Source organism: Qipengyuania nanhaisediminis (assembly GCF_900115585.1).
GTDB lineage: Bacteria > Pseudomonadota > Alphaproteobacteria > Sphingomonadales > Sphingomonadaceae > Qipengyuania > Qipengyuania nanhaisediminis.
Map to the genome: position 1 here is coordinate 340,171 of NZ_FOWZ01000003.1, position 55,579 is coordinate 395,749.

At 60.7% G+C, this 55,579-nt stretch carries 57 protein-coding genes and 3 tRNA genes (2 of these 60 running past the window's edge); 31 read left to right on the forward strand and 29 right to left on the reverse strand.

The annotated features are described in order from the left end of the window. The 3 genes from BM173_RS10470 to BM173_RS10480 all read right to left on the reverse strand — a co-directional run. Window positions 1-219, reverse strand: the 5' portion of a protein-coding gene (locus BM173_RS10470; protein WP_090481169.1) for a SixA phosphatase family protein. 309 nt of this gene lie to the left of the window's left edge; 219 of the gene's 528 nt are visible here — the first part of the coding sequence; its start codon is at window positions 217-219; the stop codon falls past the left edge of the window. Continuing rightward, window positions 216-2,957, reverse strand: a complete 2,742-nt coding sequence (locus tag BM173_RS10475; RefSeq protein WP_090481172.1) for an ATP-dependent DNA helicase — start codon at window positions 2,955-2,957, stop codon at window positions 216-218. Before BM173_RS10475 ends, BM173_RS10470 begins: the two co-directional genes overlap by 4 nt. A gap of 102 nt (window positions 2,958-3,059) precedes the next feature. Next, the gene (locus BM173_RS10480; RefSeq protein WP_177201870.1) at window positions 3,060-4,991 is read right to left on the reverse strand and encodes a putative bifunctional diguanylate cyclase/phosphodiesterase; all 1,932 of its coding nucleotides are present in this window, start codon (window positions 4,989-4,991) and stop codon (window positions 3,060-3,062) included. A 454-nt stretch (window positions 4,992-5,445) separates the two neighbouring features. On the opposite strand from BM173_RS10480, the gene BM173_RS10485 reads away from it, so the two are divergent. After that, window positions 5,446-7,074, forward strand: coding sequence for a lysine--tRNA ligase (locus tag BM173_RS10485; protein WP_090481177.1), 1,629 nt, complete (start codon window positions 5,446-5,448; stop codon window positions 7,072-7,074). A 4-nt stretch (window positions 7,075-7,078) separates the two neighbouring features. Here the strand turns inward: BM173_RS10485 and BM173_RS10490 are convergent, their stop codons facing one another. After that, window positions 7,079-7,747 carry a prolyl hydroxylase family protein gene (locus BM173_RS10490; protein ID WP_090481180.1) on the reverse strand — a complete coding sequence of 223 codons (669 nt, stop codon included), beginning with the start codon at window positions 7,745-7,747 and terminating at the stop codon, window positions 7,079-7,081. A 106-nt stretch (window positions 7,748-7,853) separates the two neighbouring features. On the opposite strand from BM173_RS10490, the gene BM173_RS10495 reads away from it, so the two are divergent. Continuing rightward, on the forward strand, window positions 7,854-8,405 hold the full coding sequence (locus tag BM173_RS10495; protein WP_090481609.1) for a cytochrome b: 552 nt from the start codon (window positions 7,854-7,856) through the stop codon (window positions 8,403-8,405). Between the two features lie 83 nt (window positions 8,406-8,488). Here the strand turns inward: BM173_RS10495 and BM173_RS10500 are convergent, their stop codons facing one another. Continuing rightward, the gene (locus BM173_RS10500; protein WP_245755854.1) at window positions 8,489-9,538 is read right to left on the reverse strand and encodes an RcnB family protein; all 1,050 of its coding nucleotides are present in this window, start codon (window positions 9,536-9,538) and stop codon (window positions 8,489-8,491) included. Between the two features lie 184 nt (window positions 9,539-9,722). Between BM173_RS10500 and BM173_RS10505 the strand changes: the two genes are divergently transcribed. After that, window positions 9,723-10,292 carry a pyridoxamine 5'-phosphate oxidase family protein gene (locus tag BM173_RS10505; protein ID WP_245755855.1) on the forward strand — a complete coding sequence of 190 codons (570 nt, stop codon included), beginning with the start codon at window positions 9,723-9,725 and terminating at the stop codon, window positions 10,290-10,292. Window positions 10,293-10,394: 102 nt separating this feature from the next. Here the strand turns inward: BM173_RS10505 and BM173_RS10510 are convergent, their stop codons facing one another. The 3 genes from BM173_RS10510 to ettA all read right to left on the reverse strand — a co-directional run bounded on the left by BM173_RS10510 (window position 10,395) and on the right by ettA (window position 14,512). After that, on the reverse strand, window positions 10,395-10,832 hold the full coding sequence (locus BM173_RS10510) for an FKBP-type peptidyl-prolyl cis-trans isomerase (protein WP_090481182.1): 438 nt from the start codon (window positions 10,830-10,832) through the stop codon (window positions 10,395-10,397). 148 nt (window positions 10,833-10,980) lie between these two features. Beyond that, window positions 10,981-12,789 (reverse strand): sensor domain-containing diguanylate cyclase, encoded by a 1,809-nt coding sequence (locus BM173_RS10515; protein ID WP_090481186.1) that lies wholly within the window; start codon window positions 12,787-12,789, stop codon window positions 10,981-10,983. Between the two features lie 49 nt (window positions 12,790-12,838). Next, the gene (gene ettA / locus BM173_RS10520) at window positions 12,839-14,512 is read right to left on the reverse strand and encodes an energy-dependent translational throttle protein EttA (protein WP_090481189.1); all 1,674 of its coding nucleotides are present in this window, start codon (window positions 14,510-14,512) and stop codon (window positions 12,839-12,841) included. A 123-nt stretch (window positions 14,513-14,635) separates the two neighbouring features. Between ettA and BM173_RS10525 the strand changes: the two genes are divergently transcribed. The 3 genes from BM173_RS10525 (at window position 14,636) to BM173_RS10535 (ending at window position 18,553) form a co-directional block, all read left to right on the forward strand. Further along, entirely contained in the window at window positions 14,636-15,811 is a 1,176-nt protein-coding gene (locus BM173_RS10525) for a glycosyltransferase family 4 protein (RefSeq protein WP_090481192.1), read from the forward strand. A 78-nt stretch (window positions 15,812-15,889) separates the two neighbouring features. Beyond that, the gene (locus tag BM173_RS10530) at window positions 15,890-17,239 is read left to right on the forward strand and encodes a M20/M25/M40 family metallo-hydrolase (RefSeq protein ID WP_090481195.1); all 1,350 of its coding nucleotides are present in this window, start codon (window positions 15,890-15,892) and stop codon (window positions 17,237-17,239) included. Between the two features lie 102 nt (window positions 17,240-17,341). After that, complete coding sequence (locus tag BM173_RS10535; RefSeq protein WP_090481197.1) at window positions 17,342-18,553, forward strand: GGDEF domain-containing protein; 1,212 nt, start codon at window positions 17,342-17,344, stop codon at window positions 18,551-18,553. On the opposite strand, the gene BM173_RS10540 is transcribed toward BM173_RS10535, so the two are convergent. From BM173_RS10540 to BM173_RS10560, 5 genes are all read right to left on the reverse strand, one after another. Then, complete coding sequence (locus tag BM173_RS10540) at window positions 18,554-19,900, reverse strand: MATE family efflux transporter (RefSeq protein ID WP_090481200.1); 1,347 nt, start codon at window positions 19,898-19,900, stop codon at window positions 18,554-18,556. Between the two features lie 31 nt (window positions 19,901-19,931). Next, window positions 19,932-20,008, reverse strand: a tRNA-Pro gene (locus tag BM173_RS10545). A gap of 33 nt (window positions 20,009-20,041) precedes the next feature. Then, window positions 20,042-20,118, reverse strand: a tRNA-Ile gene (locus BM173_RS10550). Window positions 20,119-20,178: 60 nt separating this feature from the next. Further along, entirely contained in the window at window positions 20,179-21,180 is a 1,002-nt protein-coding gene (locus BM173_RS10555) for a polysaccharide deacetylase family protein (RefSeq protein ID WP_090481617.1), read from the reverse strand. 47 nt (window positions 21,181-21,227) lie between these two features. Then, the gene (locus BM173_RS10560; RefSeq protein ID WP_090481204.1) at window positions 21,228-22,991 is read right to left on the reverse strand and encodes a histidine kinase dimerization/phospho-acceptor domain-containing protein; all 1,764 of its coding nucleotides are present in this window, start codon (window positions 22,989-22,991) and stop codon (window positions 21,228-21,230) included. A gap of 221 nt (window positions 22,992-23,212) precedes the next feature. Between BM173_RS10560 and BM173_RS10565 the strand changes: the two genes are divergently transcribed. The 3 genes from BM173_RS10565 (at window position 23,213) to BM173_RS10575 (ending at window position 24,462) form a co-directional block, all read left to right on the forward strand. Next, window positions 23,213-23,677: an Lrp/AsnC family transcriptional regulator gene (locus BM173_RS10565; RefSeq protein WP_090481207.1), complete on the forward strand. Its 465-nt coding sequence runs from the start codon at window positions 23,213-23,215 to the stop codon at window positions 23,675-23,677. A gap of 4 nt (window positions 23,678-23,681) precedes the next feature. After that, window positions 23,682-24,101: a GFA family protein gene (locus BM173_RS10570; RefSeq protein WP_090481210.1), complete on the forward strand. Its 420-nt coding sequence runs from the start codon at window positions 23,682-23,684 to the stop codon at window positions 24,099-24,101. Between the two features lie 112 nt (window positions 24,102-24,213). Further along, the gene (locus tag BM173_RS10575; RefSeq protein WP_143089621.1) at window positions 24,214-24,462 is read left to right on the forward strand and encodes a hypothetical protein; all 249 of its coding nucleotides are present in this window, start codon (window positions 24,214-24,216) and stop codon (window positions 24,460-24,462) included. A 3-nt stretch (window positions 24,463-24,465) separates the two neighbouring features. Here the strand turns inward: BM173_RS10575 and accC are convergent, their stop codons facing one another. The 4 genes from accC to BM173_RS10595 all read right to left on the reverse strand — a co-directional run bounded on the left by accC (window position 24,466) and on the right by BM173_RS10595 (window position 27,345). Then, window positions 24,466-25,815 (reverse strand): acetyl-CoA carboxylase biotin carboxylase subunit, encoded by a 1,350-nt coding sequence (gene accC / locus BM173_RS10580; RefSeq protein WP_090481216.1) that lies wholly within the window; start codon window positions 25,813-25,815, stop codon window positions 24,466-24,468. Between the two features lie 8 nt (window positions 25,816-25,823). Further along, window positions 25,824-26,321 carry an acetyl-CoA carboxylase biotin carboxyl carrier protein gene (gene accB / locus BM173_RS10585; protein WP_090481219.1) on the reverse strand — a complete coding sequence of 166 codons (498 nt, stop codon included), beginning with the start codon at window positions 26,319-26,321 and terminating at the stop codon, window positions 25,824-25,826. Window positions 26,322-26,397: 76 nt separating this feature from the next. After that, window positions 26,398-26,832: a type II 3-dehydroquinate dehydratase gene (locus tag BM173_RS10590; RefSeq protein WP_090481222.1), complete on the reverse strand. Its 435-nt coding sequence runs from the start codon at window positions 26,830-26,832 to the stop codon at window positions 26,398-26,400. Window positions 26,833-26,931: 99 nt separating this feature from the next. Continuing rightward, window positions 26,932-27,345: a holin family protein gene (locus BM173_RS10595; RefSeq protein ID WP_090481225.1), complete on the reverse strand. Its 414-nt coding sequence runs from the start codon at window positions 27,343-27,345 to the stop codon at window positions 26,932-26,934. 138 nt (window positions 27,346-27,483) lie between these two features. Between BM173_RS10595 and BM173_RS10600 the strand changes: the two genes are divergently transcribed. The 3 genes from BM173_RS10600 to BM173_RS10610 all read left to right on the forward strand — a co-directional run bounded on the left by BM173_RS10600 (window position 27,484) and on the right by BM173_RS10610 (window position 29,880). Beyond that, the gene (locus BM173_RS10600) at window positions 27,484-27,891 is read left to right on the forward strand and encodes a hypothetical protein (protein ID WP_143089622.1); all 408 of its coding nucleotides are present in this window, start codon (window positions 27,484-27,486) and stop codon (window positions 27,889-27,891) included. 220 nt (window positions 27,892-28,111) lie between these two features. Further along, window positions 28,112-29,401: a tyrosine-type recombinase/integrase gene (locus BM173_RS10605; RefSeq protein ID WP_177201871.1), complete on the forward strand. Its 1,290-nt coding sequence runs from the start codon at window positions 28,112-28,114 to the stop codon at window positions 29,399-29,401. A 221-nt stretch (window positions 29,402-29,622) separates the two neighbouring features. Then, entirely contained in the window at window positions 29,623-29,880 is a 258-nt protein-coding gene (locus BM173_RS10610; protein WP_143089623.1) for a hypothetical protein, read from the forward strand. On the opposite strand, the gene BM173_RS14450 is transcribed toward BM173_RS10610, so the two are convergent. The 3 genes from BM173_RS14450 to BM173_RS10625 form a co-directional block, all read right to left on the reverse strand. Further along, window positions 29,860-30,123 (reverse strand): hypothetical protein, encoded by a 264-nt coding sequence (locus tag BM173_RS14450; RefSeq protein ID WP_143089624.1) that lies wholly within the window; start codon window positions 30,121-30,123, stop codon window positions 29,860-29,862. The genes BM173_RS10610 and BM173_RS14450 overlap by 21 nt on opposite strands. A gap of 36 nt (window positions 30,124-30,159) precedes the next feature. Further along, entirely contained in the window at window positions 30,160-30,528 is a 369-nt protein-coding gene (locus tag BM173_RS10615; RefSeq protein ID WP_090481236.1) for a response regulator, read from the reverse strand. Between the two features lie 486 nt (window positions 30,529-31,014). After that, on the reverse strand, window positions 31,015-31,275 hold the full coding sequence (locus tag BM173_RS10625) for a hypothetical protein (protein WP_090481241.1): 261 nt from the start codon (window positions 31,273-31,275) through the stop codon (window positions 31,015-31,017). Window positions 31,276-31,507: 232 nt separating this feature from the next. Here BM173_RS10625 and BM173_RS10630 point away from each other — a divergent pair, with 232 nt between their 5' ends. From BM173_RS10630 to BM173_RS10655, 5 genes are all read left to right on the forward strand, one after another. Further along, window positions 31,508-32,338: an SDR family oxidoreductase gene (locus BM173_RS10630; protein WP_090481620.1), complete on the forward strand. Its 831-nt coding sequence runs from the start codon at window positions 31,508-31,510 to the stop codon at window positions 32,336-32,338. A gap of 56 nt (window positions 32,339-32,394) precedes the next feature. Next, on the forward strand, window positions 32,395-32,580 hold the full coding sequence (locus tag BM173_RS10635; RefSeq protein WP_090481244.1) for a DUF3008 family protein: 186 nt from the start codon (window positions 32,395-32,397) through the stop codon (window positions 32,578-32,580). Between the two features lie 79 nt (window positions 32,581-32,659). Next, a complete protein-coding gene (locus BM173_RS10640) occupies window positions 32,660-33,127 on the forward strand; it encodes a GtrA family protein (protein ID WP_177201872.1) in 468 nt (155 codons plus the stop codon). 245 nt (window positions 33,128-33,372) lie between these two features. Beyond that, window positions 33,373-33,993 carry a cytochrome c oxidase assembly protein gene (locus BM173_RS10650; protein ID WP_425438811.1) on the forward strand — a complete coding sequence of 207 codons (621 nt, stop codon included), beginning with the start codon at window positions 33,373-33,375 and terminating at the stop codon, window positions 33,991-33,993. Continuing rightward, the gene (locus BM173_RS10655) at window positions 33,990-34,640 is read left to right on the forward strand and encodes a cytochrome b (protein WP_090481255.1); all 651 of its coding nucleotides are present in this window, start codon (window positions 33,990-33,992) and stop codon (window positions 34,638-34,640) included. Before BM173_RS10650 ends, BM173_RS10655 begins: the two co-directional genes overlap by 4 nt. Here BM173_RS10655 and BM173_RS10660 read toward each other — a convergent pair. Further along, window positions 34,564-35,265 (reverse strand): c-type cytochrome, encoded by a 702-nt coding sequence (locus tag BM173_RS10660; RefSeq protein ID WP_090481257.1) that lies wholly within the window; start codon window positions 35,263-35,265, stop codon window positions 34,564-34,566. The two genes, BM173_RS10655 and BM173_RS10660, sit on opposite strands and share 77 nt — an antisense overlap. 86 nt (window positions 35,266-35,351) lie before the next feature. On the opposite strand from BM173_RS10660, the gene BM173_RS10665 reads away from it, so the two are divergent. The 8 genes from BM173_RS10665 (at window position 35,352) to BM173_RS10700 (ending at window position 43,278) form a co-directional block, all read left to right on the forward strand. After that, on the forward strand, window positions 35,352-35,717 hold the full coding sequence (locus tag BM173_RS10665; RefSeq protein WP_177201874.1) for a c-type cytochrome: 366 nt from the start codon (window positions 35,352-35,354) through the stop codon (window positions 35,715-35,717). Continuing rightward, window positions 35,710-36,756, forward strand: coding sequence for a cytochrome c oxidase subunit II (locus BM173_RS10670; RefSeq protein WP_245755857.1), 1,047 nt, complete (start codon window positions 35,710-35,712; stop codon window positions 36,754-36,756). Before BM173_RS10665 ends, BM173_RS10670 begins: the two co-directional genes overlap by 8 nt. Continuing rightward, window positions 36,753-39,290, forward strand: a complete 2,538-nt coding sequence (locus BM173_RS10675; RefSeq protein WP_090481262.1) for a cbb3-type cytochrome c oxidase subunit I — start codon at window positions 36,753-36,755, stop codon at window positions 39,288-39,290. Before BM173_RS10670 ends, BM173_RS10675 begins: the two co-directional genes overlap by 4 nt. Further along, window positions 39,283-39,585, forward strand: coding sequence for a hypothetical protein (locus BM173_RS10680; RefSeq protein WP_090481264.1), 303 nt, complete (start codon window positions 39,283-39,285; stop codon window positions 39,583-39,585). Before BM173_RS10675 ends, BM173_RS10680 begins: the two co-directional genes overlap by 8 nt. 36 nt (window positions 39,586-39,621) lie before the next feature. Beyond that, on the forward strand, window positions 39,622-40,056 hold the full coding sequence (locus BM173_RS10685) for a DUF2231 domain-containing protein (RefSeq protein ID WP_090481267.1): 435 nt from the start codon (window positions 39,622-39,624) through the stop codon (window positions 40,054-40,056). After that, window positions 40,053-41,429, forward strand: coding sequence for a PQQ-dependent sugar dehydrogenase (locus BM173_RS10690; RefSeq protein ID WP_090481270.1), 1,377 nt, complete (start codon window positions 40,053-40,055; stop codon window positions 41,427-41,429). The genes BM173_RS10685 and BM173_RS10690 overlap by 4 nt, the downstream gene beginning before the upstream one ends. A gap of 6 nt (window positions 41,430-41,435) precedes the next feature. Beyond that, window positions 41,436-42,539, forward strand: a complete 1,104-nt coding sequence (locus BM173_RS10695; protein ID WP_090481273.1) for an NAD-dependent epimerase/dehydratase family protein — start codon at window positions 41,436-41,438, stop codon at window positions 42,537-42,539. 145 nt (window positions 42,540-42,684) lie between these two features. Then, window positions 42,685-43,278, forward strand: coding sequence for a ZIP family metal transporter (locus BM173_RS10700; RefSeq protein ID WP_218152641.1), 594 nt, complete (start codon window positions 42,685-42,687; stop codon window positions 43,276-43,278). Window positions 43,279-43,534: 256 nt separating this feature from the next. Here BM173_RS10700 and BM173_RS10705 read toward each other — a convergent pair whose 3' ends face one another. The 3 genes from BM173_RS10705 to BM173_RS10715 all read right to left on the reverse strand — a co-directional run bounded on the left by BM173_RS10705 (window position 43,535) and on the right by BM173_RS10715 (window position 45,133). Next, window positions 43,535-43,900, reverse strand: coding sequence for a hypothetical protein (locus BM173_RS10705; protein WP_090481279.1), 366 nt, complete (start codon window positions 43,898-43,900; stop codon window positions 43,535-43,537). 225 nt (window positions 43,901-44,125) lie between these two features. Then, complete coding sequence (locus BM173_RS10710; RefSeq protein ID WP_090481282.1) at window positions 44,126-44,758, reverse strand: hypothetical protein; 633 nt, start codon at window positions 44,756-44,758, stop codon at window positions 44,126-44,128. Between the two features lie 298 nt (window positions 44,759-45,056). Beyond that, a tRNA-Pro gene (locus BM173_RS10715) sits at window positions 45,057-45,133 on the reverse strand. A gap of 199 nt (window positions 45,134-45,332) precedes the next feature. Between BM173_RS10715 and yajC the strand changes: the two genes are divergently transcribed. From yajC to secF, 3 genes are read left to right on the forward strand one after another with little or no spacing between them, the layout of a single operon-like run. After that, window positions 45,333-45,659 (forward strand): preprotein translocase subunit YajC, encoded by a 327-nt coding sequence (gene yajC, locus BM173_RS10720; RefSeq protein WP_090481285.1) that lies wholly within the window; start codon window positions 45,333-45,335, stop codon window positions 45,657-45,659. 24 nt (window positions 45,660-45,683) lie between these two features. Continuing rightward, on the forward strand, window positions 45,684-47,276 hold the full coding sequence (gene secD / locus BM173_RS10725) for a protein translocase subunit SecD (RefSeq protein WP_090481289.1): 1,593 nt from the start codon (window positions 45,684-45,686) through the stop codon (window positions 47,274-47,276). Window positions 47,277-47,287: 11 nt separating this feature from the next. Then, window positions 47,288-48,265, forward strand: a complete 978-nt coding sequence (gene secF, locus BM173_RS10730; RefSeq protein WP_090481292.1) for a protein translocase subunit SecF — start codon at window positions 47,288-47,290, stop codon at window positions 48,263-48,265. Here secF and BM173_RS10735 read toward each other — a convergent pair. Both BM173_RS10735 and BM173_RS10740 read right to left on the reverse strand, forming a co-directional pair. Next, on the reverse strand, window positions 48,262-49,458 hold the full coding sequence (locus BM173_RS10735; RefSeq protein WP_090481294.1) for a glycosyltransferase: 1,197 nt from the start codon (window positions 49,456-49,458) through the stop codon (window positions 48,262-48,264). The genes secF and BM173_RS10735 overlap by 4 nt on opposite strands. Beyond that, window positions 49,455-50,027 (reverse strand): helix-turn-helix transcriptional regulator, encoded by a 573-nt coding sequence (locus BM173_RS10740; RefSeq protein ID WP_090481297.1) that lies wholly within the window; start codon window positions 50,025-50,027, stop codon window positions 49,455-49,457. The genes BM173_RS10735 and BM173_RS10740 overlap by 4 nt, the downstream gene beginning before the upstream one ends. A 91-nt stretch (window positions 50,028-50,118) precedes the next feature. Here BM173_RS10740 and BM173_RS10745 point away from each other — a divergent pair, with 91 nt between their 5' ends. Beyond that, window positions 50,119-50,592, forward strand: a complete 474-nt coding sequence (locus tag BM173_RS10745) for a DUF6456 domain-containing protein (RefSeq protein ID WP_090481300.1) — start codon at window positions 50,119-50,121, stop codon at window positions 50,590-50,592. Here BM173_RS10745 and BM173_RS10750 read toward each other — a convergent pair. From BM173_RS10750 to BM173_RS10760, 3 genes are read right to left on the reverse strand one after another with little or no spacing between them, the layout of a single operon-like run. Continuing rightward, entirely contained in the window at window positions 50,577-51,155 is a 579-nt protein-coding gene (locus tag BM173_RS10750) for a uracil-DNA glycosylase family protein (protein WP_245755858.1), read from the reverse strand. The genes BM173_RS10745 and BM173_RS10750 overlap by 16 nt on opposite strands. Then, complete coding sequence (locus BM173_RS10755) at window positions 51,152-52,957, reverse strand: ABC-F family ATP-binding cassette domain-containing protein (protein WP_090481303.1); 1,806 nt, start codon at window positions 52,955-52,957, stop codon at window positions 51,152-51,154. The genes BM173_RS10750 and BM173_RS10755 overlap by 4 nt, the downstream gene beginning before the upstream one ends. Window positions 52,958-53,000: 43 nt before the next feature. Then, window positions 53,001-54,575 carry an amidohydrolase family protein gene (locus BM173_RS10760; RefSeq protein ID WP_090481306.1) on the reverse strand — a complete coding sequence of 525 codons (1,575 nt, stop codon included), beginning with the start codon at window positions 54,573-54,575 and terminating at the stop codon, window positions 53,001-53,003. A 128-nt stretch (window positions 54,576-54,703) separates the two neighbouring features. On the opposite strand from BM173_RS10760, the gene BM173_RS10765 reads away from it, so the two are divergent. Both BM173_RS10765 and BM173_RS10770 read left to right on the forward strand, forming a co-directional pair. Continuing rightward, complete coding sequence (locus tag BM173_RS10765) at window positions 54,704-55,423, forward strand: SIMPL domain-containing protein (RefSeq protein ID WP_090481309.1); 720 nt, start codon at window positions 54,704-54,706, stop codon at window positions 55,421-55,423. A gap of 62 nt (window positions 55,424-55,485) precedes the next feature. Further along, window positions 55,486-55,579 carry the beginning of a PepSY domain-containing protein gene (locus BM173_RS10770; protein ID WP_090481313.1) on the forward strand. It continues 212 nt past the right edge of the window, so the window shows 94 of its 306 coding nt (coding positions 1-94); its start codon is at window positions 55,486-55,488; its stop codon lies off the right edge, out of view.

The window sequence follows — 55,579 nt, forward strand, 5'->3', positions numbered from 1 at the left end:
TTCGGGTTCCGGGCCGATGGCGGCTTCTTGCAGCGTGAGTTTGACGCGTTCGGCGGGGCTGGCGACCAGCCGGTCCCATTTCACCCCGTGGTCGCGGATATGCTCCCCGATCAACCGCGCCCCCTTGAGCCCACGCTCATTCAGACCTCGATCGAAATCGCGCTTGTCGCTTTGCCCCCAGTCGGACTTGGCGTGACGCAAAAGGCCGAGGATCTTCACGAGTCTTGTTTCTCCGCTGGGGTGTTCCCAACCTCTCCAACACCCTTCGCCACGCGCTGTAAAGCCTCGTCGAGTGTCACGCGCATGACAGGCGTGCCATCCGGGAAGGCGGACAGCAACCTGCTGGGGAAGGCGGAGGACAGGACGACGAAGTGCCCGGCATCGTCGCGGCTGCGGATCAGGCGGCCGAATGCCTGGGCCAACCGCGCGCGGATGATGCGGTCGTCATAGCGTTTGGCGCCGCCCTCCTGTTCGGATGCCGCCGCCCGGCGTGCACGGTGGAGGATGGTCGGGCGGGGCCATGGCACCGCTTCCATGACCACGCAGCGCAGCGATTCTCCCGGCACGTCGACCCCGTCGCGCAAGGCGTCGGTGCCGAGCAGGCTGGCACGCGGATCGTCGCGGAAAATGTCGGTCAGTGTGCCGGTGTCGATCGGATCGACGTGCTGTGCGTAGAGCGGCAGGCCCGCGCGCGCTAGGCGGTCGGCAATCCGGCCGTAGACGGCGCGCATGCGCCGGATCGCGGTAAAAAGGCCGAGCACCCCGCCATCGCTCGCCTCGATCAGCCTGGCATAGGCTCCGGCGAGGGCGGGGATGTCGCCGCGCTTGATGTCGGTGACGATGAGGACTTCGGCACGGGACGCGTAGTCGAAAGGGCTTTCCGATTGCGCGGTCTTCGGCATCAGTTCGAGATGCGGTGCGCCGCTCTTGGCGATCGCATGCGGCCAGTCCGCGCCGGTCTCGTCGCGGTCGGTCAGGGTTGCGCTGGTGAGCATGACGCCATGCGCAGGCTCCAGCACGGTATGGGCGAAGGGCTTCATCGGATCGAGCCAGTGGCGATAGAGCCCGACATCGAACTCGCGCGCGTCGTTGCGATCGACGGCCAGCCAGTCCACGAAATCGGGATCTGCCGGCCCCCCGAGGCGCGACAACAAGGCTTCCCACGCGGCGATCAGGTCGATGCGCCAGGCGAGCGAATGACGTGCACCCTCGATCCGCGCGCGGCCCTGTCCGTCGAGCCAGTCGGGCGCGTCCTCCAGCACGGCTTCCAGCCGCCCGGCAAGCTTCAGCAAAGGGGTGCGAATGGCGGCGAGAGCCTGCGCGGCGGTCCCTGCAGCTTCGACCAGCTCGCCGGGAAGCTGTGCAGTCTCGGTCTCGATACCGTAGCCTGCCTCCTGCCCGCTCTCGTCGCGCGCATAGGTGGTCGCCCGGACCTGTGCGAGCAGGGCTTCGACCGGACCGAAGGGCGTTCCTTCCGCGAGCCGTCCCAGCCATCCGTCGGAGGGGAGGGCCTGCGCGGCCTCGACCGCAGCTTCCACCGCTTCGCCGCCCGCATCGTCATAGCTCGCCACGTCGGCTAGGCGCGCTGCCAGCCCGCGTCGTCTTCCGCGCGAGTTGCGTTCGGGTCCGATGATCCAGCGGCGCAGCTCGATGGCTTCCTGACCCGTCAGTGCGGCGGAGAAGGTGGAATCGGCAGCGTCGAAAACGTGATGGCCCTCGTCGAACACAATGCGGGTCGGGCGGCTGGCGATATCGCGCCCGCGTGCGGCATTGACCATTACGAGAGCGTGGTTGGCAATTACGAGATCAGCCTGCGCTGCATTCCTGGCGCTCCGCTCGATGAAGCACTTCCGGTAATGAGGGCAGCCCGCATAGACGCATTCGCCGCGCTGGTCGGTCAGCGCCGCAATCCCGCGCTTCCGGAACAGGGTGCCGAGCCAGCCGGGCAGGTCCCCACCGATCATGTCGCCATCCTGTGTATAGGCCGCCCAGCGCGCCACCAGCTGCGCCAGGATCGCGGGCCGTCCGGTGAAGCCTCCTTGCAGCGCGTCTTCGAGGTTGAGCAGGCAGAGGTAATTCTCGCGCCCTTTGCGCACGACGACGGGGGGCGAGCCATCGGGTCGGGCTGCCGGCCACGCGCGCGCGCTCTCGCGGCGCAACTGGCGCTGGAGGTTCTTGGTATAGGTGCTGACCCAAACCGTGCCACCGGAACGTTCCGCCCACAGCGATGCCGGGGCGAGATAGCCCAGCGTCTTGCCGATACCGGTGCCCGCCTGGGCCAGCAGCACATGGGGCCGTTTCTGTTTATCACGCGGTCCGAAGACGTGACCCGCGCCGCGCGAAAAAAGGCGCTGCCCCTCGCGCCGTTCGGCGCCTTCGCCGGTCAGGCGTTCCAGCTGAGCCTCGATCTCCGGCTCGTCGATCAGGACCTGCGCAGGTTGCGGCCGGTCGGGGGTTTCTTCCCACTCCGGCAACTTGGTGAAGAGCCACTTCTCCGCCTTTTCCGGCTTGCGCACATGGGGGGCGAGGACATTGGCCCACGGCCAGCGCAAGCGGGCGAGGGATTGCAGCGTCGACCATGCGCCTTCGCGCTCGGCCCAGTCGTCGCTCTCGCAGGTGGCCACGAGGGCGCCAGCCGCCTTCTGCAACAGCACCGGCACATCGGCGTCGTCTGCCGGTTCTTCGAGGCCGAGCGCGTCGGCAAGGCCCTTGGGCGTGGGAACGCAGAATTTGGCCGGATGGATGAAAGCGAACAGTTCCAGCAGGTCGAGGCCGGACAGGTCGGGATAGCCCAGCCTGCTGGCCACCAGCGGCGCGTTCATCATCAGCAGCGGCGTATCCGCTGCCGCCATCACCGCCTCGCCCTTCGAGCAGCCACGGGTGGAGCCGTTGGCATCGCGCAGCCAGGTTCCGGCATGGCTGGCGTGAAGGGCAGGGAGGGGCAGCGGCTCGCTCACTCCCTGCCGTTAGAACACAAACGGAACGCGGGGCAAGCGCCCAACCGATATTACCGAGCCTGTCCCACAATTGGCGCAAAGCGCCTCCAACGGGCGAGGCCGTCAGCGGTCCAGATCATCAAGAGAAATCGGGTCGATGAACTGGATCCCTGCTTCCTGATCGCCGATCCAACGGATTTCGGCTTTGTGCATTTCGTTGGGGAACACTTCTACCATGATCCGTACACCGATCATCTGTTCGGTGAAGTCGACCTGATCGATGAGGGCGCCGGTGCTTGAAAGGTTTCTGATGCGTATCGGCTTGCTGTCCTCGTTTACTGTCATGCTGCCGGTACGCAGGCAGTTCGTGCGGGGACTGCGGCTGCACTTGTGCCCGATGGGTTCCATCTTGCGTAGCCCGGCCTGGAGTTCGGGCATCAGGTCTGCGAGATCCAGACCCGAGCCATAAACATATCCCTGGATGTGGCTGCAACCCAGCGTCCGGATAAGGTCTATCTCGTCCTGGTGTTCCACGCCTTCTGCCGTGGTTTCCATGCCCAGAGCTTTCGAAAGCGCGACAATCGATTCTATGATCGCAGAGTTCCTGCTGCGCGGATCGACCGCTCCGCGTACGAAGCTCTGGTCGATCTTGATCTTATCGAATGGCGTATGCTGGAGATAAGACAGGCTCGAATAGCCAGTCCCGAAATCGTCGAGCGCCAAACGTACGCCCAGACCCTTGAGCGCCCTGAATGTTTTCTGCGCCTTGCTTTCGTCTTCCAGGAAGACACTTTCCGTGATCTCCAATTCGAGGCGCGAGGGGTCGATCTGACTCTCGGCAAGGGCGTTGGCGAGGATGGACAGCAGGGCCGGATTGGAAAACTGGATCGGCGATACGTTGACGGCGATCCGCAAATCGGTCGGCAATGTAGCCAGAGTATTGATGGCGGTGCGAAGAACCCAGTCTCCGATTTGCTGGATCAGGCCGCTGTCTTCGGCAACCGGGATGAACTCCGCCGGACCGATGAAGCCCCTTGTCGGATGCGACCATCGCAGCAAGGCCTCGAAACCGGCAAGCTTCTCGGTATCCGTCGTTACGACCGGCTGATAGACCAGGAACAATTGATCGGTCGCGAGGGCCGTGCGCAGTTCATCCTCCAATTCCTTGCGCCACTTGGCCTTGGCCAGCATTTCATCTTCGAAGAAACGATAGGTCGCCCTGCCTCCGTCCTTGGCGGCATACAGCGCGATGTCGGCGTTCCTGACGAGGGTCTCGGCGTCGGATTGCTTGTCGGCGAGTGCGATGCCGACAGAACAGCTAACTGTGATCGTGGAACCGTCGATGGTGTAGGGCGAAGAGACCCCAGCGATAATCCCGGCAGCCAAGGTAGACAGGGTTTCGACGTCCGCATCGCTGGGTATCAGGATCTGGAACTCGTCGCCTCCGAGGCGTCCGACAACGCCTGTTTCACCGGTTACCTCGGCCAGTCTCTTGGCTACTTGTATCAACAAGGCATCGCCAACAGGGTGGCCCAGCGTGTCATTGACGTTCTTGAAACCGTCGAGATCGAGCATGATCAGTGCGCAATCGGGTTCCTTGTTCCGCGACAGCTTGATCAGCGTATCGAGATGGTCCTGCATGCGCTGGCGGTTCGCAAGCCCGGTCAGGCTATCGGTGACCGCAAGCCGTCTGATCGTGGCTTCCTGCTTGCGTGTTTTCGTAAGATCGGTTCCCGAACCCACGAAGCCTGCAAACCGACCCTCTGAATCGAACCAGGGACGGCCTGACATAGACCACCAGCTTTCGCTCAGGCTCTTGATGCCGCGAACCGGATAATTCGAGAATGCCGTGCGCGATACGATATGGAATTTAAGTGACCTGGTTAGTTCGAACTCGCTCTGATCGAGACTGAATACATTCGCGATGGGTTCGCCTACTGTCTTGATGCCGAACATTTCGATCTGTTCGGAAACGTTGGCGGAAAGATAAGTGAGACGGCCTTCGGTATCTGTTTCCCAGTACCAGCGATCTTCGAATTCTTCCGCGTACGTCATCAGGCGGTGCGCGCGGTCAACCTCGCACTCGGTAGCTTCGCTGAGCTTTTTGGACCAGAAGCCCGATCGGGTTCGCAGCGCCTTCATGCACCCATGTTAACTAGAAAAATTTTCTAATTACTTAATAGGGTCATCGACTGAGTAGTGCTCGCGAATCTGGTCTCACATCTACTTTGAAATTGATATCATCAAATTAGTGATTTGATCGCCGAGCCCGCCGTTCTTTACCTATCGGGCGGGAGGCCTGTCCTACATCGAACCGTCTACCTATTGTCCGACCTATGGACCACGCTTCTCCGCTGACCGAACTTCACATAGCATCCGGCTATGGTGCGCACTGTGCGTTTTCTTTCCCAGGACAGTGTTCCATGTGTTCCACTCTGTCGGACCTGGCGGGGCGCGCTCCAACACTTCGCACTTGCAACAGGAACGGCGAGCGGCAAGAGGGATTGGCATGAGCATGAACGATCTGATCACCGCCGCACGTGTGTCCAAGGCCTGGCCGTTCCAGGAGGCGCAGCGGCTGCTCAAACGCTATCCCGATGGCACCAAGCCCGATGGCAGCCCCGTGCTGTTCGAAACCGGCTATGGCCCCAGCGGCCTGCCGCATATCGGCACCTTCCAGGAAGTCCTGCGCACCACGCTGGTGCGCCGCGCCTTCGAAGCGATGATCGGTGCGAAGCCCGAAGACGGCAAGACGCGCCTCGTTGCCTTTTCCGATGACATGGACGGCCTGCGCAAGGTGCCCGACAATGTGCCCAACCAGGCGCTGCTCGAAGCGAACCTGCATCTGCCGCTTTCCCGTGTGCCCGACCCGTTCGAGAAGGGGCACGAAAGCTTCGCCGCACATAACAACGCCAAGCTGCGCGAATTCTTGGACCGTTTCGGCTTCCAGTACGAATTCATCGCCGCGAACGACATGTACAACTCCGGCCGCTTCGACGATGCGCTGCGGCAGGTCCTGCGCAAGAACCAGAACATCCTCGACATCATGCTGCCGACGCTGCGCGAAGAGCGGCGCAAGACTTATTCGCCGATCCTGCCAATCAGTCCGTCGACGGGCCGCGTGCTGCAGGTTCCGGTAGAGGTGGTCGATGCCGAGGCGGGCACCATCCGCTTCACCGACGAGGACGGCACCGTGGTCGAGCAATCCGCGCTCGGCGGCATGTCCAAGCTGCAATGGAAGGTCGACTGGGCGATGCGCTGGTATGCGCTCGGCGTCGATTACGAGATGTATGGCAAGGACCTGACCGACAGCGGCGTCCAGTCGGGCAAGATCGTGAAGGTTCTCGGCGGGCGCAAGCCGGAGGGCCTCATTTACGAGATGTTCCTCGACCAGAACGGCGAGAAGATCTCCAAGTCAAAGGGCAACGGCCTGTCGATCGAAAAATGGCTGCAATATGGCAGCGAGGAGAGCCTCGGCTTCTACATCTTCCCCAATCCCAAGAGCGCCAAGCAGCTGCACGTGGGCGTGATCCCGCGCGCGGTCGACGATTACTGGCAGTTCCGCGAGCGGCTGGCGGAGCAGGAGCTCGACAAGCAGCTTGGCAATCCAGTGTGGCACCTTGCGCGCGCCAATGGCGGGTTCGAGGGCAGCGAGGCTCCGGGCGCCGGCGACAGCCTGCCGGTGACCTACGGCCTGCTGCTCAACCTCGCCAGCGTGCTTGGGGCGGAGGCGAGCGAGGAATCGCTGCGTGACTATTTGGCCAGCTATATCGGGGCCGAGCGGATCACGCCGGAGCTCGACGTGCTGATCGGGACTGCGGTCGCCTATACGCGCGACTACATCGTGCCGACCCTGTCGAAGCGCGCGCCTGCCGCGAACGAGGCCGAGGCATTGCGCGCACTCGATGCCTACCTTGCCGAAGCGCCGGCCGATGCCAGCGCAGAGGATTTGCAGACGCAGGTTTACGAGATCGGCAAGCGCGAGGAATACGGCTTCGAGAACCTACGTGACTGGTTCAAGGCGCTTTACCAGACGCTGCTCGGCAGCGACCAAGGGCCGCGCATGGGCAGCTTCATCGCGCTTTACGGGATCGAGAACAGCCGCAAGCTGATCGCCGAGGCGCTGGCGCGCGGCTGACGCCTCAGACGTGCTTGCGCGTGCGGTACCACTTGGTCAGCACGTATTTGGCACCCTTGATGACCGGTGTCCCCGCATGCATCGTGCCCTCGTTCGGCGCGCCGTCCGGCGTGGCGTTGTTCCACACCAGGAGCACGCCGGGCTTGGGTTCGATCGATGCACCGACTTCGGTGAAGTGGGTGTGTCCGCCCTCTTCGACCCTGTTGAGGAAGGCCATGGCCGTCCAGCACCTCTGGCCACCGCGCTTGCGTTCCAGCTTCCAGTATTCCTGGTCGGTGTAGAACCAGTCGTTGTGCGGCTTGAACTCCTGCCCCGGCAGGTAGCGCTGGCCCTGGATCGCTTCGCCGGTGATCGAGTTCATGCCGAGAAGGTCGTCGATGCGGCGCGAGATGCCTTTGACGAAGGGATCGCGCGGGTCGAAATTGCCCGAATAGGATGTGCGGAACTTCTCGATATAGGCCGTCTCGTGAAGTTCGCTCGGCCTTGCGACCACGTCGATCATGGTGATGAAGCGGCGGCACTCCTCGGGTGAGAGGAAGTTCGGCACGGCGAAAATCTCTGCCTTGTCCGTGGGGACCTTGTAGATTTCCGGATCCGCCTCGAGGCGCTGGCGCACCTTGGCACCTATACGCTTGAGGGCATCCTGGTCGGGAATTGTCGCTGTCTTTGTCATCGCTGCGATTGTTAGCGATCACCGCGCGGCTCGCAAGATGGCATCTTGTGCTTCAATGCCAAACCTATAGTTTCGCGCACCGATTGAGGGGAGAAGCCGGATGGAAATGGCCACCAAGAATGCCAAGCGTTACTCGCTGGTCGCAATGCTCTTTCACTGGGTCATCGCAATAGCGGTCATCGTGAACTGGAGGCTGGCGGAAGCAGCCGAGCATGCGGGCGATGCAGAGAAAGCCGCGATTTTTGCCAATCACAAGGGACTGGGCATCGTGATCCTGATTCTCAGCCTCGCAAGGCTGGCTTGGCGATTTACGCATCCGGTTCCGGCCCTCGATGGCGTGGCGACTTGGGAGCGTATCCTTGCTCGCACCACGCATGTCATTTTCTACGTCATGCTTATTGGCCTGCCGATCGGCGGCTGGCTGGGAAGCTCCTATTTCGGGAGCGGGGTCGACGTGTTCGGGATATTCACGCTTCCCGCGCTGCCGGTGGGAGAAAATCCGGATGCGGGCAAGGCGATCTTCAATCTCCACGCGACTGGTGGATCGGTGATGATCTACCTGATCGGACTGCATATTCTGGGCGGGCTGAAGCACACCTTCTTCGACAAGAACGGTGGCATCTTCCGGATGCTCCCCTTCGGCAAGGTACCCGGATAACACGAAAAACCCCCGCCGATCGCTCGGCGGGGGTATCGTGCCCGAAAGGCCACTCTCTTCCCTTCGGGCAGGAGCCTGAAGGCTTACCAGAAGAAGTCGTAAATCACGTCGACCACTTCGCCGCTGTAGGTGTCGACCAGCAGCACGTCGTCGTAATACCGGACCCAGCGATAGGGGCCGTAGACTTCCGGCAGGCGATAACGCCAGGGATCATTGATCCAGTAGCGGCTGCCGAAGAACAGGTCTCCGATGTAGAAACCGATGCTCAGGCGGCGATAGCGGTAATCGCGATAGGGCGCGTAGTAGCGGCCAAGGCGAAAAATGCTGCGGTACCGCTTACGGTAGTCGTGCCAGTTGTAGCGGTGGTTGTTCCGCCAGTCGTAGCGGTTCCACGTGTTGTAGTGATGCCAGCGGCGTCCGTCCCAGTGACGCTTGCGGCTTTCGCGGTGATCGCTGCGACGCGCGTCCCGATAACCATCGCGGTATCCATCGCGGCGAATGCGGCGATCTTCGCGATTGTCCCTGCGGCGTTCATCCCGACGACCTTCACGATAGGCGTCACGGTAATTTTCCCGGCGATCCGCGCGGCGGTCTTCACGGCGATCCTGGCGACGGTCGATGCGGCGCTCCTCGCGACGATCGGCCCGACGGTCCGCCCGGCGTGCGTCACGTACGTCCTCGCGACGAATGGTGCGGTTGGCGTCGCGGCGTTCGCTGCGGTTCCAATCGCGGCCCGAGCGCACCTGCGCAGTGTTGGAGCGGCGGTCCGAGCGGTTCCATTCGCGGCCACGGCGCTCCTGGTTGCGAGCAACCGGTTGCGGACGTTCTGCGCGTTGCTGCGGGCGTGCCTGGCGTTGCGGAGCTTCACGGCGGACCTGCGCACGCGCCTCGCGGCGTTCGCTGCCCCGGTCGTTGCGTGCTTCACGGCGTTCGCTACGCCTTTCCTGGCGACGTTCGCTGCGGCGTTCCTGGCGGCGATTGTCGCGGCGTTCCTGTCGGTCGCCCCGGTCGCGTTCAGCGCGTTGTTGGTCGGCTGCGGTTGCGGCTTCGGCCTGGGCCGGAAGCACCGCGGTCGCCATCGCGATTGCGAGGGCACCGAGCGCGCTGCCTTTCATCAGCTTCGTAAGAGTCATGGAGCGTTCCTTCTTGCTCAAAAGCCGCTCCACCACCCGCGGCTCCAATGTCGATGTATTGCTTTGTATCAGAACGGCCTGACGCGAAACTGAACCGGCCTGTCATGCTTGCGTTAATGTTGAGGGCGAAGAATCTGAACAATGACATTTGACACAAAGCGCCGATACGTGCGTTGGGAGCATCATGTACGATGATCTCGACAAGGTTCGCGCCGATATTGCCGACCGCTTCTGCATTGCCGCGTCCAGCCGGAAATCTCCGATGCATTCTCCGGTCGTGGTTACGCACGATGCCGATGCCCGGATCATGATCCTGAGGGAGTTCGACTGCGACGACTGGACCCTGCGTTTTCATACGGACGCGCGGTCACCCAAGACGGCGGTCATCGGCGATGGCGCCCCGATGGCGGTCCTGTTCTATGATCCGGAGGAAAAGGTACAGATAAGGGTGCGCGGTACAGGGCGGATCGAAACGCGATCTGCGCTGGCAGACGTGGCGTGGAACGAGAGCAGCAATTTTGCGAGACGCTGTTATCTTGGCGCACCTCCCGGTGAGACGCGCGCCGAACCTTCAAGCGGGCTCCCCGATTGGGCGGAAGGCATCCAGCCGACAGACGAGCAACTCGTCCCGGCGCGTGAGCACTTCGCCGTCCTGGTGGTCAAGGTAGAGGAGGCCGACTGGTACTGGCTCTCCAACGAGGGACATCGCCGCGCGCTGATCGGTCGCGACACAGCCTCCTGGATCACGCCGTAGCAATTGCAAGCTAGCAGGAGCGATGCTCGCAAGAGATTTGGTGAGGGGCGGCCGATCTCGCGTTGCGCGCAGCGACCGGCCAGCCCCGATTAGATCAGTTCGTCAGGCTGCCTGCTGGATTTCGCGCAGGGTGAGATCGAAAGTGATGTCTTCGCCTGCCAGCGGGTGATTGCCGTCCGCTTTCACGCTCTCGTCGCCAACTTCCACGATGAAGAGAGTCATCGGCTGGCCGTCGGGAGACTGAGCATTGAGCTGCATTCCCGGCTGCGGAGCCGGTTCGGGCGGCAGGTTGGCGCGTGGAATGTCGATCACCAGTTCATCGCGGCGCGGACCGAATGCCTTGTCGCACGGGATGGCGACCGACTTTTCGTCACCGACCTCCATGCCGGTCAGCGCTTCTTCGATCTGCGGGAAGATCTGACCGCTGCCGATCTGGACCTGCTGGGGGCCGACCTGGGCGGTATTGCCGACTTCCTGTCCGTCACCCCGCTTGAGGACGTAGTCGATGGTTACGGTGTCGCCGTTGCTGGGAGTAGTCATGGATATCCTTGAAATTCGTGTTCGCAGCGCATGAAGTGCGCCGTCGGGAACGGCACCCGCGTGTCGGGCGCCTCGGGGGGGGCTTTTGTCAAATGGGAAGGGGCCGAGTCAAATCCTGCCCGGATGATAAGCGACAAGATGTCCCGGGTCAGACCCTAACCAGATTTCCTTCGAATATGACCGAGCGATTGCGGCCTCCGCGCTTCGCGAAATAGAGCGCCTTGTCCGCGGCATTGAGGATCTCGGTTTCGCTCGAGCCGTCGGCCAGTTCGGCAATGCCAATGCTGAGCGTCACGTCCTTCAGGTCCTTGACCGGCCAAGCATAGGCACAAAGGAAATCGCGCAAGGCCGTGCAGCGCTGGTCCAGTTCGCTGGCGCTCGCTCCGCGGGCGACGACAAGGAACTCCTCCCCGCCCAAACGCCCTACGACGCCGACATCGTCGAAGCGTTCGGACAGGATCTTCGCGATCACTTGCAGGGTCCGGTCCCCTGCTTCGTGACCGAAGCGATCGTTGACCGACTTGAAATGGTCGACATCCACAATGGCGACGGCGACCTTGTCTCCGGTTCCGCGGGCGTCGAGGACCGTTTTCTCCAGCACTGCAAGGATCTTGCGCCGGTTTGCGATTCCGGTGAGATGGTCGGTCTCCGCAAGGGCCTGGTGCTCTTCTGCCTTGCGTTCGGCATGGGCACGCGCATCGGCAAGCGCACGCATCGTGTTTGCGCGCTCCGTAATGTCCATCATCGTGCCGAATATCGAGATCTTCTCAGGGTCGTCGGACCATTCGACCTCGCCGCGGCATTCGGTGTCGAAAACCTCCCCGTAAGGGCCTGCAATGCGTGCCTCGAATGCGAAGGGCACGCCGGTTGAGAGTGCCTGTACCAAGATGTGTGAAACCCGTTTGCGGTCGCTGTCCTGGAACAGCTCTGCAATATCGGCGACGGTATGGGGCTGGGCGTCGGACCCGACCATCCTGCGCGTTTCGGGAGAGAGGTATACCGGCCCCTCAGCTGGCGCGTACCGCCAGTGTCCAACCTTGGCGGCTTTTTCCGCGGCGGTCAGAAAGCGATTGCTTCTCGAAAGATTGACGAGGTCGTTCTGGCGCTGGGTAAGCATGAGCGCGACCGGCAGCGCGGAAACCAGCAGGCCGAGGAAATACACCTGCAGGAACAGCACCTTTTGGCCCTGCAGTTCGAAATAGCCGCTGACCGGACCGAGGTCGTAAACCGTCAGGATCGATCCGATAACCGCCACAACAAGCAGGGATAGCGCGGCGCCGCTCAGGCCGAGGGCGGCCGTTGCGATCGAAATGGCGAGCACCGGCAGGAACAGCAGCGGCACTTCGGACTGCCCGAAAGCAACCAGCGAAGCGACAGCGACCAGCATAAGGGCCCAGACCGTGCGTATGCTGGCGAGGCGCCTGCGACCCTCGTCGCTTTGCACAAGGAAGAGGATGAAGGGCGCAACGATCAGCATGCCGAGGCCCACCGTGGTCGCCCAGGATATCAGGAACTCGAAGTCGAAATTGGCGCTGAGGATGCCTGCAACCCCTGCGCTCAGAATGCTCACGATAATCGCGGATCCGGCAAAGCGGAGAAGATTGAGCGGCCGCGCAAGCAGTTTGCCGCGATTGTTCTCTCCGCCCATCAGGTAGAAGACCAGCCAACCTTCTGCCAGGTTGGCCACCGTGTAGCCAAAACACGCGAGGAGCGACACGCCTGTCACGTAGTTCGCCACGAGGCTTGCGATACCGACGCCGATCGTCACCGCAACGCGGCCTTGACCGCGCAAGTGCAGCAGCGATGCCACAAAAATGCCGCTCGACGGCCAAACGGCCGCAATACCGTCTTCACCCTGCGTCAGCTCGAGCGCGATGTATGCGCAAATGAGCCAGGCCAGGCTGTAGGCCAGCGGCCAGACAAACGTCTCGCTCCGGTTTGCAGTCGATCGGTTCAAGATTACCCCCCCTAGAAGGCCGTCTGGCCGATCGACTGTTTCGCCAAGCTTAACGTGTCAGCTTCTTGTAGCTTACCCGGCTCGGGCGGTCCGCCGCATCACCGAGGCGTCGGCGCTTGTCTTCTTCGTAAGCTTCGAAATTGCCTTCGAACCACTCGACATGGCTATTACCTTCGAAAGCGAGGATGTGGGTGGCCAGACGGTCGAGGAAGAAGCGGTCGTGCGAGATTACCACGGCGCAACCGGCGAAGTTCTCGATCGCCTCTTCCAATGCGCCCAGCGTTTCCACGTCGAGGTCGTTGGTCGGTTCGTCCAGTAGGAGGACGTTGCCTCCCTCCTTCAGCATCTTAGCCATGTGGACGCGGTTGCGTTCACCGCCCGACAGCTTGCCGACGTTCTTCTGCTGGTCAGCACCCTTGAAGTTGAATGCCCCGACATAAGCACGGGTCGAGGTGTCGTGACCGTTGACCTTCATGTAGTCGAGGCCGTCCGAAATCTCTTCCCAGACGTTGTTCTTCGGGTTCAGGTGATCGCGGCTCTGGTCGACATAGCCGAGGTGGACGGTCGAACCGATCTCCACCGTGCCGCTATCGGGCTCTTCCTTGCCGGTTAGGATCTTGAACAGCGTGGACTTGCCCGCGCCGTTCGGACCGATCACGCCAACGATGCCGCCGGGGGGCAGCATGAAGGACAGGTTTTCGAAAAGCAGCTTGTCGCCGTAAGCCTTGGAGATGTTCTTGGCCTCGATCACCTTGCCGCCGAGACGCTCCGGCACCTGGATCACGATCTGTGCCTTGCCCGGCTTGCGGTTCTGCTGCTCTTCCTGGAGCTGTTCGAACTTGCGGACACGGGCCTTCGACTTGGTCTGGCGCGCGCTGGGCGTCTGCCTGATCCATTCGAGTTCGCGCGAAAGGGCCTTCTGGCGACCGCTTTCCTCGCGGCTCTCCTGCTCGAGACGCTTGGCCTTCTTATCGAGATAGGTCGAGTAATTGCCTTCGTACGGATAGTAGGAACCACGGTCGAGCTCGAGGATCCACTCCACCACATTGTCGAGGAAGTAGCGATCGTGGGTGATCATCAGCACCGCACCCGCATATTCTTTGAGGTGGTTTTCAAGCCACTGGACGCTCTCGGCGTCGAGGTGGTTGGTCGGTTCGTCCAGCAGCAGGATGGAAGGCTTCTGGATCAGCAGGCGGGTGAGCGCGACGCGGCGCTTCTCACCGCCCGAAAGATCGGTGACGGGCCAGTCGCCCGGAGGGCAGCGCAGAGCTTCCATCGCGACTTCGAGCTGGTTGTCCAGCGTCCAGCCGTCGACCGCATCAATCTTGTCCTGCAGTTCGGCCATCTCGGTGCTGAGTGCATCGAAATCGGCGTCTTCTTCCGCCATTTCCATGCCGATCGCATTGAAGCGTTCGACCATGTCGGCGATTTCGCGCGCGCCGTCCTTGACGTTTTCGAGCACGGTCTTGCTCTCGTCGAGTTCCGGCTCCTGTTCCAGATAGCCGACAGTGATGTTCTCGCCCGGCCATGCCTCGCCGGTGAAATCGGTGTCGATGCCGGCCATGATCTTGATCAGCGTCGACTTACCCGCGCCGTTCGGACCCACGATGCCGATCTTGGCACCCTGATAGAACTGCAGGTTGATATTGCTGAGCACCGGCTTCTGAGCACCGGGGAAAGTCTTGGTCATGTCCTTCATTACGAAGGCGTACTGCGCGGCCATCGGGCGAATCCTTGGGTCTGATCTGTTCGGAACGGGAAGTTGGGCGCCAGATAGTCATAGCTGTGGCCGGGGGCAAGCCGGGTCTGGCAATCGTCCCGCGCCTGGCATAGCGAAAGGACCGTGATGACCGACGCGCGCGCAGACAGTCCGGCCTTGCCGCAAGTGGCGATCCTCTTCGCTCAATATGGCGCGTTCCATGTCGACCGGGTCGAAGCCGCTGGGCGCAGGCTGGCCGGGCGGGCGGAGGTGATCGCGGTCGAATCTGCGACCACCAGCCGAACTTATGCGTGGGAGCCTGCAACGGGGTTCGAGCACGCGCGGCATGTTACGCTATTCCCCGGCAAGTCCTATGACGACGTCGGCCATCTCGCCCGCTACCGGGCCGCCATGAAGCTGGTCGGCGAAGCGGATATGGTATGCATCGGCGTACCCTATTCGGAGCGCGACATCATCGCCCTGTCCTGGCGCCTGAAAGCTGCCGGCACGCGCTGCGTCATGATGACCGAAAGCAAGTTCGACGATTTCCCACGCAGCTTGCCGCGCGAGCAGGCCAAGGCGAGGCTGCTGTCCTGTTATCGCGCCGCCATCGTCGGCGGTCTGCGCCAGCGCGAATACCTGCGCTTCCTCGGCTTTGGCGACAAGCCGATCCTTCCCGGATACGACAGCGTGGGCATCGAGCGGATCCGCGCGCAAGGCGCCGGCGCCGACGCGAAGTGGTCGGATCGACATTTCCTCTATGTCGGTCGCTTCGTGGAGAAGAAGAACCTGCCCGTGCTGCTCGCAGGCTACGCGCGCTATCGCGAACTGGCAGGGCCAGCCGCGCGCAGGCTGGTGCTGGCTGGAGACGGAGAGCTGGCCAGTGTTTTGCGCGAACAGGCGGGAGAGGGGGTCGAGTTCACCGGCTTTTTGCGCGCCGAGGAAGTTTCTCGCCAGATGGCAGGAGCGCTGGCGCTATGCCTTGTCAGCACCGAGGAGCAGTGGGGCCTGGTGGTCAATGAAGCGGCGGCATTTGGGGTTCCGGCCATCGTGTCGACGCCTGTCGGCGCGCGCGACGCCTTGGTCCGCAACGGCGTCACCGGTTACGTTGTCGAGCCTCAATCGGTCGAAGGGATCGCCCGCGCCATGCTGGCCCTGTCGCAGAGCGAACAAGCGTGGCAGCGCTATTCCGACGCGACTGCTGCCCGGGCGCACATGGGCGATGTGGAACGCTTTGCAGATGCCGTGGAAGCGTTGTTCGATCCCGACAGCGACGGCGCCAGCAACGCCCTCGATTTCTGGGACGAGATGTCGACGAGCTAATGCGGCTCCTCCAGGTTACGAACAGCCAAGCAGCCATCTGCGCTTGGCAGACCGGTGTCTTTTGCTAGGCAGCGCGGCATGAAAAAACAGCTGCTTGCGCTCGCCGCCCTCATTCTCGCCACTCCCGCACATGCCGATCGCGCCGACGAAGCGTTGGCTGGCGACACCATCGCCTGGGATTTCGTGGAAGGGATCACCACCGAAGTTGGTCCGCGCATGCCGGGCACCGATGCCGAAGCGCGCGGGCGTGTCTGGGCGATGGACTGGCTGCGGCGCAATGGCTTTTCCAACGTCGCGGATGAACCGTTCGAGATGGAAACATGGGTGCGCGGACAGGAGATGGCCTGGGTCGTCGCCCCGGCAACGCAGCCCATGGCGATCACCGCGCTGTCGACCACAAGCTCGACCGGATCGGAGGGGATCGAGGCCGAGGTCGTCTATTTCCCGACCTATGCCGACCTTGTGGCAGCCGATGCAGGTAGCCTCGACGGCAAGATCGCCTTTGTCAGCCATGATATGCGCCAGACGCAGGACGGCTCCAGCTATGGGTTCGCGGGCCCGGCGCGCTGGATGGCCCCCTCCATGGCGGCGAGCAAGGGTGCAGTGGCAACCGTGATCCGCTCGGTCGGCACAGACAGTCACCGTGTTCCGCACACCGGAACGACGACTTTTACAGAAGGCATCCAGCCGATCCCGGCAGGTGCGCTGTCCAACCCCGATGCCGACAATCTGGAGCGGCTTTTTGCGCGCGGGGGCGAAGTGCGCATGAAGCTTATCCTGACCCCGCGCGACCTTGGCATGACGAAAAGCGGCAATGTCGTAGGCGAGATAGTCGGCAGCGATCCTTCGCTCGAGCCGGTATTGCTGGCATGCCATCTCGACAGCTGGGATCTTGGAACCGGCGCAATCGACGATGGTGCAGGCTGCGGGATCATCGCTGCCGCTGCGAAGCACGTCGCTGCGCAGGGACAGCCCCTGCGCACCGTTCGTGTCCTTTTCGCAGGGGCCGAGGAGACGGGGCTGTGGGGTAGCGCCGCTTATGCCGAAGCACATTCCGACGAGCCGGTCTATGTCGGGCTCGAAAGCGATTTCGGCGCAGACCGCATCTGGCGGATAGAGACCAACTTTACCGCGAGCGATCCCGATCTCTACCGCGAACTTGCGGGTGCAGTCGCGCGTTTCGGAGTAGCCCCGACGCGCATCGTCGCCACCGGCGGTGCCGATCTCAATCTCGTGCGCGAGCAGGGCGGAGCGCTGATCGACCTCCAGCAGGACGGAACGCGCTATTTCGACCTGCACCACACCGCAGATGATACACTGGACAAGATCGACCCGGCCCAGTTGCGGCAAAACGTGGCTGTCTGGACCGCCGTTGTCGGTATCCTGGCCAATCGCAGCGCTCCGATCGTGCGGGATAGCGAAGAATAGCTGCCAAGCGTAAATACCCGTAACTTCGAGATCTTGGGCAAAGTCTCAACGGGTGGTTAACCTTTCGAGGCTAACGCAAAAGTTCAACAAGACAGGGCGGGGATGCGCGAACAAATCATCGGGATGATCACGCCGACCATGGCGGTGATGTTCAGTGTCGGCTTCCTCCTCTTGTGGAAGCGCGGGACGCTGGGCAATTACGTGCTCGCGTTTGCCGCAGCCTATGCTTTCTTCGCGATTGGTTTCGGTGTCACGCACCTGTTCGACACCGGTTCGCCGTATGTCTTCCACACAACCCAGTTCTTTTACACGCTGAGCACGGCATCAGGGATTTGGGGCGTGGCGCGCCGCGTCGACCAGCCGCCCCACCTCGGCGTATTGCTGATTATCTACGCGCTGTCGGCAGGAACGCTGGCGCTGGCTATCCTGCTCTCCGACGACCTGACGTCACGGCTCATCATCGTGAACATGGGATATGGCGTCATGTACGTGGTCGCGGTCATGTCGCTGCTGAATGCGCATCGCCGCGATACGATCGACAAGATCGTCATCGGCATGCAGGCGCTGCTGGCCGCGCAATTCCTGATCCGACCGTTGCTGACGCTGCTGATCGAAGGCAGCATTCCGGCAGCGGCCTATCGTGAATCGCTCTACTATTCTGTGCTCAACCTCTCGCTTGCGCTGCTTTCATTGCTGGCTGCGATGGTACTGGTGGCTGCTTGCATCTACGACCAGATCGCTGCCGTAAGAGAGCGCGCCGAACTCGACCTTCTCACCGGCTTGCGCACGCGCCGCGCCTTCGAACAGGACGTTATCGCCTATCTCGAACGGGCCAAGCAGGAAGGCGTCCCGGTATCGCTGGTCGTGGCCGATATCGATCACTTCAAGGCCGTGAACGACATCTACGGGCACCAGACAGGTGACCGTGCCATCGCCCGGTTTGGCGAGGTCGTGCGCAATACAATTCGCGATACCGATATTGCAGGGCGCATCGGGGGCGAAGAATTCTGTATTCTTGCCTGGAACTGCGATGGGAATGCGGCAGTCGCACTGGCAGAACGCGTTCGCAATCGCTTTGGTGCAAGTGCAATCGAAGGCATGCCCGAGGACCATCGCCTAACCGCGAGTTTCGGTATTGCAGGGCGCGCCGAAGGCGAGGGCTATGGCAAGCTGTTCGCGCGCAGTGACGCAGCGCTATATGCAGCCAAGCAGGGCGGCCGGAACCGATCAATTCGTGACGAAAGATCGGGTGAAACATCCCTTATCGCTTCCGTCGCTCCCAAAGCCAGCTGGCCGAAGGCGGCAAACTCCTAATCAGTCATCCTCGCCGGGACCGCCAAATTCGCGGTCCAGCAGCATCGGGATCGCACCCAGTTGCAGAAGGGTGCGCGCGATCAGGAAGAGGGTGAAGGACAGCCACAAGCCATGAGATCCCAGTGGCCATGTCAGCCATAGGGAGAGCGCGAAAACCGCTGCTGCCCCAACCATTGTGAGAAGCAGTGCCCTGGTCCAACTCGCGCCTACGTATATTCCGTCCAGAATGAAGCTGGCGACCCCTGCAAAGGGGATGATGATCAGCCAAATCCCGAGATCCTGCGCCACAATCTCGACAGCCGTAGTCGCGGCGAAACTTGCAAGCACGGGGTCGGCAAACATGGCGAACAACGCCGCGACCAGTGCAGCAGCGGCAATGCCTCTGAGCAGGATGGCGCCGAGATAGGCGCTGAAGCCTTTGCGATCCCGTGCTCCTGCTCGTTCCCCGTTGAGCACTTGTGCTGCATTTTCGAAGCCGTCGAGGAGAAGGGCGGTGAAAATGAACATCTGGTAGAGAATGCCATTGGCGGCAAGTACGACTGCGCCGCGTTCAGCCGACAAGCGGGTCAGCGCAGCAAGGGCAATTGTCAGTACCACGGTGCGCAGGAAGAGGTCCCTGTTCACCGAGAGGAACGGTTTGAGCGCACTCCATCCCAAGGTGCCCTTTTCCGCCAGGCACCTTTTCAGCCGGGCCAGGAAATCGCCACGCGCCAGGAACAGGCCCACCGCTACCAGCTTTGCATATTCGGCAATCAGGCTCGACCAACCGATCCCCGCGATACCCCAGTCGAGGCCGAGCACGAACCAGAGGCCGAGCGCGATGTTCGTGAGATTGTAGGCGACTTCGAATACCAGCACCGCGGTCATCTGGCGGCGACCCACCATGAAGCCGATCAGGGCGAGGTTCGCCATGACTGCAGGGGCGGACCAATAGCGTATCTCGGCATAGACCCGCGCAGCTTCGAGCACTTCGCCCGAAGCCCCCAACAGGCCTAGTGCGGTGGGCAGCAAAACTGGCTTGGCGATTAGCAGGATGGCGGCAATGACCAGACCCACGGCGAGACCGCGTACCACCATGGCAACCTGCGCGTCCTTGCCCGCCCGCGTGCCTTCCTGTGCGACCAACCCCGTGGTGCCGGTCTTGAGGAAGTTCATCACGGTGAAGAGCACCGCAAACAGCCGCGCACCGACATCGACTGCGCCCTGCGTCGGCGCATCACCCAATTGCCCGACGATCCACATATCGCCGATGCCGATCAGTGCCGTGGCCACATTGGTGACCATGGCGGGCAGAGCGATGGCCCAGATTGCACGTTTGTCGATAGGTGCAGGTCGGGCGGCGGTCATCCGGCTTTCCTCCTGCGTTGAACTGGATTGCTGGTCGGGGAGACAGGATTCGAACCTGCGACCCTCTGTTCCCAAAACAGATGCGCTACCAGGCTGCGCTACTCCCCGACACTGGCAATCCCGACTGACGACACAAACCACTGGTGGGCCCGGCAGGACTCGAACCCGCGACCTAGCCGTTATGAGCGGCCAGCTCTAACCAACTGAGCTACAGGCCCCTGTCATCTGTGGTCAGACGAATGCGCCGCCTAGACGCGCCATTCGTCAAGCGCAAGCGCTCAAACCTCAACCTGGTGCATGATTTCACCGACGCTTGTCGGTTTGACACCGCGCAGGGAGAAATAGCCATAAACGGCACGCATCCAGCCATAAAGCGCGTCCAGATCGTCTTCGCAGCGCACATAGGGCGTGTGGCCGGGCACCAGGGACGGGCTGTGCAAGCTTATCACAAGCAGTTCGAAGCCATCATCGAGCGCGATATCGATGCATCGGATCGCTTCTTCGCTTGTTGTGCCTTCAGGAGTGAGCGGGATGCGTTCAAGCATGCCGGTCTTGGCCAAGGCTCCACCAAGGCCGGGAAACTTGCGAATGAGCGGCTGAAGCATCGCGCCCTGCTTTCGCAGCATTCCCCAGTAACAAGTCGTCAGCGGGATCTCGAGCAGGTTGCGTTGCTCGTCTGTCCAATAGGGATAGTCGGGATGCCGGGTGAAATCGGGACCGCCATCGTCGGAATAGTCATGATGCGGGCGAACGGAAGTGTCGATGGCGATACCACGCCCTTTCAGGATGGCCGCCGTCTCCGAACCGACACCGTATCGCCCGGCACGATATATCAGCGGTGAGACCCCCAAATTCTGCTCGATCGCGTCCACCAGATTGTCGAATTTCTCCCGCTCTAGATCGGGAGGCAAGTTCCCCGCATAGCTGTTGCGAGCATTGACCGTTTCGCGCTGGGGCGGGTTCACCCAAGGATGCAGCTGGACGCCGATTTCGGCGCGACCGTTCGCCACCAGCGGAGGAAACACCTCTTTCGCCAAGTCGGAACTGACGACAGGCCAGTCCACGAGGTAGACAGGGACCACGCCCATGCCTTCACAGAATTCCTGGAACTTGCCGATCCTCATGAGGTGGTCGACTTTGTGGCCGCTGGGCGTGAAGGGCTTCGACCAGTCGAACTCTTCCTCGGTATCTATCGTCAGGAGCGCGCGTCTATCGAAACCGGGCTTGAACCGCGCCCTCAGGCCCGGCGGCGGAGGGTCGAGAAGGCTGCGGTCGGACAAATGTGCTTCCCCAAGCTGCTTCTGGTCCAGGGGGCCGTTACCCAAGCTCAACCGGTTGCGTTGTCCGGCTGCCCTTCAGGGCTAGGCAGGCTCTCTACCCCGGTCAAGAGCGGGAGGCTCAGAACCAGTGCGTCATCCAGCCTGACCAATTCGCCGCCCGCAGCACGGACTTCGGCGCGGGCAAGGCGAAGTGAGAAGCCCGCCCCGAATATACCGGCACTAAGCGCGCCGGAATTGGCACGGGTTTCGACTGAAAAGATGTCCTCGGCCGACTTCAGGCCGGAGGGCAGGCTAAGGGCAAACTCAACCTGCTCCGCACCGGTTTCCATCTTGATTGCCACGGCTTCTCCTGCAGACAGCGTTCCGGCAAGCGTAGCGAGCAGTCGCCACGCCAGGCGTTCGGCTTCGGACTCCGACAAGGAGATCGGCGCGCGTCCTTCGCCGAGATCGGTATCGAAGCGGGCGACGCGCGGGCTCAGTACAGGTTGCAGCTGCGCCACCTGCTTGCGCGCAATCGCCGCGAAATCGGCATTTCCTGCCTCCAGTTCGAGCGACCCGGTCTCCAGCTTGGCCAGCCGGTCCAGTTCCTCGAACCCGGCGAGGATGTGTGCGGCATCGCCAGCAATCGTCGCGGCAATGGCGCGGTATTCGTGCGGGACGGGACCGATTACCTGCTGCTGGATGATCTCCGCATAACCCTGCATTGCGTTGACCGGTGTGCGCAGTTCGTGGAGCAGCTGGCGCAGGCGATCAGCCTCCGCCTCGCGCCGGTCCTCGACCTGCGAAACGGCGCGGCGGAAGCGGCCTACGTAACCGTAGAAGCGTCCTTCCGAGCGGGTGAAGCGCGGGGTCGCATCGACGATCCAGTCGCCTTCTATCCGGGCTGCGCCTCTCAGGTGTATTGCGAGGCCTGACAGGGGCTGTCGCATCCGCAAGGCGCGCGTCGCCTGATCCGGCTCTTCGGCTGCATGGGCGATATCGATACCGACGACCATCTGCGCAATGCCGCTTTCGGCCCAGTCGATCCGTCCGTCGGTGTCGCTGCCGAACACGAACTGGTCGAGCGGCCTTGCATGCGGTGCTGCGTCCTTCTCGCCCAGCGGAAGGCGCGGATTGTCTTCGTCCAGCACCCTTTCACTGCGCACCTTCTGGAAGGCCTCGATCCGGTCGACGAGCGCGCGAATGCCGTCCTTTCCGGGCTCGATCGGCCGATCTTGCGGCGCAGGCTTTGCGTCGGCAGGAGCTTCGGGCGTTTCGAGCGTGCCGAGCGACAGGGGCGCAGGCTCTTCGAAAATTTCTTCCGGCGTGACTTGGGGTTCTTCGACCGGGGGAGGGGGCATGGCCGCCTCTTCACCCAACTGCTCGAGTATGGGCTGCGGAAGCGCGCGGTCCGATACGCCAAGGGCATCGAGAACGCGCTCTGCCGCAACGGGAAGATCGCGCCGGTGGCGCAGGAAACCGCGCGCACGGATCGGCAGGCGGGGGATGATTTCCTCCCATTCCTCGCCCTTGAGATTCGCGCGGTAAAGCGCTGCTGCAGCGATGTGCGGGTGCGCCTCGCCGAACCATTTGACCAGTTCCGGATTGCGGAAACGCCAGCCGTTCTCGCCCACGATCGCTGCCCTATCGGCGACGGGGATCATCTCGCCCAATGCGATCAATCGCAGGTAAGCTGCTGCTTTAAGGGCCTTGTCGCCTGCCTGCGGGCGTTCGCCGAGAAGGTCGATCAGCTGCCGGAACTGCGTTTTGGCCGCACGCTCCCCGCCCGCGCGATTGCGCAGCACAGTAGCAAGGCGGTCGTCAAAATGCATCGAAGCTCCGGAAGCTTAGGTGGTTTGCAGGCGAATAACCATTACGCGCGCGTCCCTTCTATCGCTCCAACAAACGTGATGAACGAGATGTTTCCGACACGTTGCAAAGCGGGACGATTGCTGGCAAAGATAATAATGTTAGCCAATACGATGCTTGCGCCTTTTCAACATTTCTTAAGCGCGCAGCGTCTTTATGGCGCATCAAATTATCGAGGACTCGCATGGCCAATCTCGACGAAATCGATCGTCGTCTGCTCTCCGAACTGCAGGACGAAGGCAGAATCACCAATGTCGAACTGGCTCATCGCGTCGGCCTGACCGCGCCCCCGTGCCTGCGCCGTGTGCGCGCATTGGAAGAGGACGGAGTCATTCGCGGCTATCATGCCGAACTCGACCCGTCGAAGCTGGGCTTTTCGATCACGGTTTTCGCCATGGTCAGCCTGAAGAGCCAGGCCGAAGACGCGCTGCGCGAATTCGAAGCGGCGATGATGGATCTGCCCGAAGTGCGCGAAGTTCATATGCTGAACGGCGAGATCGACTTTATCATCAAGATTGTCAGCAGGGACTTGCAGAGCTTCCAGGAATTCCTGACCAGCAAGCTGACGCCTGCGCCCAATGTGGCCAGCGTGAAGACCTCGCTGACCATTCGCACTTCGAAGAGCGAACCGGGCGTCCCGCTCGGCTGATCGGATGGTCGAAGGTCATTGCCTCTGCAAGGCAGTCCGCATCGAAGTTGCGGACGCTTCGGGCGAGATCGAGATTTGCCAGTGTACAATGTGCCGCCGCTGGGGCGGGGCCTTTTACAGCGCGCTCGAAAGCAAGCAATTCACCATCCGCGGCGAGGATAGCGTCGCCGTTTACCGCTCGAGCGAGTGGGCCGAGCGTGCGTTCTGCAGGACCTGCGGGTCGAACCTGTGGTTCAAATTCCTCCCCACCGGCAACCGCAGCTTTTCGGCCGGCCTGTTCGACAGCGCCAGCGGCGCGAAGGTCGAGAAAGAGATCTTCGTCGACGAAGCCGCCAGCTGGACCTGCATCGGCGGACAGCATCCGAAGATGACCGGCGAAGAGATCATCGCGGAAGCGAAGGCGGCGGGCTTTACCTTCGAGTAGACTAGAAGTGACGCTCCTCGGATCGCTTGGCTTGGTGATAATAGCCCTAGCGCTGCAATATGGGCATGCTTGCTGGCTCGACCTCAGGTTGCCTAGACGAAAGAAACTGCCAGTGTGGCTGCGCGGTGGCCCGGTCATGTTCCGTCGCCGCACCGCCCTCTATTGCTATCCGCTTTTCTCTACTGCACTCGCGTTGCTCCTGCTGTGTATCGCTGCGATGCAGGACGTGGCACCGGGACCGCGCAGTCGGCTCGAAATCATGCTCGCCATCGGCGGCGCGATGATGGTCTTCGCGTTCGTCCAAGTGGTGAATTGGCGAATGCTGATGCGCTGGTTTGAGCGAGGTGAGCCTAGGGTTTGATCCTCAGACTTCACGCTCCTTCAACCAGTCCTCCAGCCACTTGATCGAGTAGTTGCCCGTCTGGACGTCTTCCTGCTCGAGCAGGGCCTGGTGGAGCGGGATGGAGGTCTTCACGCCCTCGACCACCATTTCTTCCAGCGCGCGCTTGAGGCGCATCATGCAGCCTTCGCGGTTGCGGCCGTAGACGATCAGCTTGGCGATCATGCTGTCGTAATAGGGCGGGATCGAATAGCCGGCATAAAGCCCGCTATCGACGCGCACGTGCATGCCGCCTGCCGGGTGGTAATAAGTGACCTTGCCGGGGCTGGGCGCGAAGGTGAACGGGTCTTCCGCATTGATGCGGCACTCGATCGCGTGGCCCTTGAACTCGATATCTTCCTGCGCAACCGACAGCGGCTTGCCCGCCGCGATGCGGATCTGCTCGCGTACCAGGTCGACGCCGGTGATCGCTTCGGTCACGGGGTGTTCGACCTGGAGGCGGGTGTTCATCTCGATGAAGTAGAACTCGCCGTTTTCCCACAGGAACTCGATTGTGCCCGCTCCGCGATAGCCCATGTCGCGCATGGCCTTGGAGCAGACCTCGCCCATGCGCATGCGGTCTTCTTCCGAGATGACGGGGGAGGGGGCTTCTTCGAGCACTTTCTGGTGACGGCGTTGGAGCGAGCAGTCGCGCTCGCCAAGATGGATGGCATTGCCTTCGCCATCGCCGAAGACCTGGAATTCGATGTGCCGCGGATTGCCGAGGTATTTCTCGATGTAGACCGTGGCATCGCCGAAGGCGGCCTTCGCTTCGCTACCGGCCTGCTGCATCAGCGTTTCGAGCTGGTCTTCGCTTTCGCAGACCTTCATCCCGCGCCCGCCGCCACCGCTGGCGGCCTTGATAATCACGGGATAGCCGATTTCGCTGGCAATCTTGCGCGCTTCCTCGATCTCGGAAACGGCGCCGTCGCTGCCGGGCACCAGCGGCAAGCCGAGCTTGCCGGCGGTGCGCTTGGCTTCGACCTTGTCGCCCATCGTGCGGATGTGCTCGGGCTTGGGGCCGATCCACTTGATGTCGTGCGCTTCCACGATCTCGGCGAATTTGGCGTTTTCGGACAGGAAACCGTAGCCCGGGTGGATCGCATCGGCCTGTGCGATTTCGGCGGCCGAGATGATGTTGGCGATGTTGAGGTAGCTGTCGGTCGCGCTCGGCGGGCCGATGCAGACCGCATGGTCGGCAAGGCGCACGTGCATGGCGTCGGAGTCGGCGGTGGAATGCACTGCGACCGTCTCTATGCCCATCTCGTGCGCGGCGCGGTGGATGCGGAGCGCGATTTCGCCGCGATTGGCGATAAGGATACGCGAAATCGTCATGACCTGCCTCAGCCGACGACGACGAGCGGCTGGTCGAATTCGACGGGCTGGGCGTTCTCGACGAGGATCGCCTTGACCGTGCCCGACTTGTCGGCGGCGATCGGGTTCATGACCTTCATCGCTTCGACAATCAGGAGGGTCTGGCCTTCCTTCACGCTGTCTCCGACCTTCACGAAGTCGGCTGCGCCCGGTTCGGGGGCGAGGTAGACGGTGCCGACCATGGGCGACTTGAGCGCACCGGCGACGTCGGCGTCAGCCGGGGCAGGATCGTTGCCGGGAGCAGGAGCCGGTGCCGGAGCGGCGGCTGCAGGCGCAGGCGCTGCTGCCATCGGAGCCGGTGCGGCCATGGCCATGCCGCCGCCACGCGATACGCGGATTTTGCGATCGCCATCCTCGACCTCGATTTCGGTGAGGCCCGTGTCGCCGAGCATTTCAGCCAGCTCGCGAACCAGCGAAGTGTCGACGTTCATACCGGATTTCCCGGCGCTACCTTTGCGTTCGGCCATGAATGGTCCCTTGTTAACTGTTGCACGCGCCTATGCTCCGGCTCGGCGTGCAAGACAAGGGGCTGTGACGATTGCGTTACAGCGCAGCGGCCTTCTCCAACGCTACGGCATAGCTACGCGCGCCGAGGCCCTGGACACAATCGGCAGCCGCCATCCCGACATACGAAACATGGCGGAATTCCTCGCGTTTCGAGGGATCGGACAGGTGCACTTCGATGACCGGAACCGTGATGGCGCGGCACGCATCGAGCAGGGCGATAGAGGTATGGGTATATGCCGCCGCATTGAGCAGGACGGCCTTCGCGCCCGCGCTGTTCGCCTCGTGAAGCCAGTCTACCAACTGTCCTTCGTGATTGGTCTGGCGAAAGTCGATTGCGAGACCGAGACCCTTTGCCTGCTCGTGTAGGGCCGCCTCGATATCGGCGAGCGTGTCGGAGCCGTAGATCTCCGGTTCACGCGTGCCGAGAAGGTTCAGGTTCGGGCCGTTGAGGACGTAGACGAATGTGCTCATGCGGCGTCTCCTAGCCCAGCCGGGTGCGCAGGGACATAGTTGGATTGCCCCCGCATGCCTCCGACAGAGTGGAACATGTGGAACACGGTCCTGGGAGAATTATTTCTCCATTTCTTTCGCCTTTCCCCACTGGCGCGCAGCCGTGTAGCCGAGGTAGCCGGTGCCGAAGAGGGCGTAGAGTTCGTCCGGGAGGCCACGCAGGTAGCGCGTGATGCCGTCTCCGATGTCCCCTGCCGCCTCGGGCAGGAAGGCTGCGAAGATGCCCATCGGCAGCGCGAACAGGATCATCGCATACATGACATAAAGAAAGCTGGGCCGCGCGCGGCTGGTCCATGGGTCCTTCGAATTGGCCTCGGCGACTATGGCGGCGAGGCGGGCTTCGATTGATTTGAGCTCGTGCGTCCCTTCCAGCGCCAGAAGTTCGAGCTTTGCCTTGGCGCGCGCTTCCTTGTCGGGGATGATCTTGTCGATGATCGAGGCGATAGGGCCGATAAGCGATTCGATGATTGCCATATTTGGTTCCTCCAAAAGCAATTGGATAACCAAATGGGAACATGTAGGAAACGGACCGGCACAGCCGGGCGGGTCTCATTGTATCGCAAGGGCAAGTGAGTTACAGCAGGCACCGTCGAAAGAGATGCGGAGCATCGGATGAAACGGGTCTTTTCACATTTTGCCGCTGCAGTGGGCGTGCTGGCGCTGGTCGCCGGCGGTGCCGTCGCGCAACCGGCAGATCCGATCCCTTCGACCGCGGATGGCGCGCTCGATATTCCCGAACTGTGGGATTGCGACCGGATCGAGCCGGAATATGCCCAATGGCTGGAAGACGGCAATGCGCCGGAAGACTGGCGCTATGTCGGCAAGACCTATCGCGACGTGGAAGATGACGAGCTCTATTCCTGGCAGGATTGGCTCGACTGGGCCGATGATGCAGGTTGCGGTGCGGGAATCGCCGAGGCCGGGAAATCGCCCACTGCCATCGTCGGCGTACTGGTCGCTCTCTATGCGACCGGCCTGATCGCAGCACTCGGCGGCGACCGCGCGATCAGCCCGGGCTGATCCCGGCCAAGACCACGTAAATCCAAATTTTCCGGTGTGATCCACTGGTCGGGACGACTGGATTCGAACCAGCGACCCCTACACCCCCAGTGTGCGGCTCTAATTCTACCGAAAACTTATAAAGTGTTGAAAAGCATAGTGATGGAGCGATTATTGTCCATTCGTGACTATAGCGATTTGACCGAAATCATTGAGGTTTTCTGCGAAGTGTGCTTACTATGTGATTACTTTTTTGGTGGAGCGCAGTTTGGGCAAGTTGACGCAGGCGAGGGTGGACAAGGCTGAGCAGCGCGCGAAGCAGTACTTTATCTGGGATCGGGACTTGAAAGGATTTGGTTTACGTATCTCGCCAGGCGGCGCCAAATCGTATGTCATCCAGTACCGTATGGGAGGCCGGGGCTTTCCGGCTAAACGCTACACGATAGGGAAGCACGACAGCCCATGGACGACAGTCGCTGCCAGAGGCGAAGCCAAGCGACTGCTTGCTGAAATCGAACTCGGTAATGATCCAAAGGACGCCGAAGAAGAACGCCGCGCAGACCAGTTGCACAGTCGGTTCGAGCAATTCGCCAACCAGTTCCTCGAGCTTTATGGCGAGCGCGAATGGGCACCAAACAATTATAAGAACCAGAAAGGTTATCTCAGCAATTGGATCGTGCCGATAATGGGAAAGAAGCCCCTCGGCACCATTAAGCGTAAAGACGTTGTAGCGGTGCTCGACAAGGTGCCGGCAAACAAGCCATCGCTGCCTCGTAATTTGTTCGTTTTGATGCGCTTGATGTTCAACTGGGCAGTGGACCGAGGTGCGTTAGAGAAATCGCCTATTGCCGGCATGAAGCCGCCGAGGCAACCGAGTGAGAGGCATCACATCCTTGCTCACGATGAGCTGATTTTGCTGGCTGCCTATGCAGAGCGGATGGGTCCCGTTTGGGGTAACCTGATCCACATGCTGCTTCTCACAGGCCAGCGTCGAAACGAAGTGGCGCGTGCTGATTGGTCTGAGTTCAATAAGGCTCTGCGACTATGGACCATTCCTCCCGCACGAACGAAAAACGGTCGCGAACAGATTGTACCTCTCAACGCAGGTGCAATGGCGTGCCTCAACGAACTTGCGGGGAGGCATCGGGAAGGTGATGGCGATGCCTGGCCGAAGCGTGGCTATGTGTTTTTCCATCACGACGGAAAGCCAGTCTCGGGCTTCTCGCGCATGAAGAGGCGGTTGGATAAGGGGCTGGCCTCAGCCAGTACGATTGAGATGCAGCCGTGGCGCTTCCATGATCTGCGTCGAACAGTCGCGACCAACATGCAGCAGCTTGGCGTGCGCTTTGAAGTGACGGAGGCACTGCTCAATCATGTTTCAGTCACACATGCTGGGGTGGCGTCTGTCTATCATCGGCATGACTGGTTAGATGAAAAGCGGTCGGCGCTGGAAGCGTGGAGCGCAAGACTCGCCCAGTTGACTGAAGACTGGGATGGCTTTCTTCCGGATGCCAAGGAGCCTAAAAGCTAGGTCTAACAAGCTTCATGACATTCCTCAGAAATTACAATCAACGGCAGGAATGGGCCGATTGCTGTCGGTCCGCTTTCGGGGCTTGGGGCCGTGAAAGCCGACATCCTGCTGGCGACCCGATAGCTGCCCTTCATGAACGAATGACTTGCGCCCGATCATCACCTGGTATTTGGGGGCGTTCGCTGTTCATGTTAGCATTGGCAATTCGCTAGGAGGTCGCGTTGATGCACGCGGGTTGGGTTTTGTATCCCACCCAGAAGATGCCGATGATGCCGCAGTATGTTCTTGAATTTGACGATGACGATCTGGGTCAACCAAAAAGGGTTGAGTTTGGTGCAGAAAATCCAGCTGCCGCGTTGCCGCTCTTAAAAGGCGAAAATAAATTTCGTCAGGTCAAATTGTGGGAAGGCGACCGCCTCTTGGGTGAATTGATGAGGGATGGTCGGGGCGTTTGGCACTTAAACGACGATCCCATCTGACTGCGAATGTGCCGTCAAAACCGAAGCTTGTTCCATCTTAGCCATTTCCTGGCGCATCCGAGTGAGAGTCAATCGCTGCTCGAAATTCACCAGCACGTCTTCAGCCGAGTTGGTAACTAGGCCCTGCCGAACCATGTTTCTCACAAGCTTGCGCTGACTATTTATCACGCTCTGAAACCCTTTGGCCTGGCCGACAAGAACTTCGAAGGGTGAAACGGAAAGACTGCGGGTGCGGCGATTCATTGGCCTGTCTCCGGACGACATGAGCGGCGCCGGTTCTCATTTTATGGCCGCATTCACAGCTTCTAGCAAATCTTTCCCCTGGACCGGTTTTGCGAACATCACACTCTTGGAGATGTACTGTTTCTCCCAGTCGCATTGGCTGTCCTCGGAGACAAAAATAATGGGCAATTCGCCCAGCAACTCACGAGACTTTCGAGCTACATCCCAACCATCCGGGCCCTGCCCGAGATTTATATCGGTCAAAAGTAGGTCGATCCCATCGCGGCTGTCGGCCATGATCTTGAAGGCCTCTTCCGCGTGAAAGGCTTCCAAAGTTTCGAAACCGGCATCCTCGAACAAGTCAACCAAATCCATGCAGATGAATGCCTCATCCTCGACAATGAGAATTTTGAATCGACCCGTCACGCGCCGCCCCTTTTTCCAGCTCCTACATCAAATGATAAAAGGTCTTGGATGAGGGATGTTCCGGTCAGTCACATGAGGAATTCACTGTGTGATATTCTGGCAACTGATCGCTGTTCAGGGCAAGGTCCGCCTATGCTAGGATTTCGATATGAGGAGGGGCGAATCAGAACTTGAGATGGTGCGGCGACATGTATCGCGAGGTCGAAAGCTCATTGAGAGACAACGACAGCTGATCGCCGACAAGGAGGAGAAAGGTCAGCCTACCGGGCTGGCTCGGGATACGCTTGACCAACTGGGAACGACTCAACGGATGCACGAACAGCATCTGGAGCAGATTGAGTAACAGTGAGGTTAGGCCCTCCGCATGCGACCCCAAACGCTTGTCGCAAGAATAAGGTTCCGCGGCTAAGGACGCTTTGCGTCGGCCTCCCGTCTGATCCTCCGTTGCTTGCTCTCGCAGGTCTCCGGCTCACGCGAGACAATCACTTAATCCAGATCGTTCAGCTGATCGATCAGAGAGGCTATCTTCTCGACAGCCTCGCGCGTTTCTCCTTCGTACCTCGCGGCATCTGCACGGACGTAGTCGCCCACCGATGGATGCGCGATATATTTCACTGCGGCAGCTCGATAAGCCATCATGGCCTTGTGCAACTCGTCATGACTTGTTGGCTTGCCATCCTTCGCAGCGACTGCCTTTGAGGCCACGTCGCGCGCGCGCGCAGCCAGATCATCAAGGCCTTCCTGCATATCACGCCTCCTTTCACCGGTGTGGTGCTTACCTAAATCGCCAGCTTGAGCCGAAGATTAAAACCTGTCTTCGATGCGCGACGCGTTGGGAAACTTAATCGGACCCAGACAACGCTTCACCCCGCTGCCTGCACAGCTCGAACCAGTACAGAAACTCTTACACCCCCGTTGGAATTATATGAATACAACGTCCAGCAGAAAGCGAAAAACCCAGATAGAGAGGTTTGAAGAAATGAATGACTCGGTCACTTTCCAGCCCGAGATCGCCGAGGAACCCCGTATGCCGGGAACCGAAGCGCATATGAATGATAAACCGGATTGGCGGCCCCGATACCGAGGATCCGAACGGCTCAGAGGGAAGGTCGCAATCGTTACGGGCGCAGATAGCGGGATCGGGAGGGCGGTCGCTGCTCTTTTTGCGCGAGAGGGGGCTGACGTCGCCATTGTCTACCTCGCCGACGAGGAAAGCAAAGACGCCAAAAAGACCAAAGAGATTGTCGAGGACGAAGGACAGAAAGCAATCTGCATCCAGGGAGACTTGGGTTTTTGCGAGTTTGCCGATGAAGTCGTGGCTCGTACCATCGATGAGTTGGGTAGCCTCGATATTCTGGTGAACAACGCCGGCGAGCAGCATCCCGATGAGCGCGTCGAGGAAATTACCGACGATCAGCTTCGGCGTACGTTCCAAACCAATATCTTCTCCATGTTCTATCTAGTACAGGCCGCCCGGCCACACCTCGGAAAGGGTGGCGCAATCATCAACTGCACTAGCGTCACAATGTACAAGGGCTCTGACAATCTACTCGATTACTCAGCAACAAAAGGCGCGATCACGGCCTTCACTCGATCTTTGTCAGAAAATCTTGTCGGCGATGGTATCCTGGTGAATGCGGTAGCCCCTGGTCCGATCTGGACACCGCTCAATCCATATGGCGGACAGCCACCCGAAGACATGGATGATTTCGGAAAGAACACGCCGATGAGGCGCCCGGGGCAACCGAACGAAGTCGCCCCAGCATTTCTTTTTCTTGCGTGTGAGGACTCCAGCTATATGTCAGGCTAGGTCGTGCACCCTAATGGCGGAATTGTCGTCGGAAGCTGACAGCGAAGGAGATAGTCATGCCAGCCAAATCGAAAGCGCAACAAAAAGCTGCAGGAGCAGCGTTGAGTGCCAAGCGCGGCGATAGCAAGAAAAGCGACCTGCAAGGCGCGTCAAAAGAAATGTATGACTCGATGAGCGAAAGTGAATTGGAAGACTTCGCCAGCACCAAGCGCAAGGGGAAGCCCGAGCATAAAAGCGCATAGGAGGCAGCGCTCCTTTCGATGCCCAAAATATGTGATGGTCTCGGGGAACGTATCCCTCGCGGAGTTCTTAAAGCTGTCGATGACCGACGATAAAGAATGCGGCAGGTCACATCAGACTGCCTCTACCTTGGGCGAAAGTAGCTCCGAAGACCAACATCAGGCGAAAACGAAATTTCGCATGTTCGGGCGCAACACAGTGGCCAGCGCCTTTACCTTCACGCTCGATTTCGGAATTCTATGGCTTCTTGTGGAATGGGGCGGCCTCCCGCAATTCCTAGCAGCTGCCATTGCCTTCATTCCAGCAATGGTCGTTTTCTACTTCATCCAGAAACGTTGGGTTTTTGCGGGAAACGATCGCGAAACATGGAAAGGGTTCGGCTACTTTTCCCTCAATGTGGCGATAGGCTATGTTTCGATGCTGGCGATTTTCTGGCTGATGCTTGAATTCGTTCAAGTCCACTATCTGATCTCTCGCCTTATCGCCTCGGTTGTATACGGCCTCCTGCTGTTTTTCCTGAATGGAAAGTTCAACTTCAAGAAACTCTAATTGCTTGCGCCGATCTGGGCGCAGAACAGCCCATGATAGTGGTTAGGTTGCGATCGCTTCCTGCTGATGTCATCGGTTTGCAGGACACCAATGGGTGTGTGAGCATTTAATAACTTATCGAACCACATCTTTACCGGAGACGACTGCTGCACGATTGGCTGCCCTATTGCGGAAAGGCTCCCGAGCCTGGGGGCTGGTTTTTCCATTGGAATTTCGCACCCGAATTGCTGGCGTCTCTGCTGGTCTTGGTCGGGGTCGCATACTGGAAACGCGAGAGACTGAGGGCGGCACCGACACACGGACTCATTGGCATCTTTTGCTTTCTTTACATCAGCCCCTTCTGCGCGCTCGGGTCCGCTTTGTTTACAGTACGCATCGTTCACGATGTCATACTGGCAGCGGTGTTCGCCCCACTGCTCATTGGGGCCTTTCGGCTCGAGGAAAAGAGTTTGCCTGGCTCGTTGACCTTATGGACTGTGGTCCATGCCATCACATTCTGGGTCTGGCATACACCTTTTCTGTACGAGCTTGCCATGAGAAACGAGGCGGTTTTCTGGCTTATGCAGATCAGCATCGTCGCCACGGCAGCAGCATGGTGGGTCAAGGTCATTCGATCGCCAGCACCAGCGGCCGCGACGGGCTTGTTGGCGACGATGGTCGCAATGGGGACACTTGGCGCGCTCCTAACCTTTGCGCACCGTGCTTATTATGCTCCGCATTGGCTAACGACCCGCTTGTGGGGACTCTCACCAATGGAAGATCAGCAGATTGCGGGCATCATCATGTGGGCCCCGGCGAGCTTGGTCTACCTCATTGCCGCTTTGACGATACTTTATCGATCGCTCGGTAGCAGAGCGCCTGTATGAGGCTTCACGACCTGATCCGTAGATGGGCAGTCAGCTATACCGAGCAGGGGAAGTATTCGCCGATCGGTGTCTGGTTTCACTGGATCATGGCAGGGCTGGTGCTCTTTCAGCTCGGCTCAGGTTGGATGATGTCGCGCTATCCGGTCGGGGCCAGCAAACTTGCCACCTACGAACTGCATAGCGAGCTGGGGCTGACCATCTTGTTCCTCGCTATTTTGAGGTTTGGCTGGCGACTATTCGTCCCTGATCCGGTCAACGACGCCGATGCGCCAGGCTGGCAGAGCACGGCAGCACATATCACACAGTACATGTTCTATGGCTTGTTCGCGCTACTTCCGCTGAGCGGATGGGCGATGTGGTCTGCAATACAGCCGGTCCAGCCTCTGCGCCTTGCCGGACTGGTCGCAATACCGCCGATGCCCTTTCATTCACTTACCCCCGCATGGCAATATCAAGTGCTCGACTGGGCGGAGAGCCTTCATTTCCTGGGCGTGATCGGCCTCGCATTGCTAGTGCCGCTGCATGTCATTGCGGCATTGAAACACCATTTCTGGGATCGCGACGATACAGTCAGGGGCATTCTTCCGGAAATTCGGGACGACGAGACCGCTCCGGACCATACGCAATATACGCCGCGAGTGGGCTGATTTCGTCCTCTCGCAGCTTGCTGGCCGCATCGTGCATGACGTTCAGTGCATCGCCGTATCGCTCACCGTTGCGCCAGCGAAGCAATTGTTCGGCGTGGTACGCCGCGCTCTGACCAACCAAGGCTGGATTGCCAGCACCCGAACCGAGACCAGTTTCTCCATGGCAAGACGCGCAAGACGATTGAGCGCGTTCGGGTAAGCCTGCATGATAGATGTCGTATGCTTTCGCGATCTCGCACGAGGGTTCAGGTCCACCCTTGCTTTCTTGCACGTCCTCCGGAAAATCCATGGCCGCGTAATAGGCTGACACGGCCAATCGCTCTTCGGTATTTAGTCGACCTGCAAGCCAAGTCATTTGAGGATGACTACGTTGCCCGTCCGCATAAAAACCCAGCTGACGTACCAAATATCCGGCATCCATGCCCGCTATCCTCGGCACCAACGCTCCGTCGCCGCGGCCGTCCAGCCCATGACAAGTGTGGCAAGCGGCCTGCGGACCCGCGTCCCCGCCCGATAAGGCAATCAATTCGCCGGTGTCGTCGAATGGATCGTCGATCGGGGCAGGACTGCATGACGCCAACACCAGAGAAAGGGCGGCGATGGGCAGGTTAGGGCGGAAAAGCATCGTCTGGCGGGAACGAAGCGTGCAATTGTTCGGTTCCCATGGGAATGGGGAGTGTGGAGCATCGGCATCGAAATTGGAAAGCCATCGTGACTGGCGTAGCCCTGGCCGCTTGTGCACCGCTTGCCGGATGCAAGGACCCGGTCGAGACGCGGCGAGAGCCGGCTACCGGACCGAAGGATCGCGGCTTGGCAGCGATCAAGCGCGCAGGCTGTGGGTCTTGCCACGAAATCCCCGGGCTGGACTGGCCATCCGGGCGCTTGGGACCATCGCTTGAGGGCTTCGACGATGTCGGCTTGATAGCTGGCCAATTGCCTAACCGCCCGGACGTATTGGCGGCCTTCATCCGCAACGCACCTTCCGTGAGGGAGGGCTCTTCCATGCCGCCAATGCCAATTAGCGAGGCTGAGGCGGCAGATATCGCAGCCTATTTATATGGCCTCGACCATGATTGACGCACTCTGGGGTTGGCCTCCTCCGGTACTTGATCCTGCAGGTCCCTATTCGGGCAGGGTCACCACCTTGGCCTGGTCGCTATTCGGTTTGGGCGCTTTCGTGACATTGGTCGTGGTGCTTGCTCTCTGGGTCGCCATCAAGGGACCGGACAAGTGGAAAGCGAAGCTTGGAGGCGAACGCGCGATCTGGCTCGGCGGGGTGGCCTTTCCGGGCATCGTATTGACCGCTCTACTGGTGTGGGGACTCACACTTACGGCCAGCCTGACAGAGCCGATCCGCGGGGACGAGATGCGTATTCGCGTTACCGGCGAAATGTGGTGGTTCCGTGTGCAGTATCTGGACACATCGGGCGCGGTCGTGATGGAAGATGCGAACGAGATTCACATTCCTGTTGGACGTCCGGTGGTGCTCGAATTGGAATCCGCCGATGTGATCCACAGCTTCTGGGTTCCGCATCTCTCGGGAAAGAAGGACATGATTCCCGGGCGACGCACTCTACTGAGGATCGAAGCAGATCGCGCAGGAGAGTTCGGTGGGGTGTGCGCGGAGTATTGCGGGCGGCAACATGCGCTGATGGGCTTCGTTGCAGTAGCCCATGAGGACGACGATTTTCGTGAATGGTTTGCCGAGCGGAACGAGCGCCTCGTTTCGGCGGGCCTCGACATAACGTCGCAAGTGGAACCATCGTCCACGTCATTGATGCAGGGTTCGGAGGGATCAACAGGTACGCGTCCGGATGCAGGCGCTGACGCAAATCCCGGTCAACTGTCCGGACGAACACTATTCATGCAGTCCGGATGTGCTGCGTGCCACCGCGTTGCCGGGACAGAGGCGAACGGCCTCGCTGGTCCGGACCTCACCCATGTCGGATCACGCCGTACGCTGGGCGCGGGTATATTGCCGAACAATCGCGGTACTCTCATCGGCTGGATAGGCGACAGCCAATCGCTCAAGCCGGGCAATCGCATGCCGAGCTATGACATGCTCAATGCCGACGAGCTCGAAGCTATCGCAATCTGGCTCGAGCAGCAGAAATGAGATCCGAGACGGGTTTCGATCATGCGCTTTACGAGCGCTTCCCCACCGAGAAGCGCCCCAATAGCGAGGTAGAGGAATTGAACCGCATCTGGCGCGCGCCCAAAGGGTGGGCACGTCTTACCGCGGTCAATAACAACTACGTCGGTTTCTGGTACGTCGTCACCGCTTTTGGTTTCTTCCTCGCAGCAGGAATTCTGGCGCTGGGCATGCGAGTGCAGCTCGCTGCCCCGATGCAGGACTTTCTGGGCGTCGATACCTACAACCAGTTTTTCACGATGCACGGCACGGTTATGATGTTCCTATTTGCCGTGCCCATGGTGGAGGCTATCGGCATCATGCTGTTGCCGCAGATGCTGGCAGCACGCGATCTACCGTTCCCCAGGCTGTCGGCGTTCGCGTTCTGGGCCTATTTCGTAGGCGGGACGATGTTTTTCCTCTCGCTATTCGTCGGGCTGGCGCCTGACGGTGGCTGGTTCATGTATCCGCCGCTTACAAGCATCGCCTTCAGCCCCGGCATAAATACCGATTTCTGGCTACTCGGTATCGGTTTCATCGAAATCTCCGCCATCGCAGGCGCGATCGAGATCATCGTAGGCGTGCTCCGCACCCGAGCGCCGGGGATGACACTCGACAAAATGCCGATGTTTGCGTGGGCCATGCTGGTCTTCGCGGTAATGATCGTGGTCGCCTTCCCGAGTGTGATCCTGTGCACGATGCTGCTGGAGATCGAACGAGCGTTCAATTGGCCCTTCTTCGATGCGCTACGCGGCGGCGATCCCATGCTGTGGCAACACCTCTTCTGGTTTTTCGGCCATCCAGAAGTCTACATTATCTTCATCCCAGCCGCGGGTCTCATGAGCATGATGGTGGCCGCAGTCGCAAAGGTGCCGCTCGTTGGGTACCGTCTCAACGTCCTGGCGCTGGTCGCTACCGGCTTCATCAGCTTCGGCGTTTGGGCGCATCACATGTTCACTACCGACATGCCGCGCGTTTCTGCAGGCTATTTTTCCGCCGCCAGCATGGCGGTCAGCCTGCCCGCTGGGATACAGGTGTTCTGCTGGATCGCGACGCTTGCCAGCGGGAAGATAAGATGGACCACGCCTGCGTTATTCGTGGTCGGAAGCGTGGTGATTTTCACGATGGGTGGGTTGACCGGCGTGATGGTGGGTATGGTGCCCTTCGACTGGCAAGCGCACGACACCTATTTTATCGTCGCCCACCTCCATTACGTGCTGATGGGCGGCATGGTTTTCCCGATGTTCGCCGCGTTCTACCACTGGCACGGCATGACCAGCAGCCGGGCGCTATCTGAGCGTGTTGGGAAGTGGGTCTTCGGGCTGATGTTCGCGGGTCTGCACATAACTTTCTTCCCCATGCACCTGACCGGCCTCATGGGTATGCCGCGCAGGGTCTATACCTATTTGCCCGGGCGCGATCTCGATCTGCTCAATCTGGTGTCCACCATCGGCGCTTTCGTGATGGCCGCTGGGATACTCCTGTTCCTGTTTGATCTCGCTCGCCGCTTTCGTTTCACGGTTCATGATGACGCAGGCAATATCTACGGCGGCGGTACGCTCGAATGGCTTCCCACCGGTTTGTACTCCACGCGCTCGATCCCGCTGGTCACGTCGCGTGAACCATTGTGGGATCGCCCCCATATCTCGAAGGAAGTCGAAGAAGGGCGCTATTTCCTCCCGAACTCTGCTACTGGCCAGCGCGAGACGCTGATTACCTCGACCGTGATGGCCGAACCCCAATACGTTCAACTCATGCCCGGCCCGTCGGCATGGCCATTGTCAGCGGCTGTGTTCACCGCTCTCTTCTTCCTCTCGCTAACGGTGCAGGGCTACGCCTTTGCTGTGTTTTGCGGGATTGTAGCAGTGCTGAGTACGCTGCGATGGCTTTGGGAAACCGACCGTCCCATCAAACAGGAAAGCGCTGACATCGGCGGCGGTATCGAGGTTCCGATCGCAATCACCGGGCCGAAAAGCCACGGCTGGTGGGCGTTGAACACTTTGATGGTCGTAATCGGCATGATCGGCTTCATGGCCGTATTCGCCTATCTCTATCTCTATGGCATCAATCCCGAAGTCTGGAGTGCGCCTCCGCCCCTCGGCGAAACCGCAATTATTGTCGGGATAGAAGCGGCTGCGCTTCTTGCGGCTTGGGGCGGGCGTAGGGTTCTCGCAACGAAAGAAGGGCGGCTTGCCGAAGACCTGCCTTGGATGCTGGAGGCACTTGCTGCGGCCCTGCTGGTCGGCGCGTTATACCTCGATGTGACTGGTTGGCTCGCGACGGGTCTTGAGCCCACCGCGAATGGGATGGGTGCGACTGTCTTCATGCTCTCGGTGCTTCAAGGACAGGTGGTCGTAGTTGCTGTCATCATGGCCGCCTATCTCGCCTTTCGCGAGGCACGAGGGATCATGACCACTCCAACAAACGTGACCATGGATATCGTCGCACGTTTCATAATGTTCTGCGCGCTACAGGGCATGATCTTTACTCTCTTGCCGAGGGTATTCCCCGGTGTCTGATGCGAAGAACAACGAGATTGGCGAGCCGATCGACCGCCCTTCGATCTATCGTACGCTTCTGATCGCTTTCGTGATCTGGTCGGCGCATTTCGCTGTAAGCTACGCCGGGGTGCTGGTTTTCCCAGATGACGGGATGGCGCGGATTATCGCTTTAAGTGCGGGTCTAATCGCAATCGCCGCACTGGTCGTACAAGTCCGGAGACTACCTGCTCCACGCTCGCCGCTTGCTCTTGGTGCCCTCGGGCTGGGCGCGGCGGGGGTAATCTTCGGCACCTTCCCTGCCATTGTTGGTTAAGTCAGAGAGGCAAAGCCGGAAGAGGAGATTGCCCGCATGGACCGCACAGTCACTAATTCCCGTTCTTTTGCAAATCCCTTGCATGCGATCCTGCTTGCGTTTCCCGTCGCGCTATATCCTTCCGCTCTACTCACCGACATAACCTATCTGAATACGGCCGAGATCCAGTGGACCAACTTCTCCTCTTGGCTGATCGCCGGGGCGGATCTGTTTGCTGGTCTGGTGCTCGCCTGGGCATTGCTCGGCCTCTTCTTCGGGCGTGCCCGCCACTCGAAAAGCCGCAGTATGCTCTATCTGATCGTCGTAGCCGCAATGTTCGGGCTCGGTGTTTTGAATTCTTTTCAGCATGCGCGTGACGGCTGGCATTCCGTTGGAACATTGGGACTCGTTCTTTCGATCCTTTGTTCGATCCTTGCCTTGATCGCGGCATTTATCGCCTACAGCACCATTGCGGCGGAGAAACGCGCATGATCCGCCTCGCATACCTCGCCTTACCGCTGACTATCGCGCTTGCCGCCTGCCAGGTCAGCAGCGATCCCGATCTCGATCAGACCGGCGAGCGGCCCGAACTTCCCGAACAGAATGATGCTCTCGTGCCGGCGATGGAAATTCCGACGCCGGAAGGTTGGGGGGACGAACTGCCTACCGTGCCCGAAGGGTATACCGTTTCCGCAATTGCGCAGGATCTGAGGATTCCGCGGCAGACCCTTGTTCTGCCCAATGGCGACATCTTGGTCGCCGAGGGGGCTGGGGGCAAGGCACCCAAATTGAGACCCAAGGATGTCATCGCGGGCTGGATCAAGAAGCGCGGCAAAAGCCCGGTCGAAGGTGGGGACCGGATAACGCTGCTGCGCGATGAAGACGGAGATGGGCAGACCGATCTCCAGACCACTTTTATCGAGGGTCTCGACGCTCCCTACGGCTTAGCTTTCGTCGATGGCACGCTCTACGTAGCCAATCAGGGTAATCTGGTAAGCTTCGAATATACCGAAGGAGCGACCAGTATCGCTGGCTCTGGTACCGAAGTCACAAAGCTTCCCGCCAAGATCAATCACCATTGGACGAAGGCGATGACCGCCAGCCCCGATGGCTCGAAGCTTTACGTCGGCATAGGCTCGAACAGCAATGTCGGTGAACGCGGCATGGATGTCGAAGAGGACCGTGCGGTCATATGGGAGATCGACCGAGAAACGGGCGCCAGTCGGATATTCGCTTCCGGCATCCGCAACCCGACCGCACTCGCCTTTGACCCGTGGAACGAGAAGCTTTGGGCGGTCGTCAACGAGCGTGACGAACTCGGACCGCAACTCGTGCCTGATTACCTGACTTCCGTACGCGACGGTGCCTTTTATGGCTGGCCTTACAGTTACTACGGTCAGAACGTCGATCCGAGGATCAAGCCGGCGAGGCCCGACCTGGTTAAGAAGGCCATTGTGCCCGACTATGCGCTGGGCTCCCATGTTGCCGCACTTGGTGTCGATTTCACCACCGAAGGTGGCTTGGGTGGCCGGTTCGGCGAAGGTGCGTTTGTCGGGATGCACGGAAGTTGGAATCGTGCCGATCCCTCGGGCTACAAGGTCGTCTTCGTGCCCTTCCGCGGGGGCCGTCCGAGCGGCGAGCCCATCGACCTGCTCACAGGTTTTCTGAAAAACGGGCACGCGAGGGGGCGCCCCGTCGGCGTGACATACGATGCGGCCCGCGGCGTGCTCTATATAGCAGATGATGTGTCGAACACCGTTTGGCGGGTTGCTCCGCAAAACGCAGGGCCTCGGTCAGTACCGCGGGGGGTAGTCCAAGTGCCTATCGATACGCCGTCGACTTCCACTCAAACCGGCGCAGACTAGCTCGGCTTGGCCGTTTCGTACGACACCAATAAGCCGCTGGTGCTCGTCACCGGCGCGACTGGTAATTTGGGTCAGTCGATCTGCGCCGGGCTCGAAAGTGACTACACCGTGGTCGGGCTCGACCGAGATCGGGCATCAGGTAAGCGCCAAGTAATCGAAATGGACATTACCTGCGAGAGCTCGATCCGCGAGGCGCTCGCGACCATCCGCCGCGATTTCGGCTCGCGTATCGCAGCAATCCTTCACTTGATTGCCTATTACGACTTCAGTGGTGAGCCAGACCCTCTCTATGACGAGGTGAACGTCAAAGGAACTCGCGATTTTCTTGGCGTTCTCGAAGATTTCGAGGTCGATCGTTTCATCTATACCAGCACCATGTTGGTCCATCGCCCTGTCGTGCCAGACGATAAAATTGATGAAGACACTCCAGTCGATCCACGTTGGGAATACCCTAGGTCCAAAGCCCGTGCGGAGGCCACGATCCGTTCCAATACGACGATGCCTTATGCTATTTTGCGCTTGGCCGGCGTGTATGATGAACAGACGTCGGTGCCGACGCTTTCAAATCAGATAGCGCGCATCTATTCTCGCGATCTACAATCGCACCTCTATGCCGGGCTACTGGATGCGGGGCAGGCGATGCTCCACCGCGAAGACCTCATCGATGCCATACGCCGCACGATTGCACGCCGGGGTTACTTACCTGAAGAGGTGACGATGCTTATCGGCGAGCCTGAGACCTTGGGCTACGATACGATCCAAGATATGTTGGGACGCTTGATCCATGGCGAAGATGTCTGGCAAACAATTAAGATCCCGCCTCCCCTCGCGAAGCTCGGGTCCAAGATCCAGAATTTGTCTGAAACTCTGATACCAGACGCCCTCGATGGAGGAGACAAGCCCTTCATCCAACCATACATGATCGACATGGCGGACGATCATTACGAGCTCGATATCTCGCTTGCGCGCACATTGCTTGGCTGGGAACCACAGCATCGTCTCGGCGAAGAACTTCCCGGAATAGTCAGGCATCTGCAGGCTGATCCCGACGCTTGGCATCGGATCAATGGCGTAGCTTTTTCGGGCAAAAACCGGGCCGAAGAGCGATAGGGCCATCGATTTAGGTACCGTCCTGCTGCTCGCATTGCTGCCGGCGCTCGGCAGTTTGATCGGGGTGGGCTTGGCCGAATGGCGCAAGCCACCGCCGTGGCTAGTAGGCGGAGCTATGCATGCCGCTGCGGGACTCGCCGCTGCAGTGGCGGCCATCGAACTCGTGCCGAGAGCGATTGAGCGCGTCGAGATTTGGTTGCTCGCAGTAGCGCTAATTTGCGGATCCTTCGCCTCTGTCGGCATTGCCAGATTGTCACGGGCAATCAGCACCAGGCTTCCGAGCAAGCGGATGCGGGCGAGCACCATCGGAGCCTACGTGGCAATTGGAGTGGACTTGGTGACAGATGGACTGATGACCGGTAGCGGCGCGGCAGTCGCGGCGAGCCTAGGGTTGTTGCTGGCCCTGTCGCAGATAGTCGGCAACCTACCCGGCGGCTTTGCGATCGCCGCCAGTTTCAGGGCTGCGGCGGTGCCACGACGGCAGCGATTGGTAATGCTTTCAGCCTATCCGATGCTCCCGGTTGTCGGCGCTGCAGTGGGGTACCTTGCGCTTAGGGACGCGGGAAATTTTGCAACTGGGACCACGCTTGCGTTTCTCGCCGGCCTGCTCTTGACTGCAACGATCGAAGAAATCGTACCGGAGGCGGACAAGCCGGGTGCGCCTCGTCGAATCTCAAGCCCTGCATTTGCTGGCGGATTCGTGCTGCTTCTTTTGCTCTCGGCGTACCTCTCTTCCTGACGAAAGGTTTAATGTCCTCGTTTGAGGAGGTAACTACCGGCCTGTGTAAAGCTTCATTCCAATGTCCGGTTTGAGGTGCCAGCGGCGACCTTTTCTATGTCTCGATTTAGGGCGCGAAGCGGACGTCTCGCGCAACGTCCGCAATCGGGTCGTTAGTTGACGGTCCGCTCATAGCGGATCGCTACCTCGGTAAAGGCCCCACGAGATGCAGTGGAGAGCAGTCCCAGCCGTCACCTCCTGCGTCGAAGCCCATTAGCTAGACTTGCAAATCGCAGACTTCTCGTGAGCCACCTAACGCTATGATTGCCTCGCTATCCAGTTCGACTCCATAAACCCACGCAAGCTCACAAATGTCCCCCATTGCCCTTCGGGAATCATGCTCCGCGAAATTCACAGCAAGGCGTAAAGCATCATCGTAGCGTTGCTCGTTACCATACAAAACCATCAAGGTTTCGTAGCTAGCCGCGTTACCCAAAGACGCCGCTTCTCGCATTTCGAGCACTTCGACTTCAGAAACGTCTGGGCCGTCTAGTGCGACAGCCTTTTCTTCTTGCTTGGGTTCTTCGCTGCAGGCGAGAACAAATAATAGAGCTAGGGTGAGTAAGCTTCGTCCAATATTCATTTTTGCAATATAGACAACCGCGGATTGTCCGCAATCGGGTCGTTAGCGGAATTACCGCTTTTCGCGAAATTCAGCCCTAAACGGACTCTCAGCAACCGTCCCCGATCATCCAGGCTGCAACTCGGCTATGAATGGTTATTACGCGCGCTCCAGCCGCCCGACCGTTACCAACATGTGAAATCGGGCCCTGTGTCAGAGGTCATAAGCCTTGCAGAAAATTGTTGGTCAAGCAGCAGGCGTCACTTCCAGCCGATTGAATTCGGGCGCGTCGGATTTGGATTGGGATCCGGATGACGACTGATTCTCGATGTCGAAGAAATCTAAGGTGACAGCGCGAATATCAGGACCGAAAACGCTTACCAAACCTCCGCCGAAAAGGCCGAGGGCACCGCAAAGCGCGGCGTAACCGATTGGATGCCTTACGGCGATGGGTTCCGGTTTCGGGCTCGTGTATCCGTCTTCGTGAGCATCGATCACATCGATGGCAGCGTTTTTGATATCGACACCAAGCTGCGCCCAGACGTCGTAATCGAACACTGGTCGCGTGCCGAGCTGACCGCCGACGATGTTAGCGATGTCTGGATATCTCGAAACCAGCGCTTCCCTAACTTGTGTGTGAGCATCACGCCAACGCCGCCCCCGATGGCGAATGACATGGGCAATCTCGCTCAGGAGACGGGAAAGCATCTTCTGAAGTTCGGCTTCGAAGGTAGTAAAACCCGATTTGATCATCACCGAACTGCCGGTGAGCCCTTTCGAACTGAGGTCAGCCTTGGACCGATTGAACTCAGTGTTCCATTGGTGATCGAACTCGTCGAAGTGCCGAGTAATGCGATCGCGGATTGTGAGCTTTGCCATAATAGAAATGTGCTCTCGGACTTCGCGCACAGCAAGTTTGATTTCCAACTAGTCCGGGGACAACGGAGTATTGAACCGACAGCCGAACGGCAGCTTTTCCGCGCCTATCCATCGAAAGCGGACGTTCCGCTTGCGGCCCATTCGAGACATCATTCGAGGTCAGGCGCGCCTAAAAGACGAGCAGGTGCGAGCGAGCGAGCTTGCGGTTTCATGGTAGGGGAATCTAAGCGCGTGCTTACTCGGTGATTACTCACCAATAAGTGAGATGGGCGACGCTCGCTTAAGTGTTTGAAACCACTGGTCGGGACGACTGGATTCGAACCAGCGACCCCTACACCCCCAGTATAGTGCGCTACCAGACTGCGCCACGTCCCGATACCAGTGGAGGCGGCCCTATAGGGGGGAGTTCTGTGCATGGCAAGCGTCAAGCTGCCGCAATTCATTGCCCTGCAATCCCGTTCCTGCTAGCTGCGCGCGCTATTGACGAGGGGGCTTTCGGCCGGAAGCTTGATTGCTCCGCAACCGGTCCCATCTCGCACGAACAACAGCATCAACGGATACAGGCTTTTCCTTCATGATCGACCTTCTCGCCGCCGCCGGCTCCGCCGCAGCCCAGCCGCCGGTCTGGCTGCAGATTCTTCCGTGGGTCGCGATCTTCGCAATCTTCTGGTTCCTGATGATCCGCCCGCAGATGCGCCAGCAGAAAGCGCACCAGGAAAAGATCGCCGGTCTGAAGCGCGGTGACGAAGTGGTGACGGCAGGCGGTCTCGTGGGCAAGATCACCAAGGTCGAAGACCAGTTCGTCGAAGTCGAACTGTCCAAGGGCATGAAGGTCCGCGCCGTGCGCAACACCATTGGCGAAGTGCTCTCCGGCACCACCGCCAAGCCCGCCAACGACTGATCCGCCAAGAGGCACACAGCAGACATGCTCGATTTTCCAACCTGGAGGAAAGCGTTCCTGTGGGGCATCGCCGTCATCGGCATGCTCCTGTCGCTGCCTTCCCTGTTCTCGCTCGCCAATCTCGATTGGCCCGATCAGCTTCCCGACCCGGTCGTAAACCTCGGTCTCGACCTTGCCGGCGGTAGCCACATCCTGCTCGAAGCCGAGCGGGACGAAGTGGCCGCCATGCGTCTGGAAGATCTGGAAGAAAGCGTGCGCAACGCCATGCGCCGCGCAGAGCCCCGCATCCGCATCGGCGACGTTTCGACCGCGGACGGCCAGCTCAGCTTCCTGCTCGACGATGTCGCCGACGTGGACCGCGCGCGGGCTGAAATCGAAGACATCATGAACGGCACCGGCCCGGTCCGCGAATGGGACCTGCAGGTCGTCGACGGGCAGCGCTTCGTGCTGACCCAGACCGCTGCCGGCCTCGACAATGCGGTCGACGGGGCGATGGAAGGTGCGCTGCGTACCGTTGGTATCCGTATCGACGGCCTCGGCACGCGTGAGCCGACGATCCTTCGCCAGGGCGATACCCGTATCGTGGTGCAGGTGCCCGGTCTGCAGGATCCCGAACAGCTCAAGGAACTGCTCGGCAAGACTGCCAAGCTGGAATTCAAGCTGGTCGAACGCCAGGCCAGCGCCGAGGAAGTGGCGCGCGGTTTCGTGGCGGGCGGCGAAGTCTATCCCTATGCCGAGGGCGAGGGCTTCCCCAACGGGGTCGTCGTCCAGCGCATCGGCGGCATCGACGGCGAAACGCTCACCGGCGCTCAGCAGAATTTCGATGCGCAGACCAACGAACCGGTCGTATCGATCACTTTCAATCCCGACGGTGGTCGCCGCTTCGCGCGGATGACGACGCAAAACACGGGACGCCAGTTCGCCATCATCCTCGACGGGGAGGTAATTTCTGCTCCCGTCATGCGCGAGCCGATCCAGAACGGCCAGTCGCAGATTTCCGGCGGGTTCACCGTCGAAAGCGCGAACAACCTGGCGATCCAGTTGCGCTCCGGCGCGCTCCCGGTCGATCTCAGCGTGGTGGAAGAACGCACGGTCGGACCTGACCTCGGCGCTGACTCGATCAAGCAGGGCATGATCGCCATCGTGATCGGCACGCTCCTGGTCATGGGCCTGATGATCGTGACCTACGGTCGGTTCGGCATCTATGCGACGGTGGCGCTGGTCATCAACGTGCTCATGCTGCTCGGGATCATGGCGGCGCTCAACATGACGCTGACCCTGCCGGGTATCGCGGGCTTCGTGCTGACTATCGGCGCGGCGGTGGACGCCAACGTGCTGATCAACGAACGCATTCGCGAGGAGCGAAAACGCGGGAGGCGCGTCATCACGGCGGTGGAGAACGGCTATAAGGAAGCCAGCCGCGCCATTTATGACGCGAACATCACCAACTTCATCGCAGGCGTCCTGCTGTTCAGCTTCGGCTCCGGACCGATCAAGGGCTTTGCCGTGGTCCTCGTCGTCGGCCTGTTCACCAGCGTCTTCACCGCCCTGCCGCTGACCCGCATGTGGGTCGCCGGATGGCTGCGCAAGGCGCGCCCATCCGACATCAATCTTTGAGGAAACGGACGATGAAACTTCTCAAGCTCGTCCCCGACGACACCAACATCAAGTTCCTCAAGTGGCGCGTGCCCTTCTTCGTGGTCAGCATCCTGCTGATCGCGGCGAGCTGGGCTCTCGTGGCGACCAAGGGCCTCAACTACGGCGTCGACTTCGCCGGCGGTCTCGAAGTGCGGGCGACCTTCACCGAACGCAGCGAGGCCCCTGTGGCGCAGCTGCGCGACGACGTGGAAGGGCTGGGCTACGGCTCGCCCGTCGTCCAGCGCTTCGGCGAGGACAACCAGGTTTCGATCCGCGTTCGCCTGCCCGACGAGGTCGCTGCCGATAAGGACGCTGCACAGGCCGCGGCCAATGCGGTGGTGGACGAATTGCAGGGCAATTACCCCGACTTCCGTCTCGACGGGAACGACAACGTGTCCGGCAAGGTGTCCGGTGAATTCCGCGAGGATGCCGTCTTTGCGCTGGTGGCCGCCATGCTGGCCGTGGCGCTCTACATCTGGATCCGCTTCGAATGGCAATTCGGGGTCGGCGCATTGTTCGCACTGTTCCACGACGTCAGCCTGACCCTGGGGATGTTTGCGCTGTTCCAACTGGAGTTCAGCCTGCAGATCATCGCGGCTATCCTGGCCATCATCGGTTACTCCCTGAACGATACGATCGTCGTCTACGACCGCATCCGCGAGAACCTGAAGAAGTACCGCAAGATGCCGGTGCCGGAGCTGCTCGACCTCTCGGTCAACGAAACCCTGGCGCGTACCGTCATGACCTCGCTGACGCTGCTGGTGGCGCTGCTGCCGCTGCTGTTGATCGGCCCGGCGAGTCTCTTCGGCCTCACCGCTGCAATCACACTCGGCCTCTTCGTGGGTACCTACAGCTCGGTCTACATGGCCTCGCCGCTGCTCATCTGGATGGGCGTCAATTCGGACAGCTTCGTCCCGGAAGAGACGGTTGCCGACAAGCAGGAACGCGTCGCTCGGGGCGAGGTCTAAACCTCGACGAGGCGATCGTAATGCGCGCCTAGCGCCTTGCCGTTCGCCTCCCAGCTATAAGCATCGACACAGGCGGCTACCTCCAGGGGTGGCCGCCTGTTTTGCAAGACCAGCCTGATGCCTTCGCGAACGGCGTCGGTTCGCCGGGCGACGATGACACCTGCGGCTGGCGTATTCACCACTTCGCGCGCACCGCCTGCGTCGGTGATGACGAGGGGCGTACCGCAGGCCAGTGCCTCGATCCACGCATTGGCCAGCCCTTCGCTGGCAGAGGGCAGGGCCATCACATCGGCAGCGGACAGGATGATCGGCAACAGGTCGTGATCCAAGCTGCCGAGGAAGTGGACGCGGCCGGCCACGCCCTCCGATCTTGCAAGGGCGCGCAGGCTGGCCTCGTCCTCTCCCTTGCCGACCAGCAGGAGGCGGGCGTCAGGCAGGTCCGTCAGCGCCTTTATGACCAGCGCCTGACCCTTGCGTTCGATGAGGGCCCCGACGGTGGCGATCAGCTGGTCGTCTTCGCCGATCTCGATGCCGAGCTCGCTGCCGAGGCGATTGCGCAATTGGGTATGGCCGAGCGGCCGGAACCGGTCGCGGTCGAGCCCGGTGCGATGGATCGCGATCTTGGCGCGGTCCATGCCCAGCGCAGCCATGTCGTCCGCCAATGCCTCGGAAACGCTGAGCAGACCGGCAGCCTGTTGGGCAGCAGTCTTCAGCGCGTGGGCGCCATACCTGCGGCCGCCCCAATAATGGATATCCGCCCCCCGCGCCTTGATCGAGAGGGGAAGGCCGAGCTCAGCTGCGATGCGGGCAGCGGCTGGGCCGTCCGGGTAGAAAAACTGCGCGTCGATCAGGTCGAACGGCTGCTCTTCGTGCAGTCTTTCTGCCAGAGGCATTACGGCCTTGGCGATCAGGCGGGGATTGAGACGTCCGCCCACCTTGGGCAGCAGGCGAAAGGTCGGTCGATGGACGGCAACACCGTTTTCCAGCCCATCGACGGCGGCCTCCTTCGCCTCGCGATATCGCCCAAGCGCCAAGGGTGGCAGACCGATAGGGTTGATGACGACAGGCTCCCAGTCGGTATGGTTTGCGAGTGCCTCGATCGAGCGTGCGACGAAGGTGCCGAATCTCGGCGCCGAAGCATTGGGCCACAGTGTCGACAGGACCAGTGCCCGCCGGGCTCTGCCAGACGTCACAGCCGACGGACCAGCATTTCGGCGACACCGATCCAGGGCGGGCTGTCGACCACCTGCTGTTTTTCTCCGTGGCCCGGCGGCAAGATACCCACGAGGCTGCCCTGCCGATCGATCAACCGGCCGAAGGAGAATCGCCCGGCCTTGCGCGGGACGAGCACGTCTCGGTTCACCGCGCGCCCGGCATCTTCCGGATCGATCTGGCGCAGCCACAGCTGGTCACCGGGGCGGTATTCCCCATGCGGATATTCGATGGTCAGGACCATCAGGGCGCCATCCGATCCAAGATCGGTCGCGAGCAATGCATCGCGCGTCGTCTCCAGTGCCTCGGGCCCGTCTTTGCCGAGACTGGCGACGACTTGCGGATGGGCGGCCTTTTCCGAACGGACAAGCACTTCCGGTTCGACGCCAAGGGCATCGGCAATCCGTTCCATCCACTTCAGCGACAGGTTCCGCATTCCGGTCTCTAGCCGACCGACGGTCTGCGGCGTGGTGGGCGGGTCGCAAGCCTCTGCCAGATCGGCCAGCGTCCAGCCCTTTTGCTTGCGGATGTCGCGGATACGGTTGATCAAACACCTTCTCCAGTAACCGGAATGGTTTTTCGACTTTCCTACACTAACCGAAAATATGCAAGCGATCTCTCCACAAGCAAGGAGATCGGGTATGCGAAGGGAATTAAGCGAGCGGGAACTGACCGAAGAAGGGCCTCGCGCAAAAGGCTCTGCAAAGGGCAAGAAGCGAACCGTTACGGTGAATTTGGCCGAGTCGCCGCTATCATGGCTTCATGCGCGCGGGCATATCGATGACCGCCTGTTCGATGCGGGCGAGAGGCTGCGGTCCGACTATGAGCGTGCGCAAATTGCGCCGGGGATCACTATGCGTTGGGACCCGGTACGCGTGGACGGTGGGGGCGGTGACGGCTTGACGCCGGGTGAGCGCCAGCTCGCGGCCCGCGCACGCTTCGACGATGCGATGGCGCAGGCAGGCAGCGGCCTGAAGGATGTCCTGTGGCATGTCGTCTGCAATTGCGAGAGCCTGTCCCATGCCGAAAAGGGCCTCGGCTGGCCGGCAAGGAGCGGGAAGCTGGTCCTGCGTCTTGCGCTGGACCGGGTGGCTGATTTTTACCGGATCCGGTGAGCCACCAGCTGGCGCAGCCGCGGCAGGACATGCTCTTCGAACCACGGGTTTTGCCGCATCCATAGTGTCGAGCGCCATGCTGGGTGGGGCAGGGGCAGAAAGTCTGGCAGGTAGTCTTCGAAGGTTCGAACCCGCTCGGTCATCGACAGCTTGCGTGTCTGCGGCAGGTAGTAATTTTGCGCATAGGTTCCGACGAGCAGTGTGAACCGGTCCTCGGGAAGTATCTCGAGCACGCTTCCATGCCATTGGGGCGCACATTCGCGCCGCGGTGGCTTGTCGCCTCCGCTGGCTTTGCCCGGATAGCAGAAGCCCATCGGCACGAGCGCAACCTGCTGTGAATCGTACATCTGGTCCTTGGTGAGGCCAGTCCATTCGCGCAGCCGGTCACCGCTCGCATCGTCCCATGGAATGCCGCTTTCATGGACTTTCGATCCGGGCGCCTGGCCGATGATGAGAAGGCGTGCCTCGGGCGAAAAGCTGGCGACGGGACGCACGCCGTGGGGCAAGTGCTTTTCGCACAGCCGGCAGGCGGCAATGCGTGATGCAAGCGCTTCTGCGCTCAAAGGGCCTCAGCCATTTCCGCCAGCATCAGCCAGCGTTCTTCGGCCGCGTCCTTCTCGGTCCGGGCGTTCTCGATCCCTTCGCTGATCGTGGCGAATTTCTTGGGATCCTTGGTGTAGAGATCGGGGTCGGACAGTATCGTCTCGCCCTTGGCGATGGCTGCTTCCAGTTCCTCGATGCGTGAAGGCAGCAGTTCCAGGTCGCGCTGGTCCTTGTAGGACAGCTTGGTCGGCTTCGCCCTGGCTTGCTCGGCAGGCTTCGCGGCGGGCTTGTCCTGCCGCTTTTCCTTGCGCTCGACGGGGGCGCGCCGTTTCTTTTCCCAGTCCTCGTAACCACCGGCAACGATATCGACCTTGCCGGTCCCGTCGAGGCCGAGTGTGATGGTAACGGTGCGATCGAGGAAGTCGCGATCGTGGCTGACGATCAGCACGGTGCCTTCGTAATCGGCGATGACTTCCTGCAGGAGGTCCAGCGTTTCGAGGTCGAGATCGTTGGTCGGCTCGTCCAGCACGAGGAGGTTTGATGCCTTCGCGAACTCACGCGCCAGCAGCAGCCGCGAACGCTCGCCGCCGGAAAGGACAGCAACTTTCATGTCGACGATCTTGGGGTCGAACAGGAATTCCTTCAGATAGCCCTGCACGTGCTTGCGGTTGCCGCGCACGTCGATCCAGTCGCCGCCTTCGGCCAGCACCTGGCGTACGGTCTTGTCGTCGGTGAGCAGCTGGCGTTGCTGGTCGATCATCACGCCAGTGAGGGTCTTGGCGATTTCCACCGTGCCGCTGTCGGGTTCCAGTTCGCCGGTCAGCATTTTCAGCAGCGTCGTCTTGCCCGCGCCGTTCGATCCGACGATGCCGATGCGGTCGCCGCGCTGGATGCGCAGGTTGAACGGCTTGATAATCGTGCGCTCGCCAAAGGACTTGGTGATGCCTTCCGCCACGATAACCGACTTCGACTTGAAGTCTTCCTCTGTCGCCAGTTTCAGCTTGGCGGTGCCAGCGCTGGCAATCATCGAGGCACGCTGGGCGCGCATCTGCCACAGCTTCTCAAGGCGGCCCTGGTTGCGCTTGCGCCGCGCGGTGACGCCGCGCTCCAGCCAGTGCGCTTCGAGCTTCAGCTTTGCGTCGAGCTTTTCCGCCGCGCGCGCTTCTTCGGCGTAGACCTGCTCTTCCCAGGCTTCGTACCCGCCGAAGCCGACTTCCTTGCGGCGCAGATTGCCGCGGTCGAGCCAGATGGTCGCGCGGGTGAGGCGTTTCAGGAAGGTGCGGTCGTGGCTGATGACCAGGAATGCGCCGCGATAGCGATCGAGCCAACCTTCGAGGAATTCGATGGCCGCCAGATCGAGATGGTTCGTCGGCTCGTCCATCAGCAGCAGGTCGGGATCCTGCGCCAGCGCGCGGGCAATGGCGGCGCGGCGCTTCTCGCCGCCGCTGGCGCCCTTGGTCGCACGGCTCATATCGATGCCGAGCTGGCCGGCGATCGCCTCGACCTCGTGTTCCTGCGGCGCGTGCACGCCGTCGAGCGCCCAATCCATCAGCGTGGAGTGGCCAGAAAGATCGGGATCCTGTTCGAGCAGGACGATGCGCGTGCCGGGCTTGATCTTGCGCGTCCCTGCATCGGTTTCCAGCTGGCCGTCGATCATGCGGAACAGCGTGGTCTTCCCGACCCCGTTGCGGCCGATCAGGGCCAACCGGTCGCGGGGCCCGATATGCAGGTCGAGCGGGTCGTGATCCGGCCCGCCGAACAGCCACTTGCCGCCCTGTTGCAGGGCCATGCCTTCGAGGCTGAGGATGGGAGGCTGTGCCATAACGCAGCGCGAGGTAGTCGCGCCGCCCCCAAGCTGCAAGCGCCTACTGGGCGGCTTCGCGCGAACCTTTCTGCATTTCCACCATCGCAGCGACGCTTTCGAGCAGTTTCGGCGCGTCGTAGATCACGCCGTCCTTGATCGTCCAGCGCACGCCGCCGACCTGCTCGATTGAGCCGGTCTCGCGGTTCAGCTTCGTATGACCGGTGCCGTAGAGCAGCTTGAGATTGTCGAGCGGGTTGCCCGGGACGATCACCAGATCGGCCAGTTTGCCGACTTGTATCGTGCCCATCGGGGTCTCTTCATCACGCGGATCGTAAATTTCCTGCGCGCCCGCCGTGGTTGCGGCGCGGATGACTTCCAGCGGGCTGAGGCCCGCCTCGCGCAGCATCTCAAGCTCGCCGATATAGGCGAAGCCCCAGGTCTGGTAGATGTAGCCTGGATCGCTCCCTGCGGTGACGCGCCCGCCGCGGCGGTGGAATTCGGCAGTCAGGTCGAACCAGTAGCGGTAGAACTTGCGCCAAGCGACCTCGTCCTCGGTGCTCCAGTCCTTGTAATAGCTGCCGTGGTTGGTGGCGCTGGGTGCATAGAAATCCATCAGCGAGGGTAGGCTGTAGCGCGCATGCCAGTCGCGGTTTTTCGCGGCCATGACATCGCGGCTGGCGGAATAGATGTTGAAGGTAGGGCTGAGCGTCACGCCGCTTTCGATCAGGTAGTCGATATAGGCGTCCCATTCCTCGCTATGCGGCTCGACCACCTGATCGGCGAGGCGGGCGACCCAGCCGAAACGCGATTGCTCGTCGAAATAATTGTAGCCTTGCGGATAGCGCGGGAGGGCATTGTCATCGAGCAGGCTTTCGAAGTGGCCGTAAAAGTGCGTGATCCCGTCTAGACCCAGTTCGACCGCCTTTCGGGCATTCACCCGCTGCACGCCCGGTTGAGCGAGGTGGGCGACCGTGCCGAGGCCCTGCTTCTCAGCCTCGTCCAGCGCCGCGCCGAGCACGTCGGGCATCGCGGAATTGAAGAACTTGATCCCCCAGAACCCCTGCGCCTTGGCCCAGCGCACCCATTCGCGCGCTCCGGCGGGTGTCGTAGGTGCGGGACGGCCCCACTTGTCGCCGAAGACCGCATAGGGGAACAGGCGCGGAGCGACGATTGCATTCGCCTCGCTGCGCTGGCGGTCGGTAAGATCGGGCTGGCCGGGTCCGAAATAGAAGCTCACCCCGCGCACGCTGGTCACGCCATGCGCAAGCCAGAGGCGATAGCCATAGGATGGCTGGGCTGCCTTGGACGGATCGCCATTGTGGCCGTGCGTGTCGACGAAACCGGGCATGACGGTCATTCCGGCGGCGTCGATCACGCGATCGGCTGACGCCCGAACGTCCGCGGGAGCACCGCCGCCATGGATGGCCGCGATACGATTTCCCTCGATGACGATATCGACCGGCCCCATGGGCGGCGCGCCCGATCCTTCGATCATGGTCGCCCCGGAAACGATCAGTGTCCCGTATGGCCCTTCCGCTTCGCCCGGCTGGATATCGGGCACCGGCTCCATCTGCGCCGACAGCCCGCTTGCCATGGCCGCAGCCACCATCGCGATGAGATATTTTCCAAGCCGCATTCCGGTCCCCCTGATCCTGCGCATGCGCTACCGCCATCGGGCGAAGATGAAAAGAAGGGAACCTCGGCGTTCAGCCATTGGTAAAGGTAGGGAACCGAGAAACGCGTCTCAACAAAAGGAGTTACGCCATGATCCGCCACACCGTCCCAGCTCTCGCAGCGCTCGCCATGGCCGGAACCGCACAGGCCGCCGAAGTCCAGATCGCCGCGAGCGGCCCCGTCGTGGAGCTGAGCATTACGGAGCAGATCGAGGCCGAACCCGACATCGTCAATGTCGGCGCAGGCGTGGTGACCGATGCACCGACCGCAGTCGAAGCCCTGCGGCAGAATTCGGTCGAGATGCGCAAGGTGATCGAGCGGATCAAGGCGCTGGGCGTGGCGGAGCGGGACATCCAGACCTCCGGCATCAACCTGAATGCGCGCTACGACTACGACCAGCGTCAGCAGCGGCAGGTGTTCCGCGGCTACCAGGCGATGAACCGGGTCAGCGTGAAACTCCGCGATATCGACGAAACCGGCGAAGTGCTTGATGCGCTGGTGGTGGCAGGCGCAACCAATCTCGACGGGCCGCGCTTCAGCCTCGAAAACGATACCGAAGCAAAGGCACGGGCAAGGGCCACGGCGATGCAGCGCGGCCGCGAACAGGCTTTGGAATACGCGCAGCTTGCCGGCTTTACCGGAATTCGCCTGCTGGAGGTGAACGAGACGATTACCGGTCGTTCGCCCGGCCCCTATCCGGTCGTGCGTACAGCCTCCTTGGAAGCCGCTGCCGACCAGTCGGCGCCCGTCCAGCCCGGCCTTGTGAGCACTGGCGTGAACGTGATGGTCAAATACGAGATGACCCGCTGAACCATTGTGAACGTCCACATTCACGACTTGTTCAATGGCTCGGGAGTAGTCACTACAGCATCATGAAACACCTGCTTGCATCCTTCCTCGCTTTCGGTCTCGTCGCCGGTCCGCTGCTGGCGACCCCGGCAGAGGCGCAGCGTCGCACCGACCAGG

What these genes read in the sequence shown, in the direction of transcription:
- BM173_RS10540 (WP_090481200.1), bottom strand. Translation starts at nt 19,900, where the DNA reads ATGACCGCCGCCCGACCTGCACCTATCGACAAACGTGCAATCTGGGCC.
- BM173_RS10690 (WP_090481270.1), top strand. Translation starts at nt 40,053, where the DNA reads ATGATCCGCCTCGCATACCTCGCCTTACCGCTGACTATCGCGCTTGCC.
- BM173_RS10745 (WP_090481300.1), top strand. Translation starts at nt 50,119, where the DNA reads ATGCGAAGGGAATTAAGCGAGCGGGAACTGACCGAAGAAGGGCCTCGC.
- BM173_RS10595 (WP_090481225.1), bottom strand. Translation starts at nt 27,345, where the DNA reads ATGGCAATCATCGAATCGCTTATCGGCCCTATCGCCTCGATCATCGAC.
- BM173_RS10600 (WP_143089622.1), top strand. Translation starts at nt 27,484, where the DNA reads ATGAAACGGGTCTTTTCACATTTTGCCGCTGCAGTGGGCGTGCTGGCG.
- BM173_RS10510 (WP_090481182.1), bottom strand. Translation starts at nt 10,832, where the DNA reads ATGACTACTCCCAGCAACGGCGACACCGTAACCATCGACTACGTCCTC.
- BM173_RS10590 (WP_090481222.1), bottom strand. Translation starts at nt 26,832, where the DNA reads ATGAGCACATTCGTCTACGTCCTCAACGGCCCGAACCTGAACCTTCTC.
- BM173_RS10480 (WP_177201870.1), bottom strand. Translation starts at nt 4,991, where the DNA reads ATGACGTACGCGGAAGAATTCGAAGATCGCTGGTACTGGGAAACAGAT.
- BM173_RS10535 (WP_090481197.1), top strand. Translation starts at nt 17,342, where the DNA reads ATGCGCGAACAAATCATCGGGATGATCACGCCGACCATGGCGGTGATG.
- accC (WP_090481216.1), bottom strand. Translation starts at nt 25,815, where the DNA reads ATGACGATTTCGCGTATCCTTATCGCCAATCGCGGCGAAATCGCGCTC.
- ettA (WP_090481189.1), bottom strand. Translation starts at nt 14,512, where the DNA reads ATGGCCGCGCAGTACGCCTTCGTAATGAAGGACATGACCAAGACTTTC.
- accB (WP_090481219.1), bottom strand. Translation starts at nt 26,321, where the DNA reads ATGGCCGAACGCAAAGGTAGCGCCGGGAAATCCGGTATGAACGTCGAC.
- BM173_RS10560 (WP_090481204.1), bottom strand. Translation starts at nt 22,991, where the DNA reads ATGCATTTTGACGACCGCCTTGCTACTGTGCTGCGCAATCGCGCGGGC.
- secF (WP_090481292.1), top strand. Translation starts at nt 47,288, where the DNA reads ATGAAACTTCTCAAGCTCGTCCCCGACGACACCAACATCAAGTTCCTC.
- secD (WP_090481289.1), top strand. Translation starts at nt 45,684, where the DNA reads ATGCTCGATTTTCCAACCTGGAGGAAAGCGTTCCTGTGGGGCATCGCC.
- BM173_RS10565 (WP_090481207.1), top strand. Translation starts at nt 23,213, where the DNA reads ATGGCCAATCTCGACGAAATCGATCGTCGTCTGCTCTCCGAACTGCAG.
- BM173_RS10685 (WP_090481267.1), top strand. Translation starts at nt 39,622, where the DNA reads ATGGACCGCACAGTCACTAATTCCCGTTCTTTTGCAAATCCCTTGCAT.
- BM173_RS10570 (WP_090481210.1), top strand. Translation starts at nt 23,682, where the DNA reads ATGGTCGAAGGTCATTGCCTCTGCAAGGCAGTCCGCATCGAAGTTGCG.
- BM173_RS10630 (WP_090481620.1), top strand. Translation starts at nt 31,508, where the DNA reads ATGAATGACTCGGTCACTTTCCAGCCCGAGATCGCCGAGGAACCCCGT.
- BM173_RS10760 (WP_090481306.1), bottom strand. Translation starts at nt 54,575, where the DNA reads ATGCGGCTTGGAAAATATCTCATCGCGATGGTGGCTGCGGCCATGGCA.
- BM173_RS10670 (WP_245755857.1), top strand. Translation starts at nt 35,710, where the DNA reads ATGATTGACGCACTCTGGGGTTGGCCTCCTCCGGTACTTGATCCTGCA.
- BM173_RS14450 (WP_143089624.1), bottom strand. Translation starts at nt 30,123, where the DNA reads ATGAATCGCCGCACCCGCAGTCTTTCCGTTTCACCCTTCGAAGTTCTT.
- BM173_RS10525 (WP_090481192.1), top strand. Translation starts at nt 14,636, where the DNA reads ATGACCGACGCGCGCGCAGACAGTCCGGCCTTGCCGCAAGTGGCGATC.
- BM173_RS10660 (WP_090481257.1), bottom strand. Translation starts at nt 35,265, where the DNA reads ATGCTTTTCCGCCCTAACCTGCCCATCGCCGCCCTTTCTCTGGTGTTG.
- BM173_RS10505 (WP_245755855.1), top strand. Translation starts at nt 9,723, where the DNA reads ATGTACGATGATCTCGACAAGGTTCGCGCCGATATTGCCGACCGCTTC.
- BM173_RS10495 (WP_090481609.1), top strand. Translation starts at nt 7,854, where the DNA reads ATGGCCACCAAGAATGCCAAGCGTTACTCGCTGGTCGCAATGCTCTTT.
- BM173_RS10755 (WP_090481303.1), bottom strand. Translation starts at nt 52,957, where the DNA reads ATGGCACAGCCTCCCATCCTCAGCCTCGAAGGCATGGCCCTGCAACAG.
- yajC (WP_090481285.1), top strand. Translation starts at nt 45,333, where the DNA reads ATGATCGACCTTCTCGCCGCCGCCGGCTCCGCCGCAGCCCAGCCGCCG.
- BM173_RS10635 (WP_090481244.1), top strand. Translation starts at nt 32,395, where the DNA reads ATGCCAGCCAAATCGAAAGCGCAACAAAAAGCTGCAGGAGCAGCGTTG.
- BM173_RS10640 (WP_177201872.1), top strand. Translation starts at nt 32,660, where the DNA reads ATGACCGACGATAAAGAATGCGGCAGGTCACATCAGACTGCCTCTACC.
- BM173_RS10675 (WP_090481262.1), top strand. Translation starts at nt 36,753, where the DNA reads ATGAGATCCGAGACGGGTTTCGATCATGCGCTTTACGAGCGCTTCCCC.
- BM173_RS10765 (WP_090481309.1), top strand. Translation starts at nt 54,704, where the DNA reads ATGATCCGCCACACCGTCCCAGCTCTCGCAGCGCTCGCCATGGCCGGA.
- BM173_RS10705 (WP_090481279.1), bottom strand. Translation starts at nt 43,900, where the DNA reads ATGAATATTGGACGAAGCTTACTCACCCTAGCTCTATTATTTGTTCTC.
- BM173_RS10625 (WP_090481241.1), bottom strand. Translation starts at nt 31,275, where the DNA reads ATGCAGGAAGGCCTTGATGATCTGGCTGCGCGCGCGCGCGACGTGGCC.
- BM173_RS10500 (WP_245755854.1), bottom strand. Translation starts at nt 9,538, where the DNA reads ATGACTCTTACGAAGCTGATGAAAGGCAGCGCGCTCGGTGCCCTCGCA.
- BM173_RS10530 (WP_090481195.1), top strand. Translation starts at nt 15,890, where the DNA reads ATGAAAAAACAGCTGCTTGCGCTCGCCGCCCTCATTCTCGCCACTCCC.
- BM173_RS10485 (WP_090481177.1), top strand. Translation starts at nt 5,446, where the DNA reads ATGAGCATGAACGATCTGATCACCGCCGCACGTGTGTCCAAGGCCTGG.
- BM173_RS10490 (WP_090481180.1), bottom strand. Translation starts at nt 7,747, where the DNA reads ATGACAAAGACAGCGACAATTCCCGACCAGGATGCCCTCAAGCGTATA.
- BM173_RS10655 (WP_090481255.1), top strand. Translation starts at nt 33,990, where the DNA reads ATGAGGCTTCACGACCTGATCCGTAGATGGGCAGTCAGCTATACCGAG.
- BM173_RS10710 (WP_090481282.1), bottom strand. Translation starts at nt 44,758, where the DNA reads ATGGCAAAGCTCACAATCCGCGATCGCATTACTCGGCACTTCGACGAG.